Here is a 57,671-nt window from a genome sequence, read left to right on the forward strand (position 1 = left end):
AAAATGAACTTCCCGAAATGCTTCGAGTTTATCTTGATAAGTGTCAAACCATTTCACTAAGCTAACTAGTTTAAATTTTCCATTTGTATATTCAATTTGTTTCGCCTTGAGGGCATCATTTAAAAAATGATAAAGCCATAACTTTTGTACGTCCCTTACCATTACACAACCAAATTGCTGCCAATCTTGAATAATACATTGTTGCAGCATTTCATCTATACTAACTGACTTATTTTCTAAAGTCACAATAATACGAACAGCGACTTGCCAATGTAGCGTCTTAAGCCCGCCTGGGAGTGAGTACCGCGCATGGCAAATCCAAGGAATGCCAACAATATTTCTATTTTGTATATATAGATATTCTTGTATTTCACGAATTTTTGGCTTTGCAAGTATAACTGACTGTTGTATCTTTAATAATTGCTGTAACTGATTATTTACGCGGGTTTTGCAAGTTACTAAACCCCTATTATCAATTTGCCACCATCCCTGGTAGTAAATATTATGCTTGTAATTCCAAAAAAATATTTTTAATTCAAAATTATGGATAACTGCAAATTTTGCCATCGTCGTCGCTAATATTCGCTTTTTTTGATAAGGTTCACCTAGAATCCACAATGTCCGTAAATGTAATTTTCGATAACCAGCCATTCGCTTTCGAACCTGATCAAGCGTAATATGAGCACACTGAAACTCAATGGCCGTCCATTTATCGCCTCTTCTTATCATTAGGTCTGGTCGCTGCTGGATTTCACTAAGCCATGGTTCCAGCCTCACTTCATCATATTTTTTACTAAAGTATTGAAATAGAGCTAATTTCCCACGAAGGTGTGACACTGATTCACCTTCAGAACTAGCATCACAGTTTGCAGAAATCTTATGTGCGTAGTGGGCTATCTTTATCTTGCCCTTTTTTAAACAAACGGGCTCACCACAGCCTGGGCATACATATTCATCATTTAATTTTGCCAGATTAGCATCCATATACTCTTTTGTATGTGCATGTTGCGCAATTAACATCATTCGACCTCCACAATATAGAGACGAAGATTAATACATTTTTTACAAAAAAACTGAGACAGAGATTTCTGTCCCAGTTCGACTGGATTATATTACTTAAAGTAGTTCAATACTCGTTCAAGTGCATTATCATTAAAAACAACTTGACCATGTTCTACCAAAACTTCAGCAGATACTTCTGAAACTTTGGCAAATTCTCTAGCAACGCCCGTTAGATCCTTAATATCATAATTATTTTGCAGTGCTTGACCATCTATACCTAAGATATAGTAAAACTTGCTGTGATACTTTACTAATTTTGTACTGAAAGCAAAATCTTGTTTTTGCATCATTAGTGAAAATTGAATGATATTCTCAAAATCATCAAATTGCAGTACCAACTCCTGATCATTGATGTTTTCTGAAGTTAATAATCTATCGACTAAATGGTTCTGCTTGTCAGATGTAGAAACATCTTTCATCTGTGATTGCTTTACAATTGATTGGTCTGCTACATTCTGACTATCCTTACTGTCGCTAGCAAGCAATTTATCTAATAAGTCATCAGAAACATCATCATTAGACTCACCAGCATCTCGCTTACCAAGTACAGAATTCAGCATCCCCTCCATCATTGTTTTGTCATCAATATTTTTAGAAATAAATAGTTCTAAACCATTTCGATTAGGTAATACTTGGAAGGTTACGGCTTCGTTATCCTCAAAATCACCATCAACATCGACTTCTTCTAAAATACTATAGAAGAACTCTTCAATTTCATCTTGGTTGCCCAGCAAATCAACAATTGAAATACTACGCTCCGCTAAATCATCATTTGTGACAACAACGCGAATGGTATCATCATTTATTCGTTCCATTTCCATAATGGGCACCCCTTTCTTCTCAACCAAATATGAGAAATCATTCTAACAATATATTATAACAAATTCCTGGTTTATTCGTCGAATACATTGTAAAAAAGTTGATGCCATATTAGAACATCAACTTTAAATAACTTATTTTGACAAAAATTAATTCTATAAATCAACCATAGCGGTGACACGAGCCAACTCTGCCTGACGCATTTCATGAGGTAAGAATCGTCGAATTTCATCTTCATTATAACCTACCTGCATACGTTTTTCATCCATGATCAATGGACGCTTCAATAGTGCTGGCTGATTATGCAATAAATCAATCAATGAACTTAACGACATATCATCTAATTTAATGTCTAGTTCTGTAAATAACTTTGACCTTGTTGAGATAATTTCTTCGGTACCATCCTCAGTCATACGCAAAATATTTTTAATCTCTTCACGAGTTAATGGTTCTTTAAATATATTTCGTTCTTGATAAGAAATCTCATTCTCCTCGAGCCATGCACGCGCTTTTCGGCATGATGTACAACTTGGTGATGTATATAACGTTACCATAATGGGCCTCCTCTCGGCGCTACAATGATACGACTATTCATACTAATGTTTCTTATAGTGTCCATTATAACGGTATCGGCCAAAACATGTAACCCTTTTTTGTCAAATAATTGTAATAAATTAAAAAAATCTCATTTTTCAGGCAGTATTAGTTAAACTATACGTTTTATATTGTTTTTTTACCTGATTCTGTTGCCATCGAAATTAGTGTCTCTTTCAGTTCCGATTCCATATCTTTCATTTGCTGTTCTGCTGCAACACGCTTGTCCCGACCTTCTTTTTGAATAATCATTGTTTCTTTGATAGTTTTAATCAATTGATCCTGCGTGTGTTGCAATGTTTCAATATCAACAATACCACGTTCATTTTCCTTGGCTGCTTCAATTGTATTCTGCTGTAACATATCCGCATTTGACTGAAGTAATTGATTCGTTGTATCAGACACGGCTCTTTGGGCATTTACTGCTTTCTTTTGTTTCAACAATGTTAGGGCAATCGTGACTTGATTTTTCCACAACGGAATCGCAGAGTTAACTGAAGTTTGAATTTTTTCGGTCAAAACTTGATTAGTTGTTTGAATCAGTCTAATTTGTGGTGCTTGCTGCAATGTCATTTGTTGCGTTAACTTCAAATCGTTGACACGCTTTTCAAGTCGATGCTGGAATTGTATTAAATCTTGCACCTTTTGGGCTAATAGTTGATTATCTGACTGCTGTGCCAGCTTTTGTGCGGCTGGTAATTCTCTTTTTTCAATATCTGTTAATTTCATTTCTGCCCCGACAATGTGGATATTTAACTGATTAAAAAAAGACATATTTTCACTATACAAATCATCAAGCATACGATTGTCAGCCATTAATTCCGTTTGAAAATGTTGCAATTGTCCAGCAACATGATCAACTTGTGCCCCAATCTTTTGATATTTTGCCGTTAATTCATAAATGGATTTTTGCATATTTTTAAATATACGGGCGAAAAATCCCTGTTTAACAGGTGTTAATTCAGTTGGATTAGCCTGAGAAAGATTGAACATCAACTCTGTCAATGTGTCACCAATTGGTCCAACATCTTGTGACTGCACCTTTTCCAGTACTTCCTGCGAAAAATTAGTTAGGTCTTTCTGGGTATCTTCACCATATGAAATAATTGAATCTAAATGTTCCACATCAAGTTGTTGTGCTAGTTTTAAAGCTTCTGATCGATCCTTTGACGTTAACTGCCCCACTCTATCGATTCTACTATTTGTCAAATCATTTTGTGATTGTTGCTCTTCAATCATGCTTGTCTCCCAATATTTCCTTTGTTGTATTCATTCGACTATTTAAATTATTCAAATCCTCACTGATTACTAACCGATAATCTTTACATATACTTGTCGATAATTCTTTAATCAATTGTCGTGCAGTTTTTAACTGTTTTTTATCTTCATCGCTAATAACAGATTGATTTGCAATTTCTACATAACTCACTAACAATTGTTCTAGATTAGGTAATCTACGATATGCAAAGTCGTTCACCGCAATCAATTGGGTTGGCTTCTCTGCTAACTTATTTAAAATAGCTTCAATATAAGTGACAACTTTTGTTTCTATTGCAATCCTTCTTAGTCCCACAGTTTGCTGAAACAAAACTTTTACGTGCCATGCCGATTTCTGCATAGGTTTAAATGTTTGTTTAAAAACACGGCTATCACGTCGTGTTAAGCCACTTTTATTGATCTTTAAGCGAGGATATTGTTTTAATTGCGTGAGCTTAGCACGTGGCATGACAAATAGTTCCCGTAACCCAACGACCAACATAATTAATAGTCCCTGTAACATTAATCCTAATTGCGGACTGCCCGCAACCAATAAAATAAGTACAATTGGCAGGACCCATCGAAAGATCTTTTTGATTGATACACCTAACACAGCAAGGCTGCCTATAAAAAGCCAGGTTGCTGCATTTGTATAATAGCTAAAAATGATGGCCAAAATGAATAATCCCCAAAATAATGTCCATCTTATTCTGCGAAAATACTCCTTTGGTATATGGTCTAAATCCAACATACTGATCCTCCAACCTTCATTTTTTTCATTATACAATACTCAATCATTAAATCAGGAACAACCCCCCGTATTACCTAATGTTCATCAGTTGATTGTTGCAAGTGATGTTTCTCAGCAAATATTACTTCTTCTCTGACTTCTTTTTGTTCCAAATCCGCCAAATATCGTCGTGACCAACGATAAACAATTAAAACTAATATCATAATTGCGATAGAAATTGATTGAATCAATATTCCCATCGTGTCATCATGATAAACTAATAAATTACGCAACATTGCTGTAATCCCAATATACATAAAGTTTTGTAGTGAGATGTGTTTTTGTAAAAAATATTCTTGCGTTAATACAACAAACTCAAAGAATAAAAAGGTTTCTAAAATCAATCGCGCGATGCTATAAAAATTCTTCTGAAGATCTGTTTGCCAAACCATTTGCACCAAAATCCACAAATCCTTCACAAAGAAACCAAACATAATTATTCCTAATACAAGCATACCCACGCCTAAAAAAATGTTATATCCTTTTTCAAGATGCTTATAACCCATATAAGATCCTCCATTCATTTACTATCTCAATAGTACCAAACCGGCATCTGAAGTGATAGTTTTTTAAATAACCGAACAAACAAAAATAAAATTGTCCATATCATAAGATTAAGCAACCTCACATCAAACACTTAATTTATTGATATATGAATTGTAAATAAACAATTTATGAATACCACAAAAGTGCTACAAACGCAAAATAAAAGCCCTAAAAATCCTATAAATAAAGGATTCTTAGAGCTATTTTGATGCCGTCGACAGGAATCGAACCTGCACGGGATAAATCCCACACCGACCTGAACGGTGCGCGTCTGCCAGTTCCGCCACGACGGCATACCCATTACATAACACTGATAACTATATCAGAAATTGATGTAATTGGGTAGTTATTTTATAGACTTTGCTTTGCCAAAGCTGTAAAACTGAGTTGCTTTCTATGCAAATTATATTGGCTGTGCTCATAGCGACGTAATGGAAAATTCGTCGACGACTGCCAGTCAGTCCAATTCTTTTTTAGTCGCCATGTAGATAAGATAACTAACTCGTGTGAATTTGTTGTGCTTTGTAAAATGTAAGAACTAATAAACCCAGGCGCTTCAATATCTATACTTGTTGACTTATATCGGCGAATAAAGTTATCACGTTCCAAATCATTTAGCGTGATAAAAGTAAAACTCATCCAACCTCTTAATTCATCAGTATCCCCATGACTTGAAATAATTTCATAACTTACTGGTACCGTAAATACAGAATTTTTATCCGTTGTTTTCTCTAATAACTCATACTTTTCCGGATCAGACTCATCATTCATCAATAATAATTCTCGTTCTAGATTTTTATTTCTAACCTCTTGCAAAACTGTTCTCGATCCAAATGTTACATGTAAATACTCAGTCATAATATTTCCCCCGTTCACATTATACGTCGCAGTATTTCTATGTCTATCATAAGCTAAATCCATGAAAAAATATAGTGAAAAGAATTACAATGTTATGAACCAAATGCCATGCTGATTAAGCTAAGAGCCGCGATACTATTATTCAACATATGTGTTGCCATCGCATACTGAATTTGTTTTGTTTTTTTATAAACAATTGCTAAAACGACTCCCATTAATGAATATTGGATAAAGGCAAAAATTTGAAAATCTTGAAAAACGTGAAAATAACCGAACAAAACGCCAGAAATAATAACGTTTAACCACCAAGGTCCTTCTTTAAAGAAATAATTTAAAATAATTCCTCGAAAAATTAATTCCTCAACCAATGGCGCAACGAAAACTGCCAAAGCAACAACAAAAATCAGTGCAGCACCACCCTTTCGAGCCATTTCTTCTAAAGCAATTTGATTACTAGCCGTAACCTGTTGATGAGAAAAAATAAGTTGCAAAGCAACCGTTAAAAAGCCAGCACCGATAATCATAACATAGCCATATCCAACCCAAACTAATTTATCACCTCGAAATGGATGTAAAGCTGTCTTAGGTGATTTTCGTTTTACTGCATAGCCTAATATCCAGACAGTCAATGCGGTTAAAATAGCGGCAACGAATAACATTACTGTAATACTAATTGGATTATTTTTATCGACATGTAACCATTTTACAATGCCATACTTACTGTATGTGCTCCCAAGTTGGATGGCAAAATCCAAAATAATCCCCACAACTACCCAAATGACGCCCGATATCAAGGTTCCAATTTGATCAGTCTTCTTCATGCTCGTCCTCCTGCTTTTTTGGTTGCAGCGCTAATGATAAGAATGTCATTAAAACCGTGAATAGAACAAACAATACAAATAGAGAAACCCCGATAACCCAAGTTGGCCAATTTGCTATTTTGGCAAACCAAATAAAGCCAACAAAGATGGTAACTACAATAAAACTTGCCCCAATTTGAATTGCAAAACGCATACTATAGTTCACCTGCCAATACAAACTGATCTAATATTTCTGCAATAGCCCCTTCATTATTAGTACGCTGTGTAACAAAATCCGCAGCTGATTTAACAGCTGGAATTCCATTGGCCACGCTAACACCTAGGCCTACTGCAGTAATCATCTTTAAGTCATTATTATTGTCACCAGCAGCAATTATCTCAGTTGATTTGATGCCTAACTTTTCTCCCAGCAGTAATGAGGCAGTTCCCTTGTCCACACCTTTCAAATTGAATTCAACATACCGACCGGATGAATAAGTTGCTTCAACACTTTCGTTACCTACTGCAGCAATGACCGCATCATGAATTTGTTTTTGAATATCAGGATTTTCATTTTCAAAAATCACTTTCATAATAGGTTGTTCACGATTTAGAAATGATAAATCATCATGCGCGATTTCTTCATATTCTACACCTCGTGTTGCCATATAACGTTTATCTGTCTCATTAATATCATAAATAAATAATTTATCCACTGTATAAATATGAACATCAACCAGATTACTAAGATAGCCCGCCGTAAATATCTTTTTGGCCAATGTTATTGGCATGTCCTGTGTTGCCATAACTTGATTATCTTTATTTTCAACAATTGCCGCACCATTATACGAAATAACGTATTGATTTTCTTTATCAAATAAGTTTAACTCTTTTAACATATTTTGTACTGATTTAAATGATCGGCCAGTATTAGGAACAAATTTAAATCCTTTTGCAACTGCACTTTTAATTGCACGTACATTTTCTTTATGAATCGTACCATCATCGTTTAGAAATGTTTCATCTAAGTCTGACACTAACATCTTATAACTCATTAGTTACTCCCTCTATGTCATTCATTTTCTTTATTTTACCAGAAAAAATTAATTTACTCGTAATTATGTTTAATATATCAAAGAATAGTTTAAAATTTTTTAGCATATTTCACTTATATTTTGACTTAAATAAATCACTATGTTATATTTATTATTAGGTTAATAAAAGGAGACATCTTATGCGTAATTTTATAAATGAATTCAAAGACTTCATCATGCGTGGAAACGTTATGGATCTGGCAGTCGCTTTCATTATGGGGGCAGCTTTCCAAACAGTTGTTAAGTCAGTGGTTGATGACTTAATCATGCCTTTAATTGGAATTATTACAGGTTCAATTTCATTTTCAAGTATTGTTTGGCATGTGGGTTCAGCTGATATTAAAGTTGGATCATTCATCGGTACGTTAATAACATTCTTGTTGACAAGTTTTGCTGTATTCTTAATTTTGAAGGCAATTCGCAAGGCACAATCAATGGCCAAGAAACAAGACGAAGAAGAAGAAATTGCACCTGAAACAGAGTTAATTGTTCTTCAAGAAATTCGTGATGCATTGGCAGAAAAGAAAGATTAATTTTTATTTTAAAATTAGAACGTCCCTATATATCGGCATTTGTCTGTATAAGGGCGTTCTTTTTAATTTGTCAAGATATTGAATTTATTTATTATATTGGCTAATATAGTTATCAGCTGATAAGCTCACTCATGTACTTTATAAGATGAGTATTTAGAGAAAATATAATCCTGAAGGAAGAAGGACTACCATGGTGATTATCACAGCTGGTATGATCGGTGTTGGGAAAACCACACTTACTGATTTGATTGCAAAACATCTTAAAACACAAGCCTTTTTTGAGCCTGTAGGTGAAAATCCTGTGTTACCTCTTTATTATGCAGATCCAAAACAATATGGATTTTTACTGCAAATTTATTTTTTGAACAAACGCTTCGCAATGATAAAAAAGGCTTTGTCAGATGACAATAATGTCTTAGATCGTTCTATCTACGAAGATGCTTTATTCACCCAAGAAAACCATCGTGAGGGTAATATTTCGGATGCTGAATTAAATGTTTACATGACACTGCTCAAAAACATGATGGATGAGATTCAAACGATGAAAAAAGGACGTCCTGACTTAATGGTATTTGCTGATGCTGACTTTGATACCATCCTTTATCGTATTAAGAAACGTGGTCGTGACTATGAGCAATTTGAAGATAATGCTGATTTACGACAATACTACTTCAAGATGTGGTCAGCTTATCAAAAATGGTATGCAGATTATGATGCTTCACCAAAGATGAAAATTGATTTGCAAAAATATGACCTTGAAAATAAAGACAGTCAAAAAATTGTTTTACAACAAATTGATGACCGCCTAAAAGAACTAGAAAATATTTAATTGTTCACAGAAAAAGGACCTCAGAAATTTCTGAGGTCCTTTTTCTCAAATTGAAGTATAAATTTATCAATATTAGTGAAAATTGTAAGCCCCAATAAAGTCAGGTAGAAGATCTGTATCTGCTAAATTAGCAACTTGTACCTGTTGTCCTGGTTCAGAAGCAATTACATATTGTCCATTACCAGTATAAATTGCAACTTGCCAGGTTGCTCCATGACCACCCCAGAATAATAAATCACCAGGTTGGGCTTTGGCCAAAATATCTGAATTGTTTTGTACATCTTGCGTTGCAACATAAGCTTCTTCAGCAACTGTATAAGCAGGTATCGAAATACCAGCAGCTCGGTATGCTTTAGCTACTAATCCAGAACAATCCAGTCCAGCAGATGTCTTACCACCCCAAACATACGGAATATTTTGTGAAGCATATTTTAATGCTGCAGAAACGATATCATTTCTTTGCGTTTGCGTTAACGTACTACTATCGGTAATTTGGGTACTCAAAGCCTGTGTATTTGATAACGTAGAATCGTTGGCATCCTGAGATTCATTAGTTTGCTTAGCAGGTAACGCATCAAGAACAACATCACCATTAGTAAGTGCATGCAATTCAGTGTTTGTCGTTGTGGTTGCATTGCTATCTTGCTGGTTTTGTGTTGACTCACTTTCAAGTGATTGTACGCCCACATTCATGTTTGAGTTAAATGTTGCCGGTGTTGTGTCAGCTGTAAAATCACTCACAGATTGTTGCACAGGTTCAGCATATGTTGACTGTGTACTATCAGTTGAAGCAGCTGCATAAGTCGTCGTATCAGATGTCGTATCAGATTGCGTAGCATAAGTAGCCGCTTCAGAAGCATCATTTACTCCAGAAACTGGTATGTTAAGTGATTGTCCGATTTGTAACATATTAGTATCAGCACCTGGATTAGCAGCCTGTAAATCAGCAATAGAAATACCATTAGCCGCAGCTACTTGACCTAATGTGTCACCATCTTGAATCGTATAAATACTATTTGTCTCAGACTGTGTGCTATCACTGTTTGCCTCAGAAACCACGGCATCTTCAGCTGGTGTCGTCGAAACTTCAGTTTCTGTTGTATCTGTTGATGAGTCATCATAATATGCTGTTGTTTGGTCTTCTTGATTAGAAGTAATTAAAGCATCTGTCATTGCTTCAGACGCAACATAATCAATGTCATGTGTTGTTCTATTATCAGTGTGCTTTGATGCACCTTTAAAGGTCACTATCGCTGGATTTTTTGTTCCTTTTTCACGAAGAACATCTGACTTTGTTGTAATTTGACCATGACTTTGCCCAGTTGCCACTTCTTGAATAAAATTTGTCACATTTTTAAATTGGGAAACATGTTCCGAATCAGGGGATAAGTTGACAGCACCCCTGACCGCAGCTTGTACAACTGGCACTTGTGTGGTTGCCACAACACCTAGCGCACCAACAATTCCAGTTGCAATCACCTTCGTTGAAACCTCTACCATAGGCACAACTCCTCTCAAATTCTAATTGTTAAAGCCAAATTTAAATACACAAACACCAGCATATATTTAAACTTCATTTAACATTTATATCATACCTTAATTTTCCTTAAATTTTTAGGGGAACGTATGTTCTTTTTTATAAATAACCATAAAAAAGAACCAAGTACCTAAGACTTAACTAATCAGTTACAAACTAAAAGTCATCAATCCACCTAACAATCAGTGGATTGATGACCTTCTTAAGCGTGTTCCAAAGAGACTTAAGTTGGGACAAAAGAAAATGTGCCAACCTCTTATCGCTAAAATTGTACGAATTATAAGCCTGTAATTGTTATAGGATAAACGGGTTCCAAAAGTCTAAAGTCTCAATGTAACGCCATTCCCGCCCGTCACTTTACCACGGCCAAAAATAGCGCAAATCACGTTACACACCAACTTCAAAACGACTTTTGTCTCGCTCTCAGTCGCTTTAACCTAAATAATACTAATTCGTTGGAAAAAGCCGTGTTGCTTGAACCGCACGTTGCCATCCCTTATATGCAAGTTGAACTTGTTCTTGCCGTTCTGCAATTGGTTCTTTTAATTCCAAATGGTTAGTCTTTGGCAAGCCAGTCATATCTTCCCAAAAACCTACGCCTAGTCCTGCTAGATATGCTGCACCGAGAGCAGTTGTTTCTAATTGCTGAGGTCGCTTAACCATTGTGTTGATCAAATCTGCCTGAAACTGATGTAAGTAATCATTTGCTGCAGCACCACCATCAATTACTAAATTAGCTACTGCAATATTTGTATCATCTTGCATTGCATCTAAAACATCACGCGTTTGATAGGCAATTGATTCCAAAGTTGCTCGCACAAGGTCTTCTTTAGTCGTTGCACGGGTCAAACCAAACATAGCACCTCTGGCATTTTGATCCCAGTACGGTGCACCTAAACCTGTAAAAGCAGGTACCAAATAAATTGGATCAATATGTTGTTCACGAGCAATTTCGGCTAAATCTGAGGTCTCTTTTGCATTTTTAATTAGTTGCAATCCGTCTCGCAACCACTGAATTGCTGCTCCAGCAATAAACACAGAACCTTCAAGGGCATAAGTCACTTGACCATCAATACTGTAAGCAATTGTTGACAACAACCCATTAGTTGAAGTTGCAATGTCTTGCCCTGTATTCATGACAATAAATGATCCTGTACCATATGTATTCTTAACGTCACCCTGCTTAAACGCTTGATGGCCAATTAATGCAGCCTGTTGATCTCCTGCAATTCCCGCAATTGGTACTTGAATACCAAAGAAAGCATACTCAGCTGTATATCCAAATATACCCGAAGAATCGCGAACTTCAGGCAACATAGTGTGTGGTATACGGAATTTTTCAAGTAATTCTTTATCCCATTCCTTTGAATGAATATTAAACATCATTGTTCGTGATGCATTCGAATAATCAGTTGCATGAACCTGACCATTGGTTAATTTATATAATAGCCAACTATCTATTGTACCAAACAATAAATCACCTTTTTCAGCACGTTCACGCGCACCAGGCACATTATCTAATAACCACATAATTTTTGTCGCCGAAAAATACGCATCGACCCATAAGCCAGTCTTTTGATAAATATAGTCTGTCAACCCTTCAGACTTTAACCCTTCAGCAATTTGAACACTTTGCTTTGATTGCCAAACAACCGCTGGCGCAATTGGTTCACCCGTCAACCGATCCCAAATAACGGTTGTCTCTCGCTGATTTGTTAATCCAATTCCTGCTATTTTGTAAGGTGGTATATTGGCCTTAATAACAACCTCGGCCATTACTTGGCGCGCATCTTCCCAAATACCATTTGCATCATGCTCAACCCACCCCGGATTTTTAAAAATCTGAGGTAGTTCTTTTTGCGCCGTGGCAACAACTTGCCCATCTTTATCAAACAACATTGCTCGGGTACTAGTTGTACCTTGATCGAGCGCTAGTATATATTGCTCAGCCATCTATCTCCATAGCTCCTACTCTTATTTTTTCAATAACCAATCACTGATTATGCCCCTCAAAACAAAAAAAAGATGAAACACCTAATATGCTTCACCCTCCATTGTACGAAATTATTTCTCAGAACGCAAAACGCCACCGTCCATAAAGCGATTAGGTTGCATTTCATTTACAACCACTTTAACATTTTCACGTGGCACTCCAATGTGTTTTTCAATAGCGGTGGTGACATCAGTCATCATTGCTTTTAACTGTTCATCACTACGTCCTGCAACCAAATCAATATGAACTAATGGCATTATATATGTTCCTCATTAACTTTCTTATTTGTCTAGGTTAATTTTATCAGCTTCTTCACCGATATTCAACGCATCTGTAATTTGCGCTTTAGCAACTGTTCGTTCATGTCTAATCTGAGATTGTAGATCCTCATTCCAAAAATTATTAGACACTTCAACTGTGCTGACAATATTAATAAATGCATTAACATCCACAGATTTAACCAAATTTTGCATTTCTGTTAATTCATAACGAGATAATACCATCATTAATGTTGTATTGGGCTCTTGGGTATAGGCACCGCGTGAAGGCATAACTGTAATGCCTCGAATCAAAGCCTCTTGTAATGCCTTAATAACCTCATCTGGATGACTCGTAACAATAAACGCTGTTAACTTTTGATGACGTGTATGAATAGCATCAACAGAAACAGATGTTGCATAGATACCAATAATTGTATACATCGCGTTTTGCCACCCAATAAATGCACCAGCAACAACGACAATAAACCCATTGATAAACATGTTAATTGATCCAATTGATTTTCCCGTCGTCTTTTGGACAATCATAGCAACAATGTCCATCCCCCCTGTTGAAAAGCCCATCTTAAAGGTTAATCCAATCGAAACACCCAATAATAAACCACCAAACAAACCAGCCAAAATGGGTTCTTGAGTTACAAGGGAAGTCTTCGGCAATACAATTTGCATAAACGAAGCGGTAAAGTTATTCAAAAAAGATAAAATTGTAAACTCTCGTCCGGCATATATCCAGCCTGCAATAGCTAATGGAATATTTGTTGCCATAATAATTGCACCAACTTCAATATGTATACCAAATACTGAATCAAAAAATAAGCTTATTAGTTGAGCCACACCATTGAATCCACCTGAAAAGATGTTGTTGGGAATGAAAAAACTATTCATTGAGATGGCCACTAAAACGGCTGCTAAAATAAATACAATCGCCTTCATGCCATACTCTCGTACACGTGCCGTTATCACAACAACTGCCTCCTATCTTAAACCAAAATCATTTTTCTATTATCACATAAAAAAAGGTATTATTCCATATAGAACAGTGATTTATCGCGTTTTTTTAAGCTATACAAATTAACAGCTAATAAGCAGGGCCGACATAGGTCCCTATTAATACTGAAAAGATCATCAAGTTACCGACTTCAAAGCGGTAGCTTGATGATCCTGATCTTAACCCAAAGGACTAAAGCTGATTGTAATACTCTCTAAACGTTGCTTTATAGCTTAATCGTTTAATTTTGCTAAATATGTTACATTTTTCTTTTCGTCAAAGTCTTTTTCAGATTTTGAAATGACAATTGAAGCTGTTGAGTTACCAACGACATTAACGACAGTACGTCCCATATCAATCAATCGATCAACACCTGCAATAAATGCTAACCCTTGTGCAGGCACACCAATTGAAGAAACTGTGGCCAAAAGAACAACAAACGATGCACCTGGTACACCAGCCATTCCCTTTGAAGTAATCATTAATACGACTAATAAAGTCAATTGCTGTATTAGCGATAAATGAATATTATACGCTTGGGCCATAAACAACGCCCCAATGGCCTGATATATTGCAGAACCATCTAAATTAAATGAATACCCAGTTGGTACAACAAAAGAAACAATTCCTTGGCTAACACCAAACTTCTCCATTTTAGACACAATTCGCGGCAGCGTTGCTTCTGAAGAGGCAGTTGTAAAAGCTAGGATAATCTCATCGCGTAACACCTTAAATAAGTTTAATATATTAACGTTGTAGATTTTTAATACCCCTCCTAGAACGACAATCATGAAAATTATCATTGTAAGGTAGGCTACAAATATGAAATATCCTAATGACTTTAATGAGTTTAGTCCCATCTGAGCAACCGTAGCACCAATAAGCGCACCAACACCGATTGGCGCCAATTGCATCACCCAATTTGTCACTTTAAACATCACTTCAGCAACTGCATCCAGGACATCAATAATGATTTGTCCTTTTTGACCAATTGCAGCAGTTCCTAACCCAAAGAATACTGAAAATACGATAACTTGAAGCATCTTACTATCTGCTAATGATGCAAAAAAATTGGTTGGTACGACATCCATCACCGTTGACCAAATACCACCAGAACTGGCTGATTTTGCTGTGGACAAATAGCTACTAATATTAGTTGCTTGCAGATTATGCACATTCACATGAGCTCCTGGTTCAAAAACATTGCCAGCAATCATCCCTAATACGATTGCAATTGTCGATAATATTTCAAAATAAATTAAGGTCTTTAGTCCCACGCGACCTAACTTACGTATATCACCCATTTTTGCAATACCTACCGTTAGGCTAGATACCACAATCGGTAAAACAATCATTTGAATAAGACCAATAAACATTGTACCGATATTTTGCATCGCTGTAATAGCCATCTTATTCTTGAAGAATAAGACTCCCAGGACAATACCAATTATTAGCCCAAAGACAATTCGCCAGCCTAATCCAATATTACGTTTTTCTTTTTTTGTTTTTCTACCAACACTCACAGACTCAATCCCCCTAAAAATATATCTGCAAAAAAAGCCAACCCATGCAGGTTGGCTTTTTTACTAATAGTTTACCCTTATTAGCCGCGGCGTGCTTCTGAAATACGAGCAGCCTTTCCGTGCAATGCACGCAAGTAGTACAACTTAGCACGACGTACGCGTCCATGACGAACTACTTCAATTTTATCAACACGTGGTGAGTGCAATGGGAACGTACGCTCCACACCAACACCACTTGAAATCTTACGAACAGTATAAGTAGCTTGGATACCAGTACCCTTGCGCTTAATAACAACACCCTCAAAAATTTGGATACGTTCGCGTGAACCTTCGACAATACGTGCGTGAACACGAACTGAATCTCCGGCACGGAACTCTGGAATGTCTGTACGTAATTGGTCAGCAACCAACTTCTCTAGTAAAGCGTTTTGACGCATAATCAAATCTCCTCTTCGACAATCATTACACCACTCGGCCAGCGGATTATCGGGTTTTATTTTGTGCTAATAAGCACTGAATAGAATAATAACATATTTTTAGATACTTAACAAGCAGCTACTAATTAGTTTGCTCTTCTTGTTTGATTTCTTTTAACAGTTTTTGATCCTCAGCTGTTAATACATAGTCCGCTAATAAATCTGGTCGCCGTTGATATGTTCTACGTAGGGCTTCTTTATGTTTCCACTTAGCGATATTTGCATGATGGCCAGATAACAGAACGTCTGGTACCTTTAATCCCCTAAAATCGGCTGGCCGCGTATATTGCGGATATTCAAGGAGTCCAGTTGAAAACGACTCATCGACCGCAGAGCGTTCATCGCCCAGTGCTTCATCTAATAGTCGTACTGTCGCATCAATAACAGTCATTGCACCTAATTCACCACCAGTTAGGACAAAATCTCCCAGAGAAATTTCATCATCGACCAGAGTTCGTATACGTTCATCATATCCTTCATAGTGCCCTGCTATAATCGTCAAATGATCTTCTTTGGCTAATTCTTCAGCAATGCTTTGATTAAACGTCTTACCCGCAGGATCCATTAAAATGACTCGACCACGACTACCTGCTTCTTTTTCCACTGCATCCATTGCATCAAATAGTGGTTGGGGCATTAAAAGCATTCCTTGCCCACCACCATAGATTTCATCATCAACTTTATGATGCTTGTTGTCTGTATAATTTCTAAAATCGGTCACATTAAAATCAACCAAACCACGTTCGACTGTTTTACCAATAATAGATTCTCGCATTGGCGCAAACATGTTTGGAAAAAGGCTTAATACATCAATTCGCATGTTTAAATTTCCTCTAACAAATTTACTTTGGCAGTACCAGTATCTAAATCAATTGCCGTCACAACATCTTCAATGAACGGCAGAAGTAGATCTTCTTTACCCTTTGCATAAACAACCCAAACATCATTTGCGGGCATCGGCATAATTTCACTAACCTTACCAAGGATTTCATTGGTTGCATTATCAATAACATTGAGACCAATAATTTCATGATAATAAAACTCATCATCAGACAATGCCTGTTGTAACTCATCAGCAACAAAAACTTCGCAGTCCTTATATTGCTCAACATCATTAATATTCCCCATACCGACAAAACTAACTAACATAAATTGTTTATGTTGACGTGCGGTAGCAATTTGAACCGTTAAATTACCTTCTGGTGTTTGAATAATCAAGTTTTTGTTCTTTTTAAAACGTTCTGCAGGAAAATCTGTTGTTGGTACAATACGTACTTCACCACTAATACCATGTGTATTGACAATTTTACCGACTTTATAAAGTGCCATGTCTTCTTCCTTTTCAATAGTTCTATTAATTGTAGTATACCAGTAAAATAAAGCTAACTGAATAGGCAATATCCGGAATTATCTGATAAACTTTAACTAATAATTACAGCACAAGGAGGCCAATCAATGAGTATTAATCTTTATATTGTCAGACATGGTGAAACGTATATTAATAAGTACAAACGTATACAAGGATGGACTAATGCACCACTAACAAAAAAAGGAATTCAGGATGGCAAATCTGCTGGTATGCGTCTACAAAATATCAGATTCAACAGCGCCTACTCTTCTGATTTAGAGCGAGCCACAACTACTGCCGAAATTGTGTTAAATCAAAATAAACACACTGATTCAGGATTATTACAACCATTACCTGAACTCAGAGAACAATTCTTTGGCTATTTTGACGGCATCCCTAACACCATCGCTGCTCAAGCAATTGCCAAAAAACGCTCATTGCCCGAAACCACTACTTTTGCTAATTTAACCAGTAAATTAGGCCCTTTTGAAATCATCAATGCCATTCATGAAGCTGACCCAACTGGGGATGCTGAGACAGCAGATATTTTTTGGCAGCGACTAATGACCGGCTTTAGGAAAATTAGTACGGAAAATAATGATAACGATAACGTTCTTTTAATCTCACACGGTAGATTACTTAGTACATTAGGTCAACATTTTGCACAACTTGCTGGTGATCAAGCAGAACCTGACAATGGTGCAGTGAGCATTTGGCATCTCGACGATGATCAACTAGAGCTGCAGCTGTTTAATGACTTAAAAACAACTTGGTAGTGTGTTGAAAAATTTTATAAAAAAAGGAATCCATTAAATGGATTCCTTTTTTGGCTCTATACTTTCTAGCGTGAAACTAAAAATTTCACGCTTTTTATTTCGCCTTTTTCACAAATATAAAAAGACACCAATAATATACCGGCGTAAAATGTAATCGACGAAAAAAACAGATACGAGGTATTTATTGATGTCCATTAATGATTCTATCCTAAATTCAGTTGGTTTAACAGACAAAAACATTAAATTTTTAATTTCTGATAACGGTGATTTTAATGAATTAATGACCATAGGTCATGATCAACACCAAATCTTACGCTATCGCGCAACGTTAACGACAGTTCCAGAGCATTGTCCGCAATGTGGTTTCTTATTGTCGGGACATTTTTATCTGGCTGGTACCGATACTGCATCATACAAATTACCCACAGCAAACGGTTATCAACAAATTTTATTGTTAACCAAGCAACGTTATCAATGTCTACGTTGTAAAAACACATTTATAGCACAATCAAAAGATTTTATGTCCAATTCAACTATCTCACGGCCATTGTTACATCAAATTATTGATTTAGCAAAACGTGATATTTCCGAAAAAGATATTGCTTACATTTTGCATATATCACACAGCAAAGTTAATCGACTACTGCATCATGCCGCTAAAGCATATCGTACGAATTATACAAAATCATTACCTACGGTTATTTGTGTTGATGAAGTACTCTATGCAAAGCATCATTACGGTTTTGAAATGATAAATGGCACGACGAGTGATTTAATTGAGATTTTTCCAACCCGTACCAGTATAGATATTCGTAGGTATTTATCTAACTACGACCTATCTAATCGTCAACGTGTACAATACGTCGTTACTGATATGAACGCTAATTATAGCGCACCCTTACGGGTGATGTTTCCTAACGCTCAAATTATCATTGATCGTTTTCATATCATTCAATTAGCCATGAAGGCTGTACAATCCACACGTATCACACTACAACGAACAATTAATAATAAGCGTAGTCGTGTATATAAACTACTAAAATCTAACTGGCAATTCTTTATTACAGACCAGTCAAAGATAGACACAACGCAACCACGATGGTTCAAAGGAATTAATGAGTACCTATATCCACAAGATGCTCTACAACTTATCTTTGGTCTATCACCAAAATTCAAACAAGATTATAAAATATACCAAGCCGTCTTACGTGCGCAACGATCTCGTTCGTTTGATGAATTTTCAGTAATTTTATCGCAATACAAGCCCAATCACTCAGCAATGGACCAGGTGATTTTAACCTACAAGAAAAATCTAAAAAGTATCAGAAATGCCTTTTTACAAACACCTTCTAACGGACGTATTGAAGGCATTAATCGTCGCATTAAACAAATTGGCCGTACGGCATATGGCTATGGTAATTCATTGAATTATTTTTTCAGAATACGTCTACAACTATTCAATCGCAAACATATAAACGCTAGTTTTATGAACCTACTAACTAAAAAAAGCTTGCGAGTCTGACAAAATCATCAGATTCACAAGCTATATTTCACAAACTCTTTAGATCGATTTTACGATTTTTCACGCTATTTGACATAGAGCCCCTTTTTTCTATATTACTTTAAATATTCTAGACAATGAATAATTGCTTGGGTGACCAAAAGTAACCAAAGCCCTCATAAATGTCCATATATCAAGTCTCAAATTACTTTGAGTACTTAGCATTATGGTACTTTTCCATAATACCAGCGTTTGACAACAAGTTTTTAACAGTGTCTGATGGTTGTGCACCATTGTTCAACCATGACAAAACTAGTTCTTCGTCTAATTTAACCTCTGATGGTTGTACAAGTGGGTTGTAAGTTCCCACAGTTTCAATAAAACGACCATCACGTGGTGAACGTGAGTCAGCAACAACGATACGGTATACAGGGTGCTTCTTTGAACCCATGCGCTTCAAGCGAATTTTAACTGCCATATTTTAATTAATTCCTCCAATTGTTTTCTACATTTACAACTATAACAGACTTAACAAGTGCTGTAAAGTGTTTTCCCTTTACACTTTATAATTAACGACGCTTTTTCTTGTTTTTACGAATTTTTCGAGCCATTTGCTTCATAGCGATATTAGCCATCTTGCCTTTCATACCACCACCAGCTCCTGGGAAGCCAGCACCATTTCCGCCGCCACCCATTGCATTCATCATTTGTTCCATACCGGCCATGTTACCGTTCATCACACCGCTCATCATCTTTTTCATTTGATTAAATTGCTTAACCATTCGATTAACCTCAACAACCGGGCGACCTGCTCCTGCAGCTAAACGACGCTTTCGTGATGGATTCAAAACATCCGGATTTTCTCGCTCTTCGGGTGTCATTGACATCACAATAGCGCGGATATGTGCCATATCTTTTGGATCAATTTTTGCATTCTTTAAAGCTGGATTGTTTGCCATCCCTGGAATCATTTTCATAATGTCTTCAAGCGGACCCATGTTTTGTAATTGATCCATCTGGTCAATGAAGTCATTGAAATCAAAAGTATTTGATTTCATTTTCTCCATTGTTTCATTTGCTTGCTTTTCATCATAATCTTTTTGGGCTTTTTCAATCAAAGTCAGCAAATCACCCATACCAAGAATACGACTAGCCATACGATCTGGATAGAATATATCCAAATCCGTCATCTTTTCACCTTGACCGACAAACTTAATTGGCTTTCCAGTCACAGCACGAATTGATAACGCTGCTCCACCACGGGTGTCTCCATCTAACTTCGTCAAAACAACACCAGTAATGTTCAGACGATCATTAAATCCTTCAGCAGTTTCCACGGCATTTTGACCGGTCATCGCATCAACAACCAGCATAATTTCATCTGGATGTGCAATGTCTTTGACATCCGCTAACTCTTGCATCAGTTCTTCGTCAATCTGTAAACGACCTGCCGCATCAATGAAGACATAATCTGACTTTAATTCAGCTGCCTTCTCCATTCCGGCTTTTACAATCTCACGTGGATTAACATCAGTCCCCATATCAAATACAGGTACGTCAATTTGTTCACCCAAAGTCTTTAATTGTTCAATCGCGGCAGGACGGTAAACGTCGGCCGCAATCATTAATGGACGTGCATGCTGTTCATTTTTTAACTTTAGGGCTAACTTTCCTGCTGTTGTCGTTTTACCAGCACCTTGTAACCCAACCATCATAATAACTGTTGGTATTTTGGGTGACTTATTAAGTGCCACGGCTGACTCACCCATCATTGCCGTCAATTCATCGTTAACAATCGAGACAATTTGTTGCGCTGGATTAAGTCCTTCTAAAACCTTTGCACCAGATGCTTTTTCGCGTACATTACGTACAAAGTCCTTAACAACTTTAAAGTTAACATCGGCTTCCAATAAGGCTAACCGAATTTCACGCATGGTCTCACGTAAGTCTGCGTCTGTAACTTTCCCTTTACGACGTAAGCCACTCAAGGCTTTCTGTAGTCGATCTGTTAAACCTTCAAAGGCCATTACTTTACTCCTCTTCTAATGTCAATAATTTTGATGCTAAACGAACCAGTGCCTGATCTTCCGGATATTTTTTCTGAATATATGCATTTAAATGATCCGCTGCTTGTTCTCTATTCAGGTAATCATCGTACAAATGTAATTTTTTTTCGTAGTTCTCTAGCAGTTGTGTACTTCTCTTAATATTATCATACACAGCTTGCCTAGAGACTTGATATTCATCGGCAATTTCACCCAAAGAGTAATCGTCAGCATAATACAGCTGCAAATAATCATTTTGCTTTATCGTAAGTAGTGGCTGATAGAAATCGAATAGCATATTTAAGCGCATGCTTTTTTCTAATTCCATTAATTTGACTCCGTTAACAGACTGCCAAACAAGCTCTTTGCAAAATCATTTGCTTCAAAAGGTTGGATATCCGTGACTTTTTCACCCAAACCAACCCACTTAACTGGTAAATGTAATTCGTTTCGAATTGGTAAGATAATACCGCCTTTGGCTGTACCATCTAACTTTGTCAGTACGATACCTGTTACATCAGTCGAATCTTTAAATAGTTTTGCTTGTTGCACTGCATTTTGACCAGTTGTTGCATCTAGTGTCAGTAACACTTCCTGTGGTTCATTTGGTAATTCACGCGTAATAATGCGTTTCATCTTTGATAATTCCTGCATTAAATTAACATTATTTTGTAAACGACCTGCTGTATCAACAAATAGGATATCTGCTTGCGTATCAATGGCTGTTTTTACACCATCAAAAACCACTGATGCCGGATCTGCTTTTGAAGAACCCGTTACAACTGGGATATCATTACGTTCACCCCAAGCAACCAATTGCTCAGTCGCCCCTGCTCTAAACGTATCCGCTGCAGCTAAAACGACTTTTTTACCAGCATTTTTATAGTAAGCCGATAATTTCCCAATTGTTGTGGTTTTACCAACACCATTTACACCAACCAACAAGATCACAGTTGGACCTTCAGGTGCAAAATGCATGGATGCGTCTTCATTAACTCCTTGACTACGGTACAAATCAACAAGCTTATCAACAATAACCTTAGAAACATCTTGTTTACTTTTAGCATTTTGTAATTTTACTTCATCACGCAATTCATCAGTTAATTGCATCGCTGTTTGCGCACCAACATCAGCTCCAATAAGTGTTTCTTCTAAATCATCAAAGAAATCTTCATCAACAGAACGGAAGTTTGCCATAAAGGCATTCCATCGTTCAGACCACGTTTTCTTAGTCTTTTTCAACCCAGTATCTAATTTTTCACTAGCATTTTCTGTTTCTGTTTCTGTTTCTGTTTCTGTTTCTGTTTCTGTTTCTGTTTCTGTTTCTGTTTCTGTTTCTGTTTCTGTTTCTAAAGTATCGACTTTGGGTAACTCAATGTCAACTGCTTTACCTGGTGTTGGTTGTAATATTTCAACAGCCACAACTTTGACTGGTGGCATGCCATTCTCCCAACTACTTGGGTATAGAATTTCAACCGCAATTGTTTTTGTTGGCTTTTTTTTAAAAAAATCAAATAATCCCATGATTATTCATATCCCCCTAATTCTCTACCATAGTGTCATCCAAGTCAGTTAAACTAACTGAAACCATGGTTGAGACACCTGGCTCTTGCATTGTCACTCCATAAAGTACATCGGTTTCTGTCATGGTACCTTTGCGATGGGTGATAACAATAAATTGTGTGCGATGGTTTACTTCATGCAAATAATGCGCAAATCGATCCACATTAGCCTCGTCTAACGCTGCTTCAGTTTCATCAAGAATAGCAAAAGGTACTGGCCTAACTGCAAGAATTGCAAATAATAAACTAATTGCCGTTAAAGCTTTCTCACCACCTGATAACAAGCTCATTTGTTGGAACTTTTTTCCCGGTGGTTGTGCTTTAATGTCAATGCCTGTCGTTAATAGATGGTCTGGATCTGTCAAAATCAATGAGGCTTGTCCCCCACCAAACATCTTGACAAATATTTTAGCGAACTGCTCCGCAATTGCGTCAAATGTTGATTGGAATCTCGTAATGACTTCGGTATCCATTTCAGACATGGTTTCTTGTAAATTATCTTTAGCAGCAATCAGATCTTGTTGCTGTTGCATTAAGAAGTCATAGCGCTCTTTAACTGTCTGATATTCATCAATGGCATTTAGGTTGACATGACCAATTTCATCTAATCCCTGCTTTAATAACTTCAATTTTGTTCTAATTGTTGATATATCGAGATTTAACAATTCAGACTTAGCAAATTCAAATGAAGTATCATAGGTCATTTCTAACGTTTGTTCATTAGTATTAATTGATGATCGCAGCTCGCCTAGACGCCCATTGTATTGTGAAATACTGGTCATCAGTTCACTAACCGTATCTTGAATAAAACCTAATTCACTATTTGTTGTATCATGCTGCTCCTGAACTTGCTCTAGTTCAAATTTTAGAGTTGCCAAACTTTGCTCAGCCGTTGCCTTTTGTTGTCGCACATCTTCTAGTTGTTGTGTCAAACGCTCTTGAACGTCGTTTTCGTCCTGTGCCAAATCATTAATTTGCTGTTCAATCAGCTTAATTTGACTTTGCTCAGCGCTTTTCTGCTCAAGTAGATCATTTTTCCTAGTGACCAATGAGGATACGACCGCTTCAGCCTTAGCAAAAGCTGATTTAAAATCACTAATTTGCTGATCTGCCTGTACAATTTCTGACTCAATAGTCGACTGTTGCTGTAGATAATCATCTAAAGTTTTTTGTAAGTTTTGCTGTCGTACAGACAAATCTGTAATGGCCTGTTCATTTTTATCAACTGATGTTTTTTTATCTTGCAAATCAGCAACTAACTGATAGTCATATTGTAACGCAGCTTGCTCTTTTTTTACCTGTTTAAGTGTTGATTCCGCTAATTGTAAGCTAGCCTGGTCAGTCTGAAATTGTTCATTGGCTTTTAATACCTGTGCTTGTTGTTGATTAAATGCCTCTGTAACCTTTTGTAATTGCTGGTCAATCTGCTTAACCTGCTGTTCTAATGCTAACGTCGCTTGATGTAATTCAGCTTCTTGTATCTTCAGTTGATCTATCTCTGTCTTTTGCGAAAGTAAACCATTACCATGTTGCCGTGTTGCACCACCAGTCATTGAACCGCCAGCATTCATAATTTGACCATCTAAAGTAACCAAGCGCACGCGATGTTGCAATTCCTTAGCAATTTGAATGGCTGCTGACATATCCGTGACAATAACTGTCGTACCTAATAAATTTGCAATAACATTTTGATAAGAAGACGCTGTCGTCACTAAATCCGATGCGATTCCGACAAAACCTGTTAATTTCTGCAAAATTGTCATTTGATAATCTGATAAATGACGGGCTTTAAGGGTAGTTTGTGGCAAAAAAGTAACCCGTCCTAACCGATGCTTTGACAAATATTGAATGGCTGACTTTCCAACTTGCTCATTTTTCACAACAACATGCTGCAATGCTGAGCCTAATGCTGTTTCAATTGCAATACGGTGTTGATCATCAACAGAAATTAAATTCGCAATGACACCTTGAATACCTTCAAACTGTTGCTGTGCTTTCATTAAATTCTTAACACCTTGATAATAGCCATCATAGTTTTCTGACAAGTGTTGTAATGATTGCAGTCTTGTACTTAAACGTTGCTCCTGCTCCATCTTCGTAAACCAGGCTTGTCGCTCGGTATCACGTTGTTGCTCCAATGCCTGCCCTTTTTTCTTAAGTGCTTCAAATGATTCTTGAACCGTATTTAACGTTTTCTCAGCCTGTTGTAAATCTTTATTTTTTTTATCAACTAAATTATTAGCATCTGACAATCGTTGCTCAATTTTGGCTTTTCGTTGCTGTAATCGTAATGATTCAGCATCACTACGCTCATTTTCTTGAACCAAGTAATTCTGTTTGTTTTTAGCGCTCGTTAAGTCTTGCATGGTGGCAACCAAATCATGACGAATCTGTTCAATTTCAGCACTAACTTTTGCTAATTTAGTTCGGGGATGATTTTCGTTTGCTTGCTCAATTGCTTGTTGATAATGAGTGTATTCAGACTGCTGATCTGCTAACTTTTGTAAACATTGTTGATAATTTGATTCAAGTGATGCCAGACGCTCGGTTGCTACTTTTAATCGACTACTTAAATCTGTTGTTGTCTCAGTACGATTCTTGCGCCGTTCGGACTGCAAATTTTGTTCACCAGTTAACTTTTCAACTTGTTTAATACTTTCGACCAAAACTTCTTGTAATTTTTGTTGTTGTTCAGTTAACGATAGCTGTTCTTGTCTAAACTTTTGTAACTCTTTTTTCTTAATATTCACAGCCTCTTGCTGCTTATCATACTCAGTTTGGGCTGTTGTCAGTTTCTTGGTCAGTTCGTCTTTTTCTTGATACCAATCTAATAGCTCAAGCACGATTCTTGATTGATCTAATTGATCATAAGATGCTTTCGTTGTTAAATAATCTTGTGCCTTTGCTGATTCTTGTGCAAGAGGCTCAACACGTCCCTGTAATTCATACAAAATATCGGCAATGCGCGTTAAATTATCATGGACGTCACCCAGTTCTTTTTCTGCCTTATCTTTGTTTTGCTTATATTTATAAACACCCGCAACGTCTTCAATAATACTGCGTCGCTCAACAGGTTTTGCGCTAAAAATACTCTCAACACGTCCCTGGGAAATAATTGAGAAGCTTTCACGGCCAAGTCCCGAATCCATAAATAATTCATGAATGTCTTTAAGTCGTACATGTACACCATTTATTTGATAATTTGAATCACCATTCCGGTATAACGTTCTAGTAATTGTAATTTCTGAATAATCTGAATTTAAATAATGATCAGTATTGTCAAAAGTAATAGCAACTTCAGCTCGGTTTAAAGGAGATCTTTCTGAAGTTCCACCAAAAATGACATCTGCCATTTTATCACCACGTAACCCTTTGGCAGACTGCTCTCCCATTACCCAGCGAATTGCTTCAATAATATTTGATTTTCCTGAGCCGTTGGGGCCGACAACCCCGGTAATACCTGGCATAAATTCAATTTTGGTTCGTTCAGCAAACGACTTAAAACCAGTTATTTCCAAAGTTTTTAATTTCATTTCATAATCCTAGTTGTTCATTAAAGATTGATAAGCTTTTCGTGCAGCCATTTTTTCAGCATCTTTGGTAGACTTACCTTCACCAGTTGCTAATGGTTTTCCATCAACAGATACTTGTATTGTAAAAACTTGTTCATTGTTAGAAATCGCTTGTTCGTCAAGTTTCGTATAGGCAATTTTAACCGTGCCATGTCGTTGTAAATATTCTTGTAGCTTAGATTTATAATCCACAAATTGATCATAAAATCCTTCATCTATTTTAACAAACATCATTTCTTCCAAAAAGTTCATGACAACTTCTTGTCCTTGATCTAAAAACAAAGCACCAATGAATGCTTCCCATAGATCTTCCAATAATGAGTCTCGATTTCGTGCACCAGACAGTTCCTCTCCACGACCTAATTGCACATAACGATCTAGATGCAACTCACGTGACAAAGCTGCGAACGCCCTTGTTTGGACCATTGAAATTCTCAACTCTGTCAATCGACCTTCATCCCAGTTTGGAAAACGTTTAAATAAGTAGACCGCTGTTGATTGTTGCATAACAGCATCTCCTAAAAATTCGAGTCGTTGATAATCACCACCAGTATACCCTGGGTGTTCATTGATATAGTTTGCCTGTGTTAGCGCTTCTTCCAACAGCTTTAAATCATTAAAATGAATGTGATGCTCTGTTGCTAAATCTGCTTGTAATTGTTTAAACATAGTCCTACCTTCTTTTGTATATACACCTTTCTATTATACCAGACCATTAATTATCTATATTATTTTTTAGTAAAAAAGACAAAAAAGCTGAGACAGAATATTTTCTCTCTCAGCTCTACTTTTGCATTACAAGATGTTTTTTACTTTGCACGAGATGCAATGTAATCTACTGTATTATTAATTGTAATTAATTTTTCAGCATCTTCGTCTGAAATTTCAGCCCCAAATTCATCTTCCATTTCCAATACTAATTCAACAAAATCAATTGAATCTGCATCAATGTCTTTCATTAGGTTAGTCTCACCTGTGAGAGTAGCTGGATCTAATTCAAAATGATCAGCAACTAATGTGATTACCTTATTTAAAATTTCTTGTCGTTCCATGATATTTACTTCCTATTCTAAAATCATCTGTCGTAAGCCTATTTCACTTTAAATATACTGTAACATTTACTTTGCTGATTTTGATAGATCAGTCTTATGTTCTGCCACAAATGCTTCAGTTTTGGCAACAAGGTCAGTTTCCAACATTGTATGTATCTGTATCATTGTATTTGCTACCGCACTTGGTCCAGCTGAACCGTGTGTTTTAACAACTGGTGCTTTAACACCAATAACAACAGCACCACCATGTTGTGAATAGTCTAAGCGTGATTGAATGTCCTTCATTGCTGGTTTCAACATTAATCCAGCTAACTTCGTTTTTACATTACCATCTAAAATTGCATGTTTAATCAAACGTAACATAGCCAGGGCAGTTCCCTCAGTTGCCTTTAGTGCTGCGTTACCTGAAAAGCCATCCGCAACAACCACATCAGCCGGTCCCTGCAGAATATCACGAGACTCAACGTTGCCCACAAAATTCAAATAAGACTGTGATGCACCATGCTTTAACAACTGATGTGCTTCTTTATGAATTGGGTCACCCTTATCTTCTTCAGTACCATTATTAAGCAGTCCAACACGTGGGTTGTCAAAACCAAGCACTTCTTTAGCATAAAATGAACCTAAAATACCATATTGATACAAATGCGTTGGCCGGTTTTCAGCATTTGCACCAACATCCATCATTGCAAATGCTTCATGAGGACCATCAAGAGCAGGCAAAACAGTCAACAGTGCTGGACGATCAATACCTCGAATTCGACCAACAGTGAAGATTCCCACTGCTAACAAGGCACCAGTATTTCCTGCTGAAAAAATAGCATCAGCTTCACCATCTTTAACAGCTTGAGCTGCCATGACCAGAGAACTTTGCTTTTTACGACGAATTGCCTTGACTGGTTCCTCACCCATTTCAACTACTTCATCAGATTGTATTAATGTTAGACGTTCTGCATTCTTTACTAAAGGCTTAACTTTATCTAACTGACCAAATAGTAAAAATTCTGTATCTGGCATTTTATCTCGTGCTTGTTCAATACCAGCTACTATCGCTTCAGGTGCATTGTCACCACCCATTGCATCAACAGCAATTTTATACATAATTGACTCCCTCACGGATTTTTATTTCTTTTTATAATTGCAATACTATAAAATGTAACACATTTTAACGGTTTGGTAAAAAGATAAATTATCTTTTAATCAAAATTACGATATCGATTCATGGTTTCTGACAACATTTCAGCTAATCCGGCCATCTCTGGAGATTTATCCCAATCAGGTTGTGAAACAATTTCAATTGCTTCCTCCTGCGCCACATTCATCATTGCTAAATCTGCAATTGGATCACCAACTCTAAATTCTGGCACACCTGACTGACGATTACCCAAAACATCGCCCGCACCACGTAACTCCAAATCTTTTTGAGCTAACACAAACCCATCTGTTGTTTCTACCATGGCCTCCATACGATCAATCCCATACTGTGTTTTAGGATCACTTACTAAAAACGTATATGCTTGTCGTTCACCACGTCCAACCCGGCCACGTAATTGGTGCAACTGTGACAGTCCAAAACGATCCGCATCTAGTATTAACATAACTGTTGCATTCGGCACATCGACCCCAACTTCTATCACGGTTGTTGCGACAAGTACCTGAAACTCATTTGCCTTAAACGCTGTCATAACAGTGTCTTTTTCGTCATTTGATAGCCGACCATGTAATAGGCCAACATTAAATTTTGGTGCAAAATAAGTCGATAATTCTTCATAAACAGCTTGTGCATTTTGGACATCTAAAGTCTCGGATTCCTCAATTAAGGGGGTAACGACATAAGCCTGTGCCCCACTTGCTAATTGTTCTTTGACAAATTGAATCGCCTTAGCTATTTTATTATGTCTTAGCCAGTACGTTTTAATTTTTTTACGGCCAGCAGGTAATTGATCAATGATCGACACATCCATTTCACCATAAGCTGTAATAGCTAATGTTCGCGGAATCGGTGTGGCTGTCATCGCCAAAATATCTGGATTAACACCTACTTTTCTAAGCGTCGCCCGTTGTTGCACACCAAAACGATGTTGCTCATCGATGACTGCTAATCCAAGATTATGAAATGCGATATCTGGTTGAATCAGTGCATGCGTGCCAATCAAAATATCAATAGCACCTTCTGCTAAATCTGCTAATATCTGGCGACGAGCTGCTGCTTTAGTGGCACCCGTTAATATTTCGACCCGCACTTCACTTGGATCAAAGTAATTTCCTATGGTTCGTGCATGTTGCTGTGCCAAAATTTCAGTCGGTGCCATCAAGGTAGCTTGCATCCCCGCAGTAATAGCTGCATACATAGCCAACGCAGCGACCACTGTCTTTCCTGATCCGACATCGCCTTGTAGCAACCGATTCATATGTACAGGTCTACGCATATCACGCACAATTTCATTAACAACCTTTTTTTGTGCCGCCGTTAATTCAAAGGGTAATACTTTGATAAAACTTTTTAATTGCTGGTTATCAAAGTTTACTGACCGTCCTTGATTATGTCGATCCATTTTTTTAATAACTTGAAGACGCATTTGAAAGACAAAAAATTCCATAAACGAAGCTGTTCGTCGTGCTTCGCCTGCCAAAAATTCATTCTCTGGTGCGTGCATGCCAAAAACTGTATCATGATAATTCATTAATCGATATTTTCGTCGTATATCTGACGGAATAATCTCTTGCGTTAATAAATCACCATATTTCCCTAATGCCTGAAAAATTAAATCTTTAATTGTACCAGCTTTTATCTCTTTAGACGAAGGATAAATGGCCTCTAACTCATTCTCGTTATTTTTTGGCATCATTTTAATTGCTGATAAACTTTGGTGCGTTTTATTATAGGTCCCATAAATCGCAACTTCTTCACCAACAATAATATTTTTACTTAACCATGGTTGATTGAAAAAGGAAATTTGAATTGTATCATGAGACACTGTTAGTCTGAAATTCAGTCGTGTCTTTTTGAAACCCAGTCGGCTGATAACTGGTGGAGAGGTAACCAGACCCTTAAAAGTTACTTTCTCGCCGTCAAGTGTTTCAGATGGTAATTTTTGTGCTAAATCATTATAACGTCTTGGATAATAAGTTAACAAATCATCAATCGTAAATACACCTAATTTATTTAGTGCTTGTTCTCGCTTAGGACCAACACCAGACAATTCCGAAATACTATCAAGTAGGCTTGGCATATTTCCCTCCTTTCTGACTAACTACTAAAAGGTCCTCAGTAACATATGCACCAAAGACCTTCTAAATAAATTCTAACTTTTTACGTGCATTTAAGCAGGATTCACCTTGGACTACTCAACAGATAATAGAATTGGGTATAATGGTTGACCACCGTCATGAATTTCAAACTCTAATTCATCATCTAGTGCTTCACCAGCAGTCTGTAGTGCCTCAGCGGTAGCAAGTGTTGCATCTTCACCATAATAAATCGTTACTAATTCTGAATCTTCGTCAATCATTTTCGCTAACAATTCTGAAGCTGCCTGATCAATATTTGCATCAGGAACGGCGATAACAATTTCACCATTTAGTAAGCCAATAGCATCTCCAGCCTGAATGGCCAATCCATTAATTGTTGTATCACGAACAGAAGTTGTCACAGATCCAGACTTAACTTCAGCGATCATTGCAGACATCGCAGCCTCGTTCTCATCAAGTGACTTCAGTTGATCATATCCTAGAACAAGTGCTGTTAACCCCTGTTGAATTGTTTTTGTCTTCACAACTTTAACAGGTACATCAGCAAGTGAAACAGCCTGTTCAGCAGCCATAAAAATATTACCATCATTCGGCAAAATAATTGCAGCAGCGGCACGACTATCCTTAATTGCTTGCAATAAATCTTGCGTTGATGGTGCCTGCTTACTATCGATGATTATCGTTGCTCCTGCTGAAGCAAAAATTTCCTGTATGCCTTTACCCGCAGCAGTTGTAATGACAGCCAAATCTGGACCGGCTTCATTTCCTTCATCAACTGCATGAGCCTTTTGTTCAGCTGCAACACTAGCAGCTTCGGCCTGCTGGTCACGCATATTATCTACCTTAACTTTGCGCAATGATCCAAAGTGTGTCCCCCAATTGATGACGTCACCTGGATCCTCTGTATGGACGTGCACTTTAACAACATCGTCATCGTTAATCACAAGTAATGAATCACCCAAACCAGCTAAGTGATTATAAAAAGTATCATAATCAAACTTTTGATCATAGGTTGTTCCCTTAGCAATATCAACCATGATTTCAGTACAGTAACCATACTGAATATCTTCTGGGTTTAATTCACCCTGGACACCCGCATTGTGCAATGAAAGCACCATTGCATCAAGATTAGCATTATCTAATTCTGTTTTTACTTCTTGGCCAGACAACACTGCATAGAATGCACTTAAAACGATTACTAATCCTTGACCACCAGAATCAACAACACCTACTTCTTTTAATACCGGCAGCAAATCTGGTGTTGACGCAAGTGCCTTTTCAGCTGCATCTAGTGCATCAGCCATCACTTGGGTTGCATCATCAGTTTTTTTTGCTGTACGATTTGCAGCTGCAGCAGCCTCACGGATAACCGTTAAAATAGTTCCTTCTGTTGGCTTCATAACTGCCTTATATGCTGTCTCAGCTCCACCCATCAAGGCATCTGCTAAATCACGAGCTGACAATGTTTCTTTATCAGCAATTTTTGCAGCAAAACCACGGAATATTTGTGACAAAATAACTCCTGAATTGCCACGAGCCCCCATTAATAAGCCTTTTGCGGTTGCTTGAGCTAACTTACCAAGATGTGTATCATCTTCATTTCGTTCATACTCTGCCCCACTTGCCATTGACAGGGTCATATTTGTTCCAGTGTCTCCATCCGGAACAGGAAAGACATTTAATTTATTTATTTTTTCTGCATTGTTTTTTAACGCATCCGCTGCTGCGTTAATCATTTTACCAAACTCAACATTGGTAATTGTCGTTACAACTTCCACAGTATTCAACTCCTTATAACCAGGCTAATCCCCTAGCATACGTACGCCTTGAACCGTTACATTTACCTCGCTAGCAACAATGCCTAACATAACGTTCAAATCATTTTTAACACGTGCTTGTACACTCTTAGAAATTTCGGAAATTTTCATGCCATACCCAACAATAATATGAACATCTACCGTGACACCACCATCTTGTTGGCGAACAACAACACCCTTTGAGAAGTTATCACCGTTCAATATCTGATTCACACCATCACGCAACGGATTTTGGCTTGCCATACCGACAACACCATAGTTATCAGTAGTTGCACCACCTACAATTGTTGCGATGACGTCGTTTTCAATTTCAATTGCACCTTGTGCTGTTTGGATCTTTACTGCCATTAGAATGACCTCCATATAAAGCTAATACTATTTTACCACAAGCAAGGCATTAGTATTGGCTGGTAATTACTGCAATCATTTTTATGTCATATAAAAGAAAAAAGCTACCAAACGGCAGCTTTATATCTTATACACGCTCAATTGAGCCGTTCTTCAAACCAGCCTTCAAAGTACGAGCTGATAGGTACACCTTCTTAGGTGCTGAACCGTTAATCTTAACCGTCACTTTTTGCAAGTTTGGCTTCCAGCTACGACTACTTGAGTTAAGGGCGTGTGAACGTTGTTTACCAAAACGAGTACGCTTTCCATTGACTGCATCAACTGCCATATGTTTACCCTCCAATCTTAAGCTCTTTTAAATTCAGTGCTTTTATTTACTTGAATAATAATACCAAACCCTTACGCAATAAGCAAGGGTTTTCTGTAAAGCATTTTTACTTTACACATTTTTTACTGATCCGCAGTTTGCCCGATTAAATCACGACTTTGAATAACTGCGATAATGCCACTCTTAAATGAGAAATGATTAACTTCCCCAGAAAATTCATTTGAAGAAAATGAGAACGGATTTCCTGACCAGTCATCTAAACGATATTTTTCATCCAATAACGAAAGGCCGCTCACTGGAATCAGTGGCATGAATCCCAAATACTTCATTGTGGGTTCTTTTACAATGGTATGCTCACCCGGTAAGAAGAAATCAATACGGTTATTGCGATCAATAATTGCTACTTTCTCAACAATTGATGTAAAACGCGGTTGTGTAAAAATCCAAATATTAGATAACAATTGATCAATACGGCCACCTGTGGCACCATAGATTTCAATTTTATCCGGATGGTAATTTTTCTCAACTAAACTTAATAACAATTCAGTATCTGTATCATCTTTTTCTGGTTTTACACTAACAATTTTGGATAATTGACCCACGATTTCTTGTCGCTCTTCAAATGTCACTGAATCAAAATCACCAACTGTCAAAACCGGAACTTGACCTAAATGTAGCAAGCGAAGTGAACCTCGATCTGCAGCCGCCCACGGTCCATCAAGTAACCCATTTTTTAAATTATCTGGCCATTCTGATATTGGACCACCAACTAACAAACGTATCCGATTCATTAGTCAGCCGTGACTTCCTTCAACTTCGCAATTTTTGCTGCAGGGTCTACCTTATCGAAAACATATGAACCTGCTACAGCAACAGTTGCACCAGCATCATAGGCCATTTTAGTTGTTTGATCATTCGCACCGCCATCAATTTCTATATCGAAATCATAGCCTTTTTCTCGCTTTAATTTATCCAAAACGGCAATTTTTTCGATCATTTCAGGTAAAAATTTTTGACCACCAAATCCCGGATTAACCGTCATAACTAGTACCTGGTCAACCATATATAGAACTGGTTCAATAACAGAAACGGCTGTACCAGGATTAATAACCACTTCCGCTTTAATACCATGTGCCTTAATTTGTTGTAACGCACGATGAATATGATTTGTTGCCTCATAATGAACACCAATAATGTCCGCACCTGCAGCCGCAAATTCATCAATGTAGCGTTCAGGATCCACAGCCATCAAATGAACATCAAGTGTCATCTTACTTACTTTACGCAGTGCCCTTACCCAGTTTGGTCCGTAAGCAATTGCAGGAACAAACGAACCGTCCATCACATCAATGTGTAATAGCTCCGCACCCGCATTCTCTACAATCGCCACATCATGTGCCAAGTTCAAATAATCCGCAGCTAAAATAGATGGTGCAACCTTAATTGTCATAATTTTTACCCTCTTTAAAAATACTCTTAATGTTTTTTATCATGTTTATTATAAACTGGACGACGACCAGCAATCAAATCATAAAACAGTTTATAGTTTTCATACCTAGACGTCATAATCTTCCCCTCAGCCACTGCCTCTTTAACAGCACAACCAGGTTCGTTTAAATGAACACATCCCCTAAAACGACATCCATTCGAAAATTGATTAAAATCTCGAAAATATTGACCCAATTCTCGTGCAGGCATATCAAAAACTTCAAAAGCTGAAAAACCTGGAGTATCAGCAACGAACCCGCCATATAAATTAATTAAGGCAACTTGACGAGTTGTATGACGTCCACGACTCAATGCTTGAGATACTTCACCTGTTGCTAACTGTAGGTCGGGAGAAATATGGTTCAATAATGTACTTTTACCTGCTCCTGTTTGACCCATTAAAACGGTCAATTTATTTGCTAATAGTAACTTAACTTGGGTCAGGCTTTCTTCATCAAATGCTTCCTCTGGTAATACGACTTGATAACCAGTCCGGCGATATCCCTCAGCAATTGTTTGAAAATCATTTTTTTCTTCTGCAGTCAACAAATCCGTTTTAGTAAAATAAATAACTGGTTCAATGTGCTTTTCTTCCAGTGCAACTAGTTGTCGATCCAGTAAATTACTTGACCAATCCGGCATTTTAACTGCTGTAACAATAATCACTTGATCAACATTCGCAACAGGCGGGCGCACAATACTGTTTGTCCGTTTGTCAATGGCAAGTATATAGCCTTCTTTAGACGTTTCAGCGCTAAAGGTCACCCAGTCACCCACAAGTGGTTTTAGATCTTTTTTACGAAAATTACCTCGAGCACGTGTGCGAAAAACTTCTCCGTCTGCTGTTAGGACATCATAAAACCCCGCTAATGCTAACTGAATTTGTCCATGATATTCTGTCATCTAAACTCCTATCCAATTTAACTAATCTGACTGTGATGATGAACTAGATGATTGTGTACTTTCTGATGATGGTTGACTTGTTGAATCCGATTCAGTGTCATCTGACGCACTACTTGATGAACTACTTTGTGAAGAACTACTTTCACGACTTTCGCTAGTACTACTACTACTTGATGATCTTGATGTTTTACTTGATGAATGGGCTGCTTCATTTGGCCCATTAGATATAGTGACAAGTAGAACATCATTTTTAGTTAGTTTACTACCAGGAGTCATTGATTGAGAAACAATATATCCTGCTGGCACACTATCTGAATAGACACTATTAAAATTAACAGCCACACCATTGGTTTGCGCCCATGCACTAACAGTACCTTGTGATTTACCTGTAAAGTTAGGCACATTATAGCTTTTCGGACCAGTTGATACCTTGAATTTCACCTTAGTCTTACTTGGAACGACGCTATCCTCTGCATCCACATTCTGCGATACAATATAGCCTTTTGGCACCGTATCACTCGCCACACTTTTTTTAGTTACTTCAAACCCCTTATCTTCTAGTTTATTACTTACCGTACTATATTTTTCATTAACATAGTCACCAAAACGTACTTTAGCTGGTCCTTTAGATACAACTAAATCAATAACTGAATCCGCTGCGACAGTTTTACCAACCTTTGGATCTGTTTGAATAACTTTGCCACGTTCAATATCATTTGAATGTTTCGTTGTAATATTACCAAGCTTTAAGCCATCTTCTTGCAACGTCTTCTCAGCATTTGCCTGTGTCATGCCACGCACATCAGAAACATGGACATTGTCCGGTTGCATTGCACCATATATACCAAATCCACCAATTATGAAAACTAAAACTAATAATGCTACCCATAGGTAACGTCGACGTTTTTTCTTCTTTTTAGATTTTAGTGGTAATGTTTGTGAGTCCCCTGCAGAAGCGTCTACATGTGTTTCTTTTAAAAGAGGTTCCGACTTCGTAGTCTCTGTTGGACGTTGATTAGCAACTTCTTTAATCTGTGCCAGTGGAATAACTTTAGTCTCAGTATTATCTCCATCAACATCATTTGGATCATGCCATTCCGGCTCATTGATTCGATTTGGTGATAATACCGTTGATAAATCATCCGACATTGCTTGTGCTGAAGCATATCTACTCATCGGATTTTTAGCTGTCGCCTTAAAAATAACATTTTCTAAAGGTTGTGGTATACGTGGGTCAACATCTCTGACAGATGGCATTGGATTTTGAGCGTGTTTAACCGCTATAGCCACGGCCGTTTCGCCATCAAAAGGGACATGCCCCGTTATCATTTCATACAGCATGATCCCTAACGAATAAATATCACTGCGACTTGATGCAGTCTCACCACGAACTTGTTCAGGAGCCATATAATGGACAGAACCAATCGCCGTATTTGTCTGCGTCATGCCAAAAGATGTTTGTGCCCTAGCAATACCAAAGTCGGAGATTTTTGCTTCCCCTTCATTACTAATTAAAATATTTTGCGGCTTTAAATCTCGATGGATTATTCCTGCCTGATGGGCAACGGCTATCCCTGCCAGAATGTCTTGCATAATATCAACGATTCGACTAACTGGAATTGGCCAATTTTCGGCAATATACCGTTTTAAATCCATACCAGCAACAAATTCCGTTACCAAGTACTGCGAGCCACCTTCTTCACCATAGTCATACACTTGAATGATATTTGGATGTAAGATTGCTGACGTTGCAGCAATTTCATTATTAAATCGCCGACGAACGTCTTCGTCATCCCGCATATCTAAACGCATTAATTTTAATGATACATCTCGATCTAAAATAATATCATGTGCACGATACACATTAGCCATACCACCTTCACCAAGCGGTTCTACAATGCGATATCGTTCACCAATTAATTGATTTATTCGCATTTAGTAGTCCTCGCTTTCCTGATGACCAATAAGAACAGTCACATTGTCTGATCCACCCGCATCATTTGTACTCGTAATTAACTGTGTCACGGCGTCCGCAATATCATTAGCAGCCAAAACCGTTTGTAAAATGGTTTTGTCACTAACATGTTTTGGCATACCATCTGTTGTCATCAAAACATAATCATCCGGATATAAATCAATTGCAAATAAATCTGGTTTTGAATCATCTGTAACTCCTAATTGTCGTGTAATTAAGTGGCGACCAGGATGAGTTACAGCTTCATCCTCAGTAATGGCACCTTCTTGTAACAGTTCATTTGCTAAATTATGATCGGTTGTTAGTTGCCTAATTTGGTGTTGCCGAATGACATACGCCCGTGAATCACCAATATTAGCAATGACTAACTGATGAGCCAAAATGACTGCAATGACCAAAGTCGTTGCCATACCATTCAGTGTTCGATATCGTTGTGCCGTCTTAACAATTGTGTCATTTTCGTTATTAATTTGATCAATCAGCCACTGTTTAGCAGTGTCAATTGTCGCAATCGCAGACTGTTCCCACTGATTTCCGATATGAGATACTGCCATCGTTGCTGCAACATCGCCACCATTTTGTCCACCAACTCCATCAGCAACAATTGCTAGTTGTGCACCAGATTGATTGATAAAAACACTAACATAATCTTGATTTTCAGCACGCATACGACCAGTGTCAGATGCATATGCTATTTTCATATTTCATCATCCCTTCATCACTACAACCCTTATTGCTTAACTAATGTCGCTATAAAGAAACCATCTGACCCAAAATCGTCCGGATAGACATGTAACATTCCTTGATCATCTAAAACATCTAGGTTATTAGCCGTTTTAGTCGGAACTAGTTTAAAATCACTGTGACTAGTTAAAAACTCATTGATAACATCTTCATTTTCAATTGACAAAATGGTACATGTTCCATAAACAAGACGACCACCTTTTTTCAATTTACTAGCAACTGCATCTAAAATTGCAAGTTGAATTTTCTGTAATTGATAACTATCCTTTAACGATTTTTCATATCTGATTTCTGGCTTACGTCGCAACAGTCCAAATCCAGAACAAGGTGCATCTACCAAAATACGATCAAATGTTTCATCCTTAATTTTTTCGTCAACTTTTCGAGCATCTAAAACTTGCGTTTCGATACGATCAGCAACTTGTAAACGCGTAGCATTTTCTTTAATCAATTTTGCTTTGTGATCATGAATATCCAAGGCAACGACATGACCACCCTGTGTCTTTTCAAGATAAGTTGCAATCTGTGTCGTTTTTCCACCTGGCGCAGCCGCTGCATCTAATACCTTATCTCCTGGATGCACGTCTAAGCTTGGCACCATTAACATTGCTGACTCATCTTGAAGTGTTAATAACCCATCATGAAAAGCTTGCGAACCTGCGACATGACCGCCAGAAACCAATAATGCATCTGGTGTAACTTCAGAAGGCGTAACCTGATAATCATCATTTTCTAACAACTTCATGAGTTCTGCCGGTGAAATTAGTTCGCGGTTTACGCGCACCGACTGCCTTGGTGCCTCATTAATCGTTGATGCAATTGCAACTGTTTTAGACCAGCCGAGTTGACCATTTAGCGTTTCAATTAGCCACACCGGTAATGAGGTTTTAATTGATAACCGCTTTGTTTCATCTTTAATACCTTCAAATTCAGAAAGGCCTTGTCTTTGAATTGCATGTAGTACACCCGTGACAAACTTTCGAGTGCCATCATGCCCACGACGTTTCGCAATATTAATTGCCTCATCAAAAATTGCATGATCTGGAATTTTATCTAAATATTGCATTTGAAATATTGAAATATAAAGTAACTCACGAACCCAAGATTCTAGCTTCTGTGGTTGCTTAATGAATGGTAGCAACCAGTATTCTAAGGTTAATCGATGTTGAATCACACCATAGACCATCGTCGTCATCAAGTGAACGTTCTTCTCTGATAAATCAGCTTGCTTAATCATACTGTCCAACTGCAAGTTAGAATATGCCCCATTTTGAACTTTTTCTAAAACACGAACAGACAAAGCACGAGGATTAGTTAATTCCCAATTTGCAATTTTTTGGTTATTTTTTTTAGTCATAGGTAATAACTTGATCTCCCTCTGCAAAATTTGCATGACCATTTAGATAGTCAGTAATTGTCATTTTAGGTTTTCCAGCAGGCTGCAACTCATCAATGGCAATCACTTGGCCATCACCCGTAGCTAACCACAATTCGTGCTTTCCTTTTTTAACAACGGTTCCTGGTACCGCATCTGTCTTTTCATCAACAAGATGCGTTTTTTGTATCTTTGTTCGTGTACCCTTAATGGTTGTGTGTGCAATTGGAAATGGAAATAACCCTCTGACATGATTATGTACAACCTGTGCAGGTTGCGTAAAATCAAGTACTTCTTCGTTAGGTTGAATATTTGGTGAAAAGCTCACTTGATCAATGTTCTGTGGTATTGGTGTAATATCACCAGAAATTAATTTTGGTAACGTTGATAATAATAGGTCACGACCCAATAGACTCAACTTGTCAAATAATGTTCCCGTATTGTCCTCAGATAAAATTGGTAATTCTTTCTGGGCAATTATATCCCCAGCATCCATTTCTTTAACCATGTACATAATCGTGACACCTGTTTTTTCATCACCGTTTAAAACAGCATAATGAATTGGTGCCCCACCACGATATTTAGGCAATAATGATGCATGGACATTAATTGCACCCATTTTAGCTGCAGCTAATAATTTAGTTGGTAGAAATTGGCCATAAGCGGCTGTAATAATGAAGTCTGGTGCCAATGAAATAATTTGCTTCATTTCATCAGACCCTGACAACTTATTTGGCTGTAATACCGGGATATTTGCCCTCACCGCAACTTCTTTAACCGGTGTTGGTTTAAGTGTATGCTTACGTCCAACCGGACGGTCTGGTTGTGTCAAAACAGCCACAACATCATAAGCTGAATTATCAATCAAACTTTGTAAAATTGGGGCAGAAAATTCTGGTGTACCCATGAAAACAATACTTGTCATTGCTTTTTTTACTCCTTTATCATATGTATGATAACACCACCTTATCAGTGATGATATCTGTAGGACTACATGAAATTAATTGGTTCGCGATCAATAATTATTATGATTCCTTGTTTTTGTAATTGCTGGCCTTTTTGCATTAAGCTTCTAAGTGCCTGCATTAATTTTTCGTCATGTCGATACTTAATAACTAATCGATAGTAGTATTTATTTTTAATACGTGGGATAGTTCCTGTGGCTGGACCTAACATGATTGTTTCATTATCAATGGTACCTTTCAGCCAGTTAGCAATTTCATACGCAGCTTTTGCCGATTCATCAATTTTTTCATGTGCAAATTTAATCTGAATCGTAAAATAATATGGTGTGTATCTCCAAGCGTGTCTCAGTGCCATTTCTTGATGATAAAATGCTTCATAATCTTGCTGTTTAGCTAGCTGAATTGCGTAATGGTCAGGATTGAAAGTTTGCATAATGACCTTACCGGGTCTATCACCACGACCTGCGCGCCCAGAAACTTGCGTTAATAATTGAAAAGTTCGTTCAGATGCTCTGAAGTCTGGTAATGATAATGTTGTATCAGCGTTTAATACACCAACTAAAGTAACATTTGCAAAATCTAATCCCTTGGCAATCATTTGCGTTCCTAACAAAATATCAGCCTCATGATTACCAAAAGCAGTTAACAATTGATCAGTTGCTCCCTTTCTACGAGTGGTATCAACATCCATACGTATCACCCGTGCCTGGGGAATTTGTTTACTTAGTTGCTCTGCAACTTTTTGCGTACCAGAACCAAATTGTCTAATTCTGGTAGAACCACAGTTTTTACATTTTGTAGGTATAGTCTCACTATAACCACAATAATGGCAAACTAAACGTGAAATATCTTTATGAACTGTTAGGGCAACATCACAATTAATACAGCGTGGTGTAAAACCACATTCACGACATACCAAAAAATTCGCATATCCACGACGGTTTAACATTAAAACAATTTGTTCTTGCTTAGTAAGACGATTTTGAATGGCTTCAAGCAATTGAGGAGAAAAAATATCATCGCCACCATTCTTAATGGCCTCTCTCATATCAACAACTTGCGTTTCTGGTAGCATACCATTCGTTGCACGATGTTCTAATGTTAATAAATGATAGACATTCTTTTGCGCACGCGCACGGCTTTCTAATGAGGGTGTTGCCGAGCCCAATACAAGGGTAGCATGATGAAAATCAGCACGCCAATGTGCAACATCTCGTGCATGATATCGTGGATTTTCATCTTGTTTATATGAGGATTCATGTTCCTCATCAATTATGATTAGCCCGATGTTTTTCAATGGTGCAAATACAGCTGATCTGGCACCAACAACAACATGTACCTCTGATCGTTGAATACGTCGCCACTCATCATATCGTTCACCATCTGACAATCCTGAATGCATAACAGCAACATCGTCCCCAAAACGGCTCTTTACACGTCGAACCATTTGTGGTGTCAATGTAATTTCAGGAACTAACATTAAAGCCGTTTGGCCCTCTGCAAGCGCCTTTGCAATTGTTTGTAAGTATATTTCTGTTTTTCCAGATCCTGTGACACCTTCTAATAAAAATGTCTTTGTATCATTTTCTGAAATATTATTTGCAATTGCTGTATAAGCTTCTTGCTGCTCTGCATTCAAAGTTAACGGTTGGCTATTTTTTACAGGTGTACTGAGTTTGGGAATTCGATAAGACTCTAATGGTTTCTGAACGATCCAACCTTTACCCTCTGCTTGCTTTAATACTGCATAATCTAATTGATACGATTTAATGACCTCTTTCACCGGAACAAATGTTTGCGGTGACTGCATCAAATATGAAAGCAATCGCGCTTGCTTTACAGCAGATGGTCGCAGTTGTTGTCTTTGCTCTTGATAAAAATTAACTGATTGAATAGGCTTTAGTGCATTAATTTTTTTTACTTTTGCCCGATTATTAACAACATATCCAATTTCAATGACGTGTTTTTTTTGTAATTTTAAGAGTGTTGGGACTAATGTCATATCAACATTATCAACGTCAAAGGGCACTTCATCACGATCAACAAATAGTGCTTGTATTTGTGGCAAACGATCTAATCCATTGGGTTCAATAAGCCGTAAAACCTTACTATACTTTGCACGCATGACGTTGGGTAACATCGTTTGAAAAACACTAATTCGAAAAGCAAAGTTATAATCCGCTACCCATGTTGCTAGTTCTAAAAGTTCATCATTCAAAACTGGCTCTAACTCAACAATTTGCGAAATATCTTTCAGTTTGTCAGGTTGCTCTGTTGTCTCACTAATATCTGTTACAAACCCCTGAACCAATCGGTTACCTTTACCGAAAGGAACCACAACGCGCATACCCCGAATAAGTGCTTTAGAAAAGAGACTAGGAATATGATAAGTATATGGTTGATTCGTTTGCATTGTCGGTACATCAACGATTACTTGTGCATACATAAACTGTCTCCTTTCTTATTTTTAGTCAAAATAACTCGTTACTTAATTCATTTTACCAGAATTAATGCAATCAACCTAATTATGGTTTTATCATTCAATAAATAAAAAGCCAGAACCACAAAAGTCCTAGCTTTAAAGTATTTATTATTGAAATTACTTATTTTTAGCTTGCAATGCCTGTATATCACGAGCAATCATAAGTTCTTCGTTAGTAGCAACCTTCAAAACTGCTGCAGTTGAATCGTCTGTTGACAAAATAACTTCATCATCGCGTAGTTCATTCTTTTCTGCATCAATTTTAATGCCCATGAATGCCAAACGGTTAATGATTTCTTCACGAACATTTGCAGCATTTTCACCAATACCGGCAGTAAATGTTAATGCATCTACCCCACCAAGTTCAACGTAATACTGACCAATGTAACGAACAACACGATCAATAAACATTTCCAATGCAAGTGCTGCGTGATCATTAGTATCGGCAACAGACTCCAAGTCACGCATATCAGAAGAAATTGTTGATACGCCTAATAATCCAGACTTCTTATTCAAAACATCTAGCATCTCATCATTTGATAGTCCTTCACGATTTTGAATATAGTATACAAGAGAAGGATCAACATCACCAGTACGAGTAGCCATCATCACACCAGCCAATGGTGAGAATCCCATTGATGTATCGTATGATTTACCATCTTTAATAGCCGTAACCGATGCACCAGCACCTAAGTGTAACGTAATCAACTTCAAATCTTCTAGTTTCTTACCAAGTAGGTCTGCTGTACGTTGTGCAACGTACATATGTGAAGTTCCGTGAGCACCATACTTACGTGCCCCATACTTTGTGTAGTATTCATATGGCAAGGCATACAAGTAATTCTTCTTAGGCATTGTTTGGTGGAATGCCGTATCAAATACAGCAACTGACAAGGCGTTTGGCAACAACTTTTGGAACACGCGAATTCCCAATGCTTCAGAAGCATTGTGTAATGGTGCATAGTCTGCTAAACGTTCAATTTTGTTAAGTGCTTCATCATCTACAATAACTGACTTATTGAACCACTCCCCACCAGCAACAATACGGTGACCAACACCAGTAATTTCCGTAAGGTCTTCGATAACTTCGTGTGCTTTTAATTGCTCAAGCAACAAATTTATTGCAGCTTCATGATCAGCAATATCTTGCACTAGCTCAGTTTTCTCCCCATTAAATTTCAAAGTAAAAATTGCATCGCTCATACCGATACGTTCTACTTGTCCCTTTGCAATCACTGTTTCTGCTGGCATTTCAAATAATTGAAATTTTAGTGATGATGATCCAGCATTAATCGCCATTGTCTTAGCCATATATACTTATCTCCTCTTTCCATATGGAATTCATTATTAACTCAAAATAGTATATCACAAAAAAATGCGATTCGTGTACATAAAGCCATTAATGTCGTGCTACCATAACTAATTATACAAGTGATTTGCTGTCATCCAAGCTGTCAATTCTGTCACAAACTTTTTATTTTCGACTTCATTCGATAATTCAGGAGCTTTTGCCAACATCACTGGTTTTGCTTGGACGGCATCAGCACCAGAACGTTGTAATATAAGGATTACTTTTCCTAATTTAGAATCTTTAAATAAGTTACTAGGTAACTGAATCAATGACTGAAAATAGACCTCATCTGTTTGTAAATAACTTAACAATTTTTTGCTCTGATCACTTTCAAATAAATTCGATGGAACAGTTAAAATTGCTAATCCACCTGGCTTTAATGCGGCAACACTTTGTTCAATTAGTAGATGATGTACAAAAGTTAATCCCTCTTCAATACGTGTCACGAAAGATTTTGACACCTCTTTTGGATAATATCCAATTGGCAAATCACCAATAATAATATCAGCATCTCCAGCCATCGGTGTTGCAACACCGTCAGTCAAGGTTAACTGCCATGATTCATTCAATAATGCTGCAACACCACTCGCAACTGTCAACATCGTGTCATCATTCTCAAATCCTTGAATGTGAACTTTTTTCCCTGCAGACTGTAATGCTTGGCTTATTGTTGCTAATAAATTACCTGTTCCAACTGCAATGTCTTGGAGATGAACGTCAGCTTTCCCCTGTGTAAACTTCTCAGCAATGAACGCAATCCACATGCCAATCGCATCTGGTGTTACTTGATAGTTTGCCTGCAAGCCATCTTGATGAATCGTACTGACTAATAAAAATTGTAAAACTTGACGGCGATCTATTAATTGTAAATCCGAAAATTTTGCTGCCTGGACATCTTTTTTTAAATTTTGTTGTTGTTCATGTGATAATGATTCCCAATCATTATCAGTTTGTCCTAACAAAATTTCAAATAGAATTATTAAAGCTTCGATTGATGCAATATCAAGAAAGGCTACTAATTTTTGCTGTGCCGCTTGTAGATTCTTAACACTGACTTCAATTTTTTCGTACATGTCATTACCTCATCTTTCATACTAGAGACTAGTGTAGCTAGTTTCTGAGTAGCTGACAAGATATATATCATTTATTATTTTTTCGTGGTACCCTGACAGATTGCATTTCGGTAACTTTAACAATATAGTAATCCTTCGTAATAACCACAACACGAGGTAGAACAAAGCGTCGTTTGTCAGCTTTAATTTCTTTACAGCTACGTATATATTGCACAGCCTGATAGCGGCCAAACCAATATTGATATTCTTGTTTTCGTAAATTTTGCTGTTCTACTTGCCTTTGTAACCACATGGTCAATCCTGCTAACAAGCAGAAACTTAAGGTTACTGTTTGAACTAAAATTATCGCTTTACGATTTTTGACCATTAATATATATTTCTTCCTTAAAAATTGATCCATTATCAAATTCTAATGTTATAACGTATAAATATGGTATTAATTCTTTAAAAGCCACTCTCTTCACTCCTAGCATATAGGATAAGAATTTTCCATCATTTCGATACAAACAAAGACATTTCCCCCATAATCCAAATTGATAAGTTTTGTTAGTCTTCACGTTTTTAATGGTCAGAACACAATCATTTGCGTCGATAATTTGATAATTTAAAGCATCATTCTCTAAACGATCAACTAAACGAGTGACCTGACACTTTTGTATTTCATAATTGTGGTGCTGTTTAATAACATTTAATCCCTGTGATGATATAGAAAAGATAAGAAACAGACCACTCAAAATCGTAAAAGCGACAATGCACTCAATTAATGTAAATCCGCTCCTGTTAACCATTTTCTTCGTTCCTGATAATATTTTTCTTTAATACTATTGATGGCACGGTCGTCAACCTGGTTTTGGCGAGTGATTGTCTCGACCGATTGACAAACAATCGATATGGTTCCCAAAACAACGACAAAACTAATCATTGCCTCCAACAGAATAAATGCCCTACGTTGTAAAACGATACGTCCCACCTCCTAGTTGAAAAATTAGTGAGATATGTTTATTAGTATTGCGATTGACAAAAGAAATTGTATCAGCAGTTACCACAGTTGGTCGCCAATTAATGTGTACATAATTACCGGCAAACCACCCTCTTGGTAATTTAATTTTCTCACTACCAATGACAATCGTATTTTTGTAACCATAAATATTAAAATCCAGTTCTTTCCCTAGTACCACTTTTTGTTGCTCTTTAATATATTTTTGTGCAAATTCTTGTTTCACATTTTGCCAATCTTGGTTATTGTCATCCTTTGGTAAGATTATCGGTGTTGAAAGTACCAGACAAACCGATAAGACAACCATTGTTTCGAATAATGTGACTCCTTTTCGGTTCATCTTACTTTCCTTGAATTACCTTATCACCCTTAATTTCAAAATGCGCCTTACCCATTTGCTGTACCTGAGAAGTAGTCAAATAACCTGCGTTCATTAAATTAGATATTGTAATCGTTTGTGTATCAGGAACGTCTTGTGCAATGTGGTACATATTGACCTGACTTTGAAGAGTCTGCATTAACGCTGTACGTTGCCTGTCTTCAGCTGTTTTACGGATATGTGCAACATTAGGATAAATCAATGCAACTAATAATCCAATAATAAACAGGGTCGTTACAACTTCAATTAATGTAAATCCTTTACGACGTAATACCTGACGGTTTTTCATTGCACAATGCCTCCCATATTTTTGTACATTGGTACAAGCGTTAAATAGTATAAGCCAATTACGACAACTCCAATAATGGCAAAACATATTGGTTGTATTAAAGTTAAATATTTTTTTATTCGTTCATCTAACAACTCAAATTTACGATTCGCCAAAATTTGAAAGTTTTCACCAATTTGTTGTTGCGTGTGACCCAGATTGAACAATAGGGCACACTCTTTAGGCAAAAAAGCTACCGATAAAATAAAATCACGAATATTTTCGCCATTACTTAATGCGTGCCAGGCCTTGTCCCCAACGTATGAAATCAGTCCATTTGTTGTTTTTTTACGCACCTTTGCGACAATCGTAGCTAATTCAACCCCGCTTGATAGTAACAATCCTAATTGCAAGCAAATATAGTACTCTACGCTAAGGGTTAATAACGTACCAATAATTGGACACTTCATGATAATTTTTATCCGTGTTTCCCAACATAGCTTTGTAAACCACCGGATACTAAGTGAAAGGCCCAACATAAGCACTATCATTCCTATAATTAGCCATGAAGGTTTCAAATTAGTTTTAAATATTGCTAAGTCTGCGCCTGATTGCCCAAGCTCTGGCAATAAAATAGTCAAATAGCCAATTATTAATACCACTAAAAGTATCATCAAAATTAACGGATATAACAATATTTGACGTAATTTCCTGAACTGTACTAATTTTCCTCGTTCCCGGGCACCTAATTCTTGTAACAAAGGTGTCAATTGTCCATGTATAATTGCAAAATCAAGTTGTTGCACAATCTCGGTTCTGATAAATGGAGACATCACTTCAGCCAAGGTAAGTCCTGCGGTTAGGCCAATAATGATAGTTTCCACGTCCTTTATAGGTAGTTTAAGTAAAATTTGTAAGGTCATTAACGAACTTTCTAAATCAAAACCAACTTTAGATAAATGACATAAATTTTCAAAAAATTCAACTTGTAACTTACGTGGCCACTGTGTTTGTTTCTGCATTTTTTAAGTCCACCAATACTTTTTTCAAACTTGTCCCACTATTCAAATTTAAATGCACATATGAATGATTTTCATGCTGCATCATTTCTTGATAACCCAAACCAACAATCACCTGATTTAATAAATCTACCGGAATGCCAAAAGCCCGTAACCGATACCAAATCCCTCTAATAGACATTGCATGAACTGTACTTAAAATTAAATGACCACTCAATGCTGCTTGAACAACAATATGCGCTGTTTCTGCATCACGAATTTCACCAATAATCATAACATCAGGATGATGCCGCAATGCCAACTTAAGCAGTCGATCATAACTCATTTGAGCAGCATTATTTACCTGTAACTGTAAAAATTGTGGTACGACTAATTCAACAGGATCTTCAATAGTAAGTACCATTTGATCATTTAAATGATTTGCTGCGACATGATAGAGTGTGGTTGTCTTACCAGAACCCATCTGACCAGCAAGCAGAATCAGCCCTTGTTTCAGTTTTATTAGTTGCGTTAGTTCCTTCAATTTATGAACAGGTCGCCATTCTAAATAGTTATCTTGCATATCATAAATAAGACGGATTACTATTGATTCTCGATTTAAAAAATCTGCTACACTTGAAATTCGTAAATGAAGGGATTGTGAATCTAAAAAATATTGCCACCGTCCAAGCTGCGGGCGCCGAGCCTCACTAATGTCCATATGTGCTGAAAATTTTATATGACGGATAAGTGCTTCCCCAACTTCAGCTTCAAAATGCCTTACTTTTTCCAAACCGTTAGCCGAATAGTAAATCATTTGAAAGCCATCAGAACATGGCCAAATATACACGTCACTTGCATGTCGTTTTGATGCCAAATCAATGATATCGTAAAACATTTTCTGTATTTTCATGCTATTTCTCACCTCCTAACATTTACAAAGACGTTCCCCATCCTAAAAAGTCTATTTTTTAATCAAAAAAATCCAGTAACGTGTAAAACGTTACTGGATGCCAAATATTCTATAAAACACTAACTAACTGCAATAACAATAAAATTCAAAACGAACAACAATGAAACTATCCACAAAATAACACTGATTTCGCTGAACTTACGCTTCACACTTTTAATTAACACATAGAAAATAAAGCCGGCTGCAATTCCATATGAAATCGAATATGAGAAGGCCATGAACGCGGAAGTAAAGAATGCTGGCACTGCTACTTCCATGTCATCCCAATCAATTGCTTTAAATTCATTCATCATCATGATACCAACAACAACTAGGATAGGAGCTGTTGCAGCACTTGGAATAACATTAACTAGTGGTGCAGCAATAATCGACAACAAGAATCCAATTGCCACAACAACAGCTGTTAATCCGGTACGGCCACCTGCTTTAATACCTGTTGAAGCTTCAATAAAAGTTGTCGTATTTGAAGTTCCAAAAATTCCAGCAAACATCGTTGCAAAAGTATCAGCAACCAGGCCACGATCCATTTTTGACTTAAAGCCTTTATTTTCATAGAATTCCTTTTGGTCTGCCTTTGAGAAAATACCACTAGAAATACCTGTTCCAATAAAGGTTCCAATGGCATCAAACAAACCTGAAAGTCCCATTGAGAACACCGTTAAAATGACAATCAAAATATTTTTGGGTGAGTTAAACATTGACCACAAACCATGCGAACCTAAAGCTTGACCAAAAATAGAACCAAAATCATGGAATGTTGTCGAAAATGATGATAATCCATTAACATGTGTATTTGTCACACCCATCGGAATACCAATGATCGTTGTTACAAAAACAGAAATCAAGAATGCTCCAGGAACATTAGCAACAACTAATAAGACTAAGAGTACTAATCCAATCAGCGCTAATAACACTGATGGATCTGTGAACGTCGTTATCTCAGGCGTCGTACCACCGTTACCAGTTAATGTTTCAATAGCTTTCGCGCCACCACCATGAAATGGTGAATTATTTAAGGAAATAATATTTTCTGAATTAACTAAATAATTAATAAATCCAGCATTCTTTAAACCAATATAAGCAATAAACAACCCAATTCCCGCTGCAATCGCGTGTTTTAGTTGTGTTGGAATTGATTTAACAATCAATGATCGAACTTTTGTTAATGTGATAATGACATCTACCAAACCAACTAAAAATACCATCCCCAGGGCTTGTTGCCAGGTATAACCTAAACCAAAAACAATCGTGTATGTAAACATGGCTTGCATACCAATCGAAGGAGCAAGTGCATATGGTAAATTAGCAAACAAACCCGTAATCAAAGTACCTGTAACAGCTGTCAAAATAGTTGCCAAAAAAACACCTTGACTAGGCATACCTGTCAACGAAAGAACTGCAGGATTTAAAAAGATAATATAAGCCATCGCCACAAAGGTCGTAATACCTGCAATGACCTCAGTCCGTACGGTTGTATGGTTTTCCGATAGCTTAAAGAAACGCTCCAACATAATAAGTTCTTCTCCCTAAAAAAATCATGTTAGCATACTCTGCCAACATGATTAAAGATCAACTAATATATTGCTAGCACCCTCATGGTACAACTAAATAATATAATTAATGTTTAAGTCTGTGGCAGAACACGTTAACGACTTCTATTTAAATAAATAATATTTTAACATTATTCCTAATTCAATTATTAGTCAATAATATTTTCAATAAAAAAAAGAACTTGTTTAGTAAACAAGTTCTTTTAAAAAGCAAAATGATAACTATTCAGCTGTTGTAAATACTGCTTGTACGTCGTCATTTTCTTCCAACTCAGCAACCAAGTTGTCCAATGATTCTTGCTTATCCTCTGGTACAGCCATTGGATTTTGTGCAACCATGGTTACTTCGTCAATACTAAATTGGTAACCCTTGGCTGCCAAAGCATCACGAACTTCAGGGAAAGACTTAGGATCAGTGTAAATTTCAAATTGATCATCAAAAGTCTTCATATCTTCTGCCCCAGCATCTAACATATCTTCAAATAATTGATCTTCATCAATTTCAGTATCTTCATCACGTTCGATTTCAAGGTAACCCTTACGGTCGAATTGGAATGAAACTGATCCTGAAGTTCCAAGTTCACCACCAAAGTGCTTAAATGATGAACGTACAGAAGAAGCTGTACGGTTTGTATTGTCCGTTAAGGCTTCAACCAAAACTGCAATACCTGCTGGACCATAACCTTCATAAGTTAACTCTTGATAATTTGCCCCGTTTGCTCCGGAAGCCTTATCAAGTGCTCGTTGGATATTATCCTTAGGCATGTTAGCAGCCTTTGCCTTGTCGATAACGAGACGCAAACTTGAGTTTGAATCTGGATCAACACCGCCAGCTTTTGCTGCCGTATACAAATCACGAGCTAACTTTTGGAAAATCTTACCACGCTTCGCATCTTGGGCGTTCTTACGTCCTTGGATGTTATGCCATTTACTATGTCCTGACATTTTCAGAAACCCCTTTTCTTTCGAAAATTTATCGTCTTATTTTACCATATAATTAGCGCTCTGACTAGTTTATGTCGCTCACACTGACATAAAATCTGCCGGTGTCAAACCATCTAGTCCAATATTTGGACTAATTTTATTACTATTTATCAAATCAACAGTCAAAATATAGTTATCTTTTGCAGCCGTTGCTGTTGGTAAATCTGTATCATCATGGGATAATGATTGATTTGCTAATGACTCTGTTTCATTTTTTGATTCGTCACTTAATTGTTGATTCTCTCGCGAACCTACCTGTTGATTAGCATACTGCATAATACGCGCTTGTAGTGTGGTTTGTCGATTGACACCGGTCGTTAGCACTGCTTGTTGGTATGCACTCTCTTGTCCAAGCAAGACCAACGATTCACTAGCTCTTGTTAAGCCTGTGTAAAGGAGATTTCTTTGTAGCATTCTTGAAAAAGCGTTGACCAAAGGCATAATAACTAATTTATATTCAGTTCCTTGCGATTTATGGATAGTGGTAGCATAGGCCAATGTCAACTGTTGCCAATTTTCACGGGTATAAATAACCTCACCCGTATCAAATGAAACCGTTATAATATCTTTTTTGTCTGTATTCGCTTTATCCTTAGCTAATAGAATTGTGGAAATATATCCAATATCTCCATTAAAAACATTATTTTCTGGATCATTCGTTGTTTGCATTACTTTATCACCAACACGAAATGTAAAAGTGAAATCACCATTTTTTACTAAAATCGTTTTCTTTTTATTCGTTATTGGATTAAATATGCTTTGAGCAATTTCATTCAAATGATTTACGCCAGCCTGTGTTCGATACATTGGTGCTAATATTTGCATATCAGTAACCGAATTTCCTTTTTTCTGCCAACTCGTCGCAATTTTTTCGACTAAATTTGGTACCTGCCTTAATTCAGCTGAAAAAAATGAGCGATCAATTTTCTGATCAGTAAAATCATCAGGTAATCGTCCATTTTTAACATCATTAGCCAAAGAAATAATTGTTGAGCCTTTACCCTGGCGATGAATTGTCTCAAGTTCTCGATAATTCAAAATGCCACTTGCTAACAAATCATAAAACACACGTCCTGGTCCAACAGATGGTAATTGATCCTTATCACCAACCAAAATTACTTGCATATCTGCACGAACGGCTGACAATAAAGTCGCAAATAATTGCGTATCAACCATCGACATTTCATCAACAACTAATAGTTGCCCGGTTAATTCTTCAATATCAACATCATCTAAGTTGGCTTCGCGTCCCGTTATGCCCAGTAAATGATGAATTGTACTAGCCGCCATGCCCGTTGATTCTTGTAGTCGTTTTGCCGCACGTCCAGTTGGCGCTACTAAATGAATGCCTTGGTCGATCTCATCAGATTTCATGCCATCTTGTCTTAACAACTTTTTAAGAGTTGCAACAACACCACTAATAATAGTTGTTTTTCCCGTTCCTGGACCACCAGTCAAGATAAATAACTGGTTCGTTAAAGCTGCGATAATTGCTTCGCGTTGTGTCGCATCATATTTAAAATTATTAGCAGATTCAACTTCATCCAAATACTTTACAACTTCTTTTCTTGAATAGGTTTGTTGTTTTCTCTCAGTTAAATCAATAAGTTCTTTAGCAATTTGATTTTCAGATTCATAAATTTCTCTAATATATAAATAACTACCATCTGCAACTACAACACCTTCTTGAGTCAGTGTTAATAACGCCTGTTTAATTAAACTTTCATCGACCTCTATGCGTTGAGCACGCTCAAGCAACCGCTTTGTCGTCACTAATAAATCCGGTAATACCATATATGTATCCCCAGATTCAAATGTCTTCAAATTAATCGCAGCAATAACACCCGCACTCACACGGCGATCATCCAGAGCATCAATACCTTGTTGTAGTGCAAACTGGTCAATTCTTTTAAATGAAACACCATCGATATCAATTACTAATTGGTACGGGTTGTTTTTCAATATTGTTAATGTTTCTTGTTGATATTTTTGATAGATTGTTGTGGCTAAATTAGATCCAAAACCAAAATCATTCAATGCAATGATTGCTCGTTCCATACCGTCAGATTTTGCAAGTTGGTCAACAATGACCGTCTGAACTTTCTCTGAAAGACCGATATTAGATAAAACTTTACTATTTTCTAAAATTAAATCAATTGCATCTGTTCCCAAAGTGTCCACAATTTTCGTCGCCGTTGATTTTCCAATACCTGGAAATTTTTCGCTCGAAAAATAGGCGACTAATCCTGATACTGAGCTGGTAGCTTGTCGATGGTAATTCATAGCCACAAACTGAACACCATAACGAGCATGTTCTTTCAGTTGTCCTTTAAATTCATAGCTGGCACCTATTTGAATGTCGCCAAAATTACCAGTGACCGTCATTTCGTCATCGTCAAAATCAAAATTTTTTTCTAATATCGTAATCCGCAGAACTTTATAAAAAGAATTTTGCGCCGAGAAAACAATGGTCGCAATTTGACCGACAACTGTTGGTTCTGTGACAGTTCCATCTTCAAAAATATCAGTCTGTGTTTCGCTCATTGTTTGTGCTCCCCAACATTACCTGAATTAAATCATCTAACCGATTGGCATCTACTTGATATTGTTTCGGATCTATTTTTTGAGCAATTTGTAACCACTGATTTTCCTGTTCATTTAAAGCCGTAGCAACAACCCCACGTCCCAAATTTGCTGAATAATCGCCACTATTTATGGCTAGTGCGCTATCAAAAGCAGCCCTTGCGGCTTTACTATCACCTAAACTCAACCAAATATTTCCTAATAAAATTTGTGCATTTAAATCAGCATTATCTTGTTGCACAGCAGTTAACGCAAATGCCAAACCCTGCTTAAACTTATTTTGTGCATAAAAACTTTGTGCCTGCATCATCGTTGCATCATGCTTCAATTTCGCATCTGTAATCTTATTAAAAAAACTTGTCGCACGAGAATAATCTGCTGCAGTGTAATAGACATTGCCTGTTGCATAGAGTAGCTCCTGCTGTGCCGCTTCATTATTCTTAAAAATAGATAGGCTTTTTAACGCCAAGTCTTCTGCTTCAACCAAACTATTAATTACTGTTAAAACATTTACTAAGTCAACATACGCTTGCCAATGATCCGGATGTTCAGAAATATCTTTCACTAGTTGTTTTATATCTTTTTGAACATCTTCATCTAATTTAGCCATTTATTTTTCCTACCTAATTTTTTAAATTGTATTTGATGCATTAGCGGGTACATTCAAATAGCTTGTATCATTTCGAATTAATTCCTTAAATTTAATGCCATCATTTGTTTCAAGAATCGACGTACTTGTATTACCCAGACCACCGCGATCTCTTAAATTAGCCAATGGAATATTTAACAAACCACCCATTCCTGCAGTAAGGGCTGCACCATGACTAAAAAAGATTAAATTCACATCTTGTCCACCATAAGCATTTACAGCATCAAAGACTGCCCTTCTAAAGCGTTGTTGAACCGCTTCAAATGTTTCTGCACCTGGAACCTGACTAGCATCAAATCTTTCTGGGTGATAACGTGAAGCATCATACATCGCAAGCCAGTCTTGTTTGACTTCTTGAAACGTTAATCCTTCCCAAACGCCAAAAGAAAACTCTTTTAATCCATCCAAAACGGTTAATTTTGGTTGATTATTTATATAAGTGAGCGTTTGCTCTGCAGTATCCATAGCACGCTTGATTGGACTTGTAAAAGCATGGGCAAATGTCACATCACTTAAGAAGTTCCCCAAATCAGCAATCTGATCGATTGATTCAGGTAACAATGGTGAATCGCCGCCGGATCCTTGAAAACGCCCTTCAGCATTCCAAACAGTTTTTCCGTGGCGTATAAAATATAATTTCGTCATGCAGTGATTCTCCAATCCATTTTAAGTAGTTACTATTCATTATAATCAAAAAAACGACTAGAAACAAAGTTCTAGCCGTTCATCTGATTAATTATTATTCTAAACCATCTGTTAATGCTTCTGGGAAGTTTTCACGGACAATTTCTGCTTCATGTGCTGACAACATTGGGAAATCCTTATCTGATCCCAAATCAGTATGATACATTCTGTCTCGTGGTGAAACCTCACCAACCGCATGTGCAACTGCAATCTTGTAACCATCATAATTTTCAACATCAGCTGATGCATCTGTCACATCTGCTAGGTGCAACTGAGATACAAGCAATAATACTCGAATATCTTGTCCTAAGGCATCAACCATTTGTGCTTGTTCATTGTTTAAGTACAAAGTCAAGGCAGCTTCAGCTGGCTTACCAATCAGTTTAGCATTACGGGCTTCCTCTAATGCTTTATTCGCTGCATCACGCAATTTCATAAATGAAGACCAATTTGCAAACAATTCGGTATTATCACCCAAGTCTTCGACTTCTGGCATATCTGTTAAGTATGCAAAGTCTTCAGTCTCATAAGGCAAATATTCAAAAATTTCTTCTGCTGTATGTGGCAAAATTGGTAACATCAATTTGTCTAATCCAACAACAATTTTATACAAAACCGTTTGTAGTGAGCGGCGGAGATGACCATTAGGTGCTTCAACATACAGAATATCCTTCGCAAAGTCCAAATAAAAGGCTGACAAATCAACATTAATGAAATTAATGAGTAGCTTATGAACTGACTGGAAATCATAAGCATCATATGCTGCTTTAAGTTCACTAATCAATTGATTAAATCGTGCGTAAAAATATTTATCTACTTCTGTTAATTCTTCATACGCCACAGTATCTTCATTTGGATTAAAGTCTGCTGTATTTGCTAATAAGAAACGCATTGTATTCCGAATCTTACGATAGATTTCTGAAGTTTGAGACAAGATGTCCATCGAAACACGTACATCGGCCGATGTATCTACAGTTGATACCCACAAACGAATGATCTCAGCACCCATTTGCTTGATAACTTCATTAGGTTCAATGGTATTGCCAATTGACTTTGACATCTTTTCACCATTACCATCTAAAGTAAATCCTTGTGAAACGACTTCCTTATAAGGTGCCTTACCAGTAACAGCTACTGATGTAATCAATGAGGAATTGAACCAACCTCGATATTGATCAGAACCTTCCAGAACCAATGTTTCAGGGAATTCTAATTCTGGTCTAGTTGCCATCACACCTTGATGAGAACTACCTGAATCAAACCAAACATCCATGATATCTGTTTCTTTAGTAAATTGACCATTTGGTGAATGCTCATTCGTGTAGCCTTCAGGCAACAAATCTTTTGCTTCACGTTCAAACCATACAGTAGAACCATGCTCAGCAACCAAATCTGCCACATGTTCAATGATATCTGGATCTATAATCGCAGTGCCATCTTCTGCATAAAAAATTGGTAATGGTACACCCCAGACACGTTGACGAGAAATAACCCAATCGCCACGATCCCGAATCATGTTGTATAGTCGTTTCTTACCCCATTCTGGCTTGAATGTAACATCATCCAACGCATCCAAAATTTCTTGACGGAAACTATCAATTGATGCAAACCATTGTGGTACAGCACGGAAAATAACTGGTTTCTTTGTCCGCCAATCAAATGGGTAACTGTG

General features: G+C 37.2%; 57 protein-coding genes and 1 tRNA gene (2 of these 58 only partly in view). 4 read left to right on the forward strand and 54 right to left on the reverse strand.

Features of this window, described 5'->3' with window-relative positions; genetic code table 11:
* The 11 genes from ACQ4QH_RS06360 to ACQ4QH_RS06410 form a co-directional block, all read right to left on the reverse strand.
* Positions 1-1,020: the 5' portion of a competence protein CoiA gene (locus ACQ4QH_RS06360; protein WP_439818201.1), read on the reverse strand. It extends 39 nt beyond the left edge of the window; only the first 1,020 of its 1,059 coding nucleotides appear in the window; it begins with the start codon at positions 1,018-1,020; its stop codon lies beyond the left edge, outside the window.
* A 92-nt stretch (positions 1,021-1,112) separates the two neighbouring features.
* A complete protein-coding gene (locus tag ACQ4QH_RS06365; protein ID WP_439818202.1) occupies positions 1,113-1,883 on the reverse strand; it encodes an adaptor protein MecA in 771 nt (256 codons plus the stop codon).
* Between the two features lie 153 nt (positions 1,884-2,036).
* Complete coding sequence (gene spx / locus ACQ4QH_RS06370) at positions 2,037-2,435, reverse strand: transcriptional regulator Spx (RefSeq protein WP_002828412.1); 399 nt, start codon at positions 2,433-2,435, stop codon at positions 2,037-2,039.
* Positions 2,436-2,601: 166 nt separating this feature from the next.
* Positions 2,602-3,714 (reverse strand): toxic anion resistance protein, encoded by a 1,113-nt coding sequence (locus ACQ4QH_RS06375; protein ID WP_439818203.1) that lies wholly within the window; start codon positions 3,712-3,714, stop codon positions 2,602-2,604.
* On the reverse strand, positions 3,707-4,483 hold the full coding sequence (locus ACQ4QH_RS06380) for a 5-bromo-4-chloroindolyl phosphate hydrolysis family protein (protein WP_439818204.1): 777 nt from the start codon (positions 4,481-4,483) through the stop codon (positions 3,707-3,709). The genes ACQ4QH_RS06375 and ACQ4QH_RS06380 overlap by 8 nt, the downstream gene beginning before the upstream one ends.
* 74 nt (positions 4,484-4,557) lie before the next feature.
* Positions 4,558-5,028: a phosphate-starvation-inducible PsiE family protein gene (locus tag ACQ4QH_RS06385; protein WP_439818205.1), complete on the reverse strand. Its 471-nt coding sequence runs from the start codon at positions 5,026-5,028 to the stop codon at positions 4,558-4,560.
* Positions 5,029-5,277: 249 nt separating this feature from the next.
* Positions 5,278-5,361 (reverse strand) — tRNA-Leu (locus tag ACQ4QH_RS06390).
* 58 nt (positions 5,362-5,419) lie between these two features.
* Positions 5,420-5,926: an antibiotic biosynthesis monooxygenase family protein gene (locus ACQ4QH_RS06395; protein ID WP_150177836.1), complete on the reverse strand. Its 507-nt coding sequence runs from the start codon at positions 5,924-5,926 to the stop codon at positions 5,420-5,422.
* A gap of 92 nt (positions 5,927-6,018) precedes the next feature.
* On the reverse strand, positions 6,019-6,747 hold the full coding sequence (locus ACQ4QH_RS06400) for a lysostaphin resistance A-like protein (RefSeq protein WP_439818206.1): 729 nt from the start codon (positions 6,745-6,747) through the stop codon (positions 6,019-6,021).
* Positions 6,734-6,940 carry a hypothetical protein gene (locus ACQ4QH_RS06405; protein ID WP_040760843.1) on the reverse strand — a complete coding sequence of 69 codons (207 nt, stop codon included), beginning with the start codon at positions 6,938-6,940 and terminating at the stop codon, positions 6,734-6,736. Before ACQ4QH_RS06405 ends, ACQ4QH_RS06400 begins: the two co-directional genes overlap by 14 nt.
* Position 6,941: 1 nt before the next feature.
* Positions 6,942-7,781, reverse strand: a complete 840-nt coding sequence (locus ACQ4QH_RS06410) for a Cof-type HAD-IIB family hydrolase (protein ID WP_439818207.1) — start codon at positions 7,779-7,781, stop codon at positions 6,942-6,944.
* A gap of 179 nt (positions 7,782-7,960) precedes the next feature.
* Between ACQ4QH_RS06410 and mscL the strand changes: the two genes are divergently transcribed.
* Complete coding sequence (gene mscL, locus ACQ4QH_RS06415) at positions 7,961-8,353, forward strand: large conductance mechanosensitive channel protein MscL (protein ID WP_439818208.1); 393 nt, start codon at positions 7,961-7,963, stop codon at positions 8,351-8,353.
* Between the two features lie 190 nt (positions 8,354-8,543).
* The gene (locus tag ACQ4QH_RS06420; protein ID WP_002828489.1) at positions 8,544-9,182 is read left to right on the forward strand and encodes a deoxynucleoside kinase; all 639 of its coding nucleotides are present in this window, start codon (positions 8,544-8,546) and stop codon (positions 9,180-9,182) included.
* Between the two features lie 72 nt (positions 9,183-9,254).
* Here ACQ4QH_RS06420 and ACQ4QH_RS06425 read toward each other — a convergent pair whose 3' ends face one another.
* The 8 genes from ACQ4QH_RS06425 to rimM all read right to left on the reverse strand — a co-directional run bounded on the left by ACQ4QH_RS06425 (position 9,255) and on the right by rimM (position 17,306).
* On the reverse strand, positions 9,255-10,682 hold the full coding sequence (locus tag ACQ4QH_RS06425; RefSeq protein WP_439818209.1) for an NlpC/P60 family protein: 1,428 nt from the start codon (positions 10,680-10,682) through the stop codon (positions 9,255-9,257).
* A 484-nt stretch (positions 10,683-11,166) separates the two neighbouring features.
* Complete coding sequence (gene glpK, locus ACQ4QH_RS06430; protein ID WP_439818210.1) at positions 11,167-12,672, reverse strand: glycerol kinase GlpK; 1,506 nt, start codon at positions 12,670-12,672, stop codon at positions 11,167-11,169.
* Between the two features lie 111 nt (positions 12,673-12,783).
* The gene (locus ACQ4QH_RS06435; RefSeq protein ID WP_002828492.1) at positions 12,784-12,969 is read right to left on the reverse strand and encodes a 2-hydroxymuconate tautomerase; all 186 of its coding nucleotides are present in this window, start codon (positions 12,967-12,969) and stop codon (positions 12,784-12,786) included.
* Between the two features lie 24 nt (positions 12,970-12,993).
* Positions 12,994-13,953 (reverse strand): YitT family protein, encoded by a 960-nt coding sequence (locus ACQ4QH_RS06440; protein WP_439818211.1) that lies wholly within the window; start codon positions 13,951-13,953, stop codon positions 12,994-12,996.
* 258 nt (positions 13,954-14,211) lie between these two features.
* The gene (locus tag ACQ4QH_RS06445) at positions 14,212-15,501 is read right to left on the reverse strand and encodes a dicarboxylate/amino acid:cation symporter (protein WP_439818212.1); all 1,290 of its coding nucleotides are present in this window, start codon (positions 15,499-15,501) and stop codon (positions 14,212-14,214) included.
* An 80-nt stretch (positions 15,502-15,581) separates the two neighbouring features.
* On the reverse strand, positions 15,582-15,938 hold the full coding sequence (rplS, locus tag ACQ4QH_RS06450) for a 50S ribosomal protein L19 (RefSeq protein ID WP_002828495.1): 357 nt from the start codon (positions 15,936-15,938) through the stop codon (positions 15,582-15,584).
* Between the two features lie 121 nt (positions 15,939-16,059).
* Positions 16,060-16,797, reverse strand: coding sequence for a tRNA (guanosine(37)-N1)-methyltransferase TrmD (gene trmD / locus ACQ4QH_RS06455; RefSeq protein ID WP_439818213.1), 738 nt, complete (start codon positions 16,795-16,797; stop codon positions 16,060-16,062).
* A 2-nt stretch (positions 16,798-16,799) separates the two neighbouring features.
* A complete protein-coding gene (gene rimM, locus ACQ4QH_RS06460) occupies positions 16,800-17,306 on the reverse strand; it encodes a ribosome maturation factor RimM (RefSeq protein WP_439818214.1) in 507 nt (168 codons plus the stop codon).
* Positions 17,307-17,432: 126 nt separating this feature from the next.
* Here rimM and ACQ4QH_RS06465 point away from each other — a divergent pair, with 126 nt between their 5' ends.
* Both ACQ4QH_RS06465 and ACQ4QH_RS06470 read left to right on the forward strand, forming a co-directional pair.
* Positions 17,433-18,101, forward strand: coding sequence for a histidine phosphatase family protein (locus ACQ4QH_RS06465; protein ID WP_439818215.1), 669 nt, complete (start codon positions 17,433-17,435; stop codon positions 18,099-18,101).
* A 187-nt stretch (positions 18,102-18,288) separates the two neighbouring features.
* On the forward strand, positions 18,289-19,623 hold the full coding sequence (locus ACQ4QH_RS06470) for an ISL3 family transposase (RefSeq protein WP_439818095.1): 1,335 nt from the start codon (positions 18,289-18,291) through the stop codon (positions 19,621-19,623).
* 184 nt (positions 19,624-19,807) lie between these two features.
* Here the strand turns inward: ACQ4QH_RS06470 and rpsP are convergent, their stop codons facing one another.
* The 35 genes from rpsP to ileS form a co-directional block, all read right to left on the reverse strand.
* On the reverse strand, positions 19,808-20,080 hold the full coding sequence (rpsP, locus tag ACQ4QH_RS06475; protein WP_002828499.1) for a 30S ribosomal protein S16: 273 nt from the start codon (positions 20,078-20,080) through the stop codon (positions 19,808-19,810).
* Positions 20,081-20,171: 91 nt separating this feature from the next.
* Positions 20,172-21,629 carry a signal recognition particle protein gene (ffh, locus tag ACQ4QH_RS06480; protein WP_439818216.1) on the reverse strand — a complete coding sequence of 486 codons (1,458 nt, stop codon included), beginning with the start codon at positions 21,627-21,629 and terminating at the stop codon, positions 20,172-20,174.
* A 4-nt stretch (positions 21,630-21,633) separates the two neighbouring features.
* Positions 21,634-21,975 carry a putative DNA-binding protein gene (locus tag ACQ4QH_RS06485; RefSeq protein WP_439818217.1) on the reverse strand — a complete coding sequence of 114 codons (342 nt, stop codon included), beginning with the start codon at positions 21,973-21,975 and terminating at the stop codon, positions 21,634-21,636.
* A complete protein-coding gene (gene ftsY, locus ACQ4QH_RS06490) occupies positions 21,975-23,171 on the reverse strand; it encodes a signal recognition particle-docking protein FtsY (RefSeq protein WP_439818218.1) in 1,197 nt (398 codons plus the stop codon). Before ftsY ends, ACQ4QH_RS06485 begins: the two co-directional genes overlap by 1 nt.
* Positions 23,172-23,187: 16 nt before the next feature.
* On the reverse strand, positions 23,188-26,742 hold the full coding sequence (gene smc, locus ACQ4QH_RS06495; RefSeq protein WP_439818219.1) for a chromosome segregation protein SMC: 3,555 nt from the start codon (positions 26,740-26,742) through the stop codon (positions 23,188-23,190).
* A 9-nt stretch (positions 26,743-26,751) separates the two neighbouring features.
* Positions 26,752-27,450: a ribonuclease III gene (rnc, locus tag ACQ4QH_RS06500; protein WP_439818220.1), complete on the reverse strand. Its 699-nt coding sequence runs from the start codon at positions 27,448-27,450 to the stop codon at positions 26,752-26,754.
* Between the two features lie 140 nt (positions 27,451-27,590).
* Positions 27,591-27,833, reverse strand: a complete 243-nt coding sequence (gene acpP / locus ACQ4QH_RS06505) for an acyl carrier protein (protein WP_439818221.1) — start codon at positions 27,831-27,833, stop codon at positions 27,591-27,593.
* A gap of 66 nt (positions 27,834-27,899) precedes the next feature.
* Positions 27,900-28,934 (reverse strand): phosphate acyltransferase PlsX, encoded by a 1,035-nt coding sequence (gene plsX / locus ACQ4QH_RS06510; RefSeq protein WP_439818222.1) that lies wholly within the window; start codon positions 28,932-28,934, stop codon positions 27,900-27,902.
* Between the two features lie 95 nt (positions 28,935-29,029).
* Positions 29,030-31,066 carry an ATP-dependent DNA helicase RecG gene (recG, locus tag ACQ4QH_RS06515; protein WP_439818223.1) on the reverse strand — a complete coding sequence of 679 codons (2,037 nt, stop codon included), beginning with the start codon at positions 31,064-31,066 and terminating at the stop codon, positions 29,030-29,032.
* 111 nt (positions 31,067-31,177) lie between these two features.
* On the reverse strand, positions 31,178-32,863 hold the full coding sequence (locus ACQ4QH_RS06520) for a DAK2 domain-containing protein (protein WP_439818224.1): 1,686 nt from the start codon (positions 32,861-32,863) through the stop codon (positions 31,178-31,180).
* 24 nt (positions 32,864-32,887) lie between these two features.
* Entirely contained in the window at positions 32,888-33,250 is a 363-nt protein-coding gene (locus ACQ4QH_RS06525) for an Asp23/Gls24 family envelope stress response protein (RefSeq protein ID WP_040760851.1), read from the reverse strand.
* A 127-nt stretch (positions 33,251-33,377) separates the two neighbouring features.
* On the reverse strand, positions 33,378-33,578 hold the full coding sequence (gene rpmB / locus ACQ4QH_RS06530) for a 50S ribosomal protein L28 (protein WP_002828513.1): 201 nt from the start codon (positions 33,576-33,578) through the stop codon (positions 33,378-33,380).
* Between the two features lie 122 nt (positions 33,579-33,700).
* The gene (locus tag ACQ4QH_RS06535; RefSeq protein ID WP_439818225.1) at positions 33,701-34,369 is read right to left on the reverse strand and encodes a thiamine diphosphokinase; all 669 of its coding nucleotides are present in this window, start codon (positions 34,367-34,369) and stop codon (positions 33,701-33,703) included.
* A complete protein-coding gene (gene rpe, locus ACQ4QH_RS06540) occupies positions 34,369-35,028 on the reverse strand; it encodes a ribulose-phosphate 3-epimerase (RefSeq protein WP_439818226.1) in 660 nt (219 codons plus the stop codon). The genes ACQ4QH_RS06535 and rpe overlap by 1 nt, the downstream gene beginning before the upstream one ends.
* 26 nt (positions 35,029-35,054) lie before the next feature.
* Positions 35,055-35,969 carry a ribosome small subunit-dependent GTPase A gene (gene rsgA / locus ACQ4QH_RS06545; protein ID WP_439818227.1) on the reverse strand — a complete coding sequence of 305 codons (915 nt, stop codon included), beginning with the start codon at positions 35,967-35,969 and terminating at the stop codon, positions 35,055-35,057.
* 21 nt (positions 35,970-35,990) lie between these two features.
* Positions 35,991-37,904, reverse strand: coding sequence for a Stk1 family PASTA domain-containing Ser/Thr kinase (pknB, locus tag ACQ4QH_RS06550; RefSeq protein WP_439818228.1), 1,914 nt, complete (start codon positions 37,902-37,904; stop codon positions 35,991-35,993).
* Positions 37,905-38,645: a Stp1/IreP family PP2C-type Ser/Thr phosphatase gene (locus ACQ4QH_RS06555; RefSeq protein ID WP_439818229.1), complete on the reverse strand. Its 741-nt coding sequence runs from the start codon at positions 38,643-38,645 to the stop codon at positions 37,905-37,907.
* A gap of 29 nt (positions 38,646-38,674) precedes the next feature.
* On the reverse strand, positions 38,675-40,045 hold the full coding sequence (gene rsmB, locus ACQ4QH_RS06560) for a 16S rRNA (cytosine(967)-C(5))-methyltransferase RsmB (RefSeq protein ID WP_439818230.1): 1,371 nt from the start codon (positions 40,043-40,045) through the stop codon (positions 38,675-38,677).
* Positions 40,038-40,988, reverse strand: a complete 951-nt coding sequence (fmt, locus tag ACQ4QH_RS06565) for a methionyl-tRNA formyltransferase (RefSeq protein WP_439818231.1) — start codon at positions 40,986-40,988, stop codon at positions 40,038-40,040. The genes rsmB and fmt overlap by 8 nt, the downstream gene beginning before the upstream one ends.
* Before the next feature lie 65 nt (positions 40,989-41,053).
* Positions 41,054-43,474, reverse strand: a complete 2,421-nt coding sequence (gene priA / locus ACQ4QH_RS06570) for a primosomal protein N' (protein WP_439818232.1) — start codon at positions 43,472-43,474, stop codon at positions 41,054-41,056.
* Positions 43,475-43,627: 153 nt separating this feature from the next.
* Positions 43,628-44,821 (reverse strand): acetate/propionate family kinase, encoded by a 1,194-nt coding sequence (locus ACQ4QH_RS06575; RefSeq protein WP_439818233.1) that lies wholly within the window; start codon positions 44,819-44,821, stop codon positions 43,628-43,630.
* Positions 44,822-44,929: 108 nt separating this feature from the next.
* Entirely contained in the window at positions 44,930-45,934 is a 1,005-nt protein-coding gene (locus ACQ4QH_RS06580) for a class I SAM-dependent methyltransferase (RefSeq protein WP_439818234.1), read from the reverse strand.
* Positions 45,935-46,001: 67 nt separating this feature from the next.
* On the reverse strand, positions 46,002-46,301 hold the full coding sequence (locus ACQ4QH_RS06585; protein ID WP_439818235.1) for a hypothetical protein: 300 nt from the start codon (positions 46,299-46,301) through the stop codon (positions 46,002-46,004).
* Positions 46,285-46,722: a prepilin-type N-terminal cleavage/methylation domain-containing protein gene (locus ACQ4QH_RS06590; protein ID WP_439818236.1), complete on the reverse strand. Its 438-nt coding sequence runs from the start codon at positions 46,720-46,722 to the stop codon at positions 46,285-46,287. Before ACQ4QH_RS06590 ends, ACQ4QH_RS06585 begins: the two co-directional genes overlap by 17 nt.
* Complete coding sequence (locus tag ACQ4QH_RS06595; protein ID WP_439818237.1) at positions 46,695-46,856, reverse strand: hypothetical protein; 162 nt, start codon at positions 46,854-46,856, stop codon at positions 46,695-46,697. Before ACQ4QH_RS06595 ends, ACQ4QH_RS06590 begins: the two co-directional genes overlap by 28 nt.
* Before the next feature lie 22 nt (positions 46,857-46,878).
* Complete coding sequence (locus tag ACQ4QH_RS06600; protein WP_439818238.1) at positions 46,879-47,271, reverse strand: hypothetical protein; 393 nt, start codon at positions 47,269-47,271, stop codon at positions 46,879-46,881.
* A 1-nt stretch (position 47,272) separates the two neighbouring features.
* Positions 47,273-47,599: a competence type IV pilus major pilin ComGC gene (locus tag ACQ4QH_RS06605; protein ID WP_439818239.1), complete on the reverse strand. Its 327-nt coding sequence runs from the start codon at positions 47,597-47,599 to the stop codon at positions 47,273-47,275.
* A complete protein-coding gene (locus ACQ4QH_RS06610) occupies positions 47,596-48,600 on the reverse strand; it encodes a type II secretion system F family protein (RefSeq protein WP_439818240.1) in 1,005 nt (334 codons plus the stop codon). Before ACQ4QH_RS06610 ends, ACQ4QH_RS06605 begins: the two co-directional genes overlap by 4 nt.
* Positions 48,572-49,489: a competence type IV pilus ATPase ComGA gene (gene comGA, locus ACQ4QH_RS06615; RefSeq protein ID WP_439818241.1), complete on the reverse strand. Its 918-nt coding sequence runs from the start codon at positions 49,487-49,489 to the stop codon at positions 48,572-48,574. Before comGA ends, ACQ4QH_RS06610 begins: the two co-directional genes overlap by 29 nt.
* Before the next feature lie 119 nt (positions 49,490-49,608).
* Positions 49,609-51,060, reverse strand: coding sequence for an NCS2 family permease (locus ACQ4QH_RS06620; protein WP_439818242.1), 1,452 nt, complete (start codon positions 51,058-51,060; stop codon positions 49,609-49,611).
* A gap of 261 nt (positions 51,061-51,321) precedes the next feature.
* A complete protein-coding gene (locus ACQ4QH_RS06625; RefSeq protein WP_002828532.1) occupies positions 51,322-52,044 on the reverse strand; it encodes a YebC/PmpR family DNA-binding transcriptional regulator in 723 nt (240 codons plus the stop codon).
* A gap of 78 nt (positions 52,045-52,122) precedes the next feature.
* Positions 52,123-54,627, reverse strand: coding sequence for an SF1B family DNA helicase RecD2 (recD2, locus tag ACQ4QH_RS06630; RefSeq protein ID WP_439818243.1), 2,505 nt, complete (start codon positions 54,625-54,627; stop codon positions 52,123-52,125).
* Positions 54,608-55,276: a tetratricopeptide repeat protein gene (locus ACQ4QH_RS06635; RefSeq protein WP_439818244.1), complete on the reverse strand. Its 669-nt coding sequence runs from the start codon at positions 55,274-55,276 to the stop codon at positions 54,608-54,610. Before ACQ4QH_RS06635 ends, recD2 begins: the two co-directional genes overlap by 20 nt.
* A 21-nt stretch (positions 55,277-55,297) precedes the next feature.
* The gene (locus ACQ4QH_RS06640) at positions 55,298-55,960 is read right to left on the reverse strand and encodes a histidine phosphatase family protein (protein ID WP_439818245.1); all 663 of its coding nucleotides are present in this window, start codon (positions 55,958-55,960) and stop codon (positions 55,298-55,300) included.
* 94 nt (positions 55,961-56,054) lie between these two features.
* Positions 56,055-57,671 carry the 3' portion of an isoleucine--tRNA ligase gene (gene ileS / locus ACQ4QH_RS06645; RefSeq protein WP_439818246.1) on the reverse strand. It continues 1,176 nt past the right edge of the window, so the window shows 1,617 of its 2,793 coding nt (coding positions 1,177-2,793); the start codon falls outside the window, past its right edge; the stop codon is at positions 56,055-56,057.

The sequence above is a fragment of the Weissella paramesenteroides genome (assembly GCF_051903945.1).
GTDB classification, from domain to species: Bacteria; Bacillota; Bacilli; order Lactobacillales; family Lactobacillaceae; genus Weissella; species Weissella paramesenteroides_A.

Excerpts from the sequence above, each read along its gene's own strand:
- rsgA (WP_439818227.1), bottom strand. The coding sequence starts at position 35,969 with ATGACAGAATATCATGGACAAATTCAGTTAGCATTAGCGGGGTTTTAT.
- ACQ4QH_RS06610 (WP_439818240.1), bottom strand. The coding sequence starts at position 48,600 with ATGCAGAAACAAACACAGTGGCCACGTAAGTTACAAGTTGAATTTTTT.
- ACQ4QH_RS06590 (WP_439818236.1), bottom strand. The coding sequence starts at position 46,722 with ATGGTTAACAGGAGCGGATTTACATTAATTGAGTGCATTGTCGCTTTT.
- ACQ4QH_RS06395 (WP_150177836.1), bottom strand. The coding sequence starts at position 5,926 with ATGACTGAGTATTTACATGTAACATTTGGATCGAGAACAGTTTTGCAA.
- rimM (WP_439818214.1), bottom strand. The coding sequence starts at position 17,306 with ATGGCACTTTATAAAGTCGGTAAAATTGTCAATACACATGGTATTAGT.
- ACQ4QH_RS06375 (WP_439818203.1), bottom strand. The coding sequence starts at position 3,714 with ATGATTGAAGAGCAACAATCACAAAATGATTTGACAAATAGTAGAATC.
- ACQ4QH_RS06600 (WP_439818238.1), bottom strand. The coding sequence starts at position 47,271 with ATGAACCGAAAAGGAGTCACATTATTCGAAACAATGGTTGTCTTATCG.
- recD2 (WP_439818243.1), bottom strand. The coding sequence starts at position 54,627 with ATGAGCGAAACACAGACTGATATTTTTGAAGATGGAACTGTCACAGAA.
- fmt (WP_439818231.1), bottom strand. The coding sequence starts at position 40,988 with ATGACAAGTATTGTTTTCATGGGTACACCAGAATTTTCTGCCCCAATT.
- ACQ4QH_RS06425 (WP_439818209.1), bottom strand. The coding sequence starts at position 10,682 with ATGGTAGAGGTTTCAACGAAGGTGATTGCAACTGGAATTGTTGGTGCG.
- priA (WP_439818232.1), bottom strand. The coding sequence starts at position 43,474 with ATGTATGCACAAGTAATCGTTGATGTACCGACAATGCAAACGAATCAA.
- rpsP (WP_002828499.1), bottom strand. The coding sequence starts at position 20,080 with ATGGCAGTTAAAATTCGCTTGAAGCGCATGGGTTCAAAGAAGCACCCT.
- glpK (WP_439818210.1), bottom strand. The coding sequence starts at position 12,672 with ATGGCTGAGCAATATATACTAGCGCTCGATCAAGGTACAACTAGTACC.
- ACQ4QH_RS06365 (WP_439818202.1), bottom strand. The coding sequence starts at position 1,883 with ATGGAAATGGAACGAATAAATGATGATACCATTCGCGTTGTTGTCACA.
- ACQ4QH_RS06585 (WP_439818235.1), bottom strand. The coding sequence starts at position 46,301 with ATGGTCAAAAATCGTAAAGCGATAATTTTAGTTCAAACAGTAACCTTA.
- ACQ4QH_RS06435 (WP_002828492.1), bottom strand. The coding sequence starts at position 12,969 with ATGCCATTAGTTCATATTGATTTGGTTGCAGGACGTAGTGATGAACAG.
- smc (WP_439818219.1), bottom strand. The coding sequence starts at position 26,742 with ATGAAATTAAAAACTTTGGAAATAACTGGTTTTAAGTCGTTTGCTGAA.
- ACQ4QH_RS06605 (WP_439818239.1), bottom strand. The coding sequence starts at position 47,599 with ATGAAAAACCGTCAGGTATTACGTCGTAAAGGATTTACATTAATTGAA.
- ACQ4QH_RS06580 (WP_439818234.1), bottom strand. The coding sequence starts at position 45,934 with ATGTACGAAAAAATTGAAGTCAGTGTTAAGAATCTACAAGCGGCACAG.
- comGA (WP_439818241.1), bottom strand. The coding sequence starts at position 49,489 with ATGAAAATACAGAAAATGTTTTACGATATCATTGATTTGGCATCAAAA.
- ACQ4QH_RS06595 (WP_439818237.1), bottom strand. The coding sequence starts at position 46,856 with ATGATTAGTTTTGTCGTTGTTTTGGGAACCATATCGATTGTTTGTCAA.
- ACQ4QH_RS06385 (WP_439818205.1), bottom strand. The coding sequence starts at position 5,028 with ATGGGTTATAAGCATCTTGAAAAAGGATATAACATTTTTTTAGGCGTG.
- ACQ4QH_RS06625 (WP_002828532.1), bottom strand. The coding sequence starts at position 52,044 with ATGTCAGGACATAGTAAATGGCATAACATCCAAGGACGTAAGAACGCC.
- ACQ4QH_RS06555 (WP_439818229.1), bottom strand. The coding sequence starts at position 38,645 with ATGAAAATAGCATATGCATCTGACACTGGTCGTATGCGTGCTGAAAAT.
- ACQ4QH_RS06575 (WP_439818233.1), bottom strand. The coding sequence starts at position 44,821 with ATGGCTAAGACAATGGCGATTAATGCTGGATCATCATCACTAAAATTT.
- pknB (WP_439818228.1), bottom strand. The coding sequence starts at position 37,904 with ATGCGAATAAATCAATTAATTGGTGAACGATATCGCATTGTAGAACCG.
- acpP (WP_439818221.1), bottom strand. The coding sequence starts at position 27,833 with ATGGAACGACAAGAAATTTTAAATAAGGTAATCACATTAGTTGCTGAT.
- mscL (WP_439818208.1), top strand. The coding sequence starts at position 7,961 with ATGCGTAATTTTATAAATGAATTCAAAGACTTCATCATGCGTGGAAAC.
- rsmB (WP_439818230.1), bottom strand. The coding sequence starts at position 40,045 with ATGACTAAAAAAAATAACCAAAAAATTGCAAATTGGGAATTAACTAAT.
- rpmB (WP_002828513.1), bottom strand. The coding sequence starts at position 33,578 with ATGGCAGTTGATGCAGTCAATGGAAAGCGTACTCGTTTTGGTAAACAA.
- spx (WP_002828412.1), bottom strand. The coding sequence starts at position 2,435 with ATGGTAACGTTATATACATCACCAAGTTGTACATCATGCCGAAAAGCG.
- rpe (WP_439818226.1), bottom strand. The coding sequence starts at position 35,028 with ATGACAATTAAGGTTGCACCATCTATTTTAGCTGCGGATTATTTGAAC.
- ACQ4QH_RS06535 (WP_439818225.1), bottom strand. The coding sequence starts at position 34,369 with ATGAATCGGATACGTTTGTTAGTTGGTGGTCCAATATCAGAATGGCCA.
- ACQ4QH_RS06410 (WP_439818207.1), bottom strand. The coding sequence starts at position 7,781 with ATGAGTTATAAGATGTTAGTGTCAGACTTAGATGAAACATTTCTAAAC.
- ftsY (WP_439818218.1), bottom strand. The coding sequence starts at position 23,171 with ATGGGATTATTTGATTTTTTTAAAAAAAAGCCAACAAAAACAATTGCG.
- ACQ4QH_RS06640 (WP_439818245.1), bottom strand. The coding sequence starts at position 55,960 with ATGACGAAATTATATTTTATACGCCACGGAAAAACTGTTTGGAATGCT.
- ACQ4QH_RS06620 (WP_439818242.1), bottom strand. The coding sequence starts at position 51,060 with ATGTTGGAGCGTTTCTTTAAGCTATCGGAAAACCATACAACCGTACGG.
- ACQ4QH_RS06635 (WP_439818244.1), bottom strand. The coding sequence starts at position 55,276 with ATGGCTAAATTAGATGAAGATGTTCAAAAAGATATAAAACAACTAGTG.
- ffh (WP_439818216.1), bottom strand. The coding sequence starts at position 21,629 with ATGGCCTTTGAAGGTTTAACAGATCGACTACAGAAAGCCTTGAGTGGC.
- ACQ4QH_RS06405 (WP_040760843.1), bottom strand. The coding sequence starts at position 6,940 with ATGCGTTTTGCAATTCAAATTGGGGCAAGTTTTATTGTAGTTACCATC.
- recG (WP_439818223.1), bottom strand. The coding sequence starts at position 31,066 with ATGCCAAGCCTACTTGATAGTATTTCGGAATTGTCTGGTGTTGGTCCT.
- ACQ4QH_RS06400 (WP_439818206.1), bottom strand. The coding sequence starts at position 6,747 with ATGAAGAAGACTGATCAAATTGGAACCTTGATATCGGGCGTCATTTGG.
- rplS (WP_002828495.1), bottom strand. The coding sequence starts at position 15,938 with ATGCGTCAAAACGCTTTACTAGAGAAGTTGGTTGCTGACCAATTACGT.
- ACQ4QH_RS06380 (WP_439818204.1), bottom strand. The coding sequence starts at position 4,483 with ATGTTGGATTTAGACCATATACCAAAGGAGTATTTTCGCAGAATAAGA.
- ACQ4QH_RS06465 (WP_439818215.1), top strand. The coding sequence starts at position 17,433 with ATGAGTATTAATCTTTATATTGTCAGACATGGTGAAACGTATATTAAT.
- ACQ4QH_RS06420 (WP_002828489.1), top strand. The coding sequence starts at position 8,544 with ATGGTGATTATCACAGCTGGTATGATCGGTGTTGGGAAAACCACACTT.
- ACQ4QH_RS06485 (WP_439818217.1), bottom strand. The coding sequence starts at position 21,975 with ATGGAATTAGAAAAAAGCATGCGCTTAAATATGCTATTCGATTTCTAT.
- rnc (WP_439818220.1), bottom strand. The coding sequence starts at position 27,450 with ATGTTTAAACAATTACAAGCAGATTTAGCAACAGAGCATCACATTCAT.
- plsX (WP_439818222.1), bottom strand. The coding sequence starts at position 28,934 with ATGTATAAAATTGCTGTTGATGCAATGGGTGGTGACAATGCACCTGAA.
- ACQ4QH_RS06525 (WP_040760851.1), bottom strand. The coding sequence starts at position 33,250 with ATGGCAGTAAAGATCCAAACAGCACAAGGTGCAATTGAAATTGAAAAC.
- ACQ4QH_RS06470 (WP_439818095.1), top strand. The coding sequence starts at position 18,289 with ATGTCCATTAATGATTCTATCCTAAATTCAGTTGGTTTAACAGACAAA.
- trmD (WP_439818213.1), bottom strand. The coding sequence starts at position 16,797 with ATGCGAATTGATGTATTAAGCCTTTTTCCAAACATGTTTGCGCCAATG.